At 71.1% G+C, this 46,147-nt stretch carries 36 protein-coding genes; 20 read left to right on the top strand and 16 right to left on the bottom strand.

Annotated features, from left to right (window positions below; genetic code table 11):
* Nucleotides 1–146: 146 nt before the first annotated feature.
* On the bottom strand, nucleotides 147–1,490 hold the full coding sequence (locus AB0E67_RS31315) for a UDP-glucose/GDP-mannose dehydrogenase family protein (RefSeq protein ID WP_362033071.1): 1,344 nt from the start codon (nucleotides 1,488–1,490) through the stop codon (nucleotides 147–149).
* Nucleotides 1,491–1,713: 223 nt separating this feature from the next.
* Here AB0E67_RS31315 and AB0E67_RS31320 point away from each other — a divergent pair, with 223 nt between their 5' ends.
* A complete protein-coding gene (locus AB0E67_RS31320) occupies nucleotides 1,714–2,871 on the top strand; it encodes an acyl-CoA dehydrogenase (protein ID WP_362033074.1) in 1,158 nt (385 codons plus the stop codon).
* A gap of 542 nt (nucleotides 2,872–3,413) precedes the next feature.
* On the opposite strand, the gene AB0E67_RS31325 is transcribed toward AB0E67_RS31320, so the two are convergent.
* From AB0E67_RS31325 to AB0E67_RS31340, 4 genes are all read right to left on the bottom strand, one after another.
* Nucleotides 3,414–3,623: a DUF397 domain-containing protein gene (locus tag AB0E67_RS31325; RefSeq protein ID WP_362033077.1), complete on the bottom strand. Its 210-nt coding sequence runs from the start codon at nucleotides 3,621–3,623 to the stop codon at nucleotides 3,414–3,416.
* Nucleotides 3,624–4,365: 742 nt separating this feature from the next.
* The gene (locus tag AB0E67_RS31330) at nucleotides 4,366–5,196 is read right to left on the bottom strand and encodes a helix-turn-helix transcriptional regulator (RefSeq protein WP_362033080.1); all 831 of its coding nucleotides are present in this window, start codon (nucleotides 5,194–5,196) and stop codon (nucleotides 4,366–4,368) included.
* Nucleotides 5,193–5,717 (bottom strand): DUF6879 family protein, encoded by a 525-nt coding sequence (locus tag AB0E67_RS31335; protein ID WP_362033083.1) that lies wholly within the window; start codon nucleotides 5,715–5,717, stop codon nucleotides 5,193–5,195. The genes AB0E67_RS31330 and AB0E67_RS31335 overlap by 4 nt, the downstream gene beginning before the upstream one ends.
* The gene (locus AB0E67_RS31340) at nucleotides 5,701–5,892 is read right to left on the bottom strand and encodes a hypothetical protein (RefSeq protein WP_030298065.1); all 192 of its coding nucleotides are present in this window, start codon (nucleotides 5,890–5,892) and stop codon (nucleotides 5,701–5,703) included. Before AB0E67_RS31340 ends, AB0E67_RS31335 begins: the two co-directional genes overlap by 17 nt.
* Nucleotides 5,893–6,447: 555 nt before the next feature.
* On the opposite strand from AB0E67_RS31340, the gene AB0E67_RS31345 reads away from it, so the two are divergent.
* Nucleotides 6,448–7,458: a DUF5954 family protein gene (locus AB0E67_RS31345; RefSeq protein ID WP_362033086.1), complete on the top strand. Its 1,011-nt coding sequence runs from the start codon at nucleotides 6,448–6,450 to the stop codon at nucleotides 7,456–7,458.
* Nucleotides 7,459–7,639: 181 nt separating this feature from the next.
* Here the strand turns inward: AB0E67_RS31345 and AB0E67_RS31350 are convergent, their stop codons facing one another.
* Nucleotides 7,640–8,932, bottom strand: a complete 1,293-nt coding sequence (locus AB0E67_RS31350; RefSeq protein ID WP_362033089.1) for an LCP family protein — start codon at nucleotides 8,930–8,932, stop codon at nucleotides 7,640–7,642.
* Between the two features lie 119 nt (nucleotides 8,933–9,051).
* Between AB0E67_RS31350 and AB0E67_RS31355 the strand changes: the two genes are divergently transcribed.
* Nucleotides 9,052–9,600, top strand: a complete 549-nt coding sequence (locus AB0E67_RS31355) for an acyl-CoA thioesterase (protein WP_073791342.1) — start codon at nucleotides 9,052–9,054, stop codon at nucleotides 9,598–9,600.
* Nucleotides 9,601–9,772: 172 nt separating this feature from the next.
* On the opposite strand, the gene AB0E67_RS31360 is transcribed toward AB0E67_RS31355, so the two are convergent.
* The gene (locus tag AB0E67_RS31360) at nucleotides 9,773–11,143 is read right to left on the bottom strand and encodes an LCP family protein (RefSeq protein WP_362033092.1); all 1,371 of its coding nucleotides are present in this window, start codon (nucleotides 11,141–11,143) and stop codon (nucleotides 9,773–9,775) included.
* Nucleotides 11,144–11,429: 286 nt separating this feature from the next.
* Here AB0E67_RS31360 and AB0E67_RS31365 point away from each other — a divergent pair, with 286 nt between their 5' ends.
* Nucleotides 11,430–12,443: a glycosyltransferase family 2 protein gene (locus AB0E67_RS31365; RefSeq protein WP_362033095.1), complete on the top strand. Its 1,014-nt coding sequence runs from the start codon at nucleotides 11,430–11,432 to the stop codon at nucleotides 12,441–12,443.
* A gap of 100 nt (nucleotides 12,444–12,543) precedes the next feature.
* On the opposite strand, the gene AB0E67_RS31370 is transcribed toward AB0E67_RS31365, so the two are convergent.
* The 4 genes from AB0E67_RS31370 to AB0E67_RS31385 form a co-directional block, all read right to left on the bottom strand.
* Nucleotides 12,544–14,226 (bottom strand): LCP family protein, encoded by a 1,683-nt coding sequence (locus AB0E67_RS31370; RefSeq protein WP_362033098.1) that lies wholly within the window; start codon nucleotides 14,224–14,226, stop codon nucleotides 12,544–12,546.
* Between the two features lie 49 nt (nucleotides 14,227–14,275).
* Complete coding sequence (locus AB0E67_RS31375) at nucleotides 14,276–16,090, bottom strand: LCP family protein (RefSeq protein ID WP_362033101.1); 1,815 nt, start codon at nucleotides 16,088–16,090, stop codon at nucleotides 14,276–14,278.
* 223 nt (nucleotides 16,091–16,313) lie between these two features.
* Entirely contained in the window at nucleotides 16,314–17,615 is a 1,302-nt protein-coding gene (locus AB0E67_RS31380) for an LCP family protein (protein ID WP_362033104.1), read from the bottom strand.
* Nucleotides 17,616–17,784: 169 nt separating this feature from the next.
* Nucleotides 17,785–18,537, bottom strand: a complete 753-nt coding sequence (locus AB0E67_RS31385) for a TIGR03089 family protein (protein WP_362033105.1) — start codon at nucleotides 18,535–18,537, stop codon at nucleotides 17,785–17,787.
* Between the two features lie 138 nt (nucleotides 18,538–18,675).
* Here AB0E67_RS31385 and AB0E67_RS31390 point away from each other — a divergent pair, with 138 nt between their 5' ends.
* From AB0E67_RS31390 to AB0E67_RS31400, 3 genes are all read left to right on the top strand, one after another.
* Nucleotides 18,676–20,322 carry a peptidoglycan recognition protein gene (locus tag AB0E67_RS31390; RefSeq protein ID WP_362033108.1) on the top strand — a complete coding sequence of 549 codons (1,647 nt, stop codon included), beginning with the start codon at nucleotides 18,676–18,678 and terminating at the stop codon, nucleotides 20,320–20,322.
* Between the two features lie 179 nt (nucleotides 20,323–20,501).
* A complete protein-coding gene (locus AB0E67_RS31395; protein WP_362033111.1) occupies nucleotides 20,502–21,593 on the top strand; it encodes an NDP-sugar synthase in 1,092 nt (363 codons plus the stop codon).
* 364 nt (nucleotides 21,594–21,957) lie between these two features.
* Entirely contained in the window at nucleotides 21,958–22,956 is a 999-nt protein-coding gene (locus tag AB0E67_RS31400; RefSeq protein WP_362033114.1) for a DNA-3-methyladenine glycosylase 2 family protein, read from the top strand.
* Nucleotides 22,957–23,210: 254 nt separating this feature from the next.
* Here the strand turns inward: AB0E67_RS31400 and AB0E67_RS31405 are convergent, their stop codons facing one another.
* The 3 genes from AB0E67_RS31405 to AB0E67_RS31415 form a co-directional block, all read right to left on the bottom strand.
* Complete coding sequence (locus tag AB0E67_RS31405) at nucleotides 23,211–24,632, bottom strand: coenzyme F420-0:L-glutamate ligase (protein ID WP_362033117.1); 1,422 nt, start codon at nucleotides 24,630–24,632, stop codon at nucleotides 23,211–23,213.
* Nucleotides 24,629–25,585 carry a 2-phospho-L-lactate transferase gene (cofD, locus tag AB0E67_RS31410; RefSeq protein ID WP_362033120.1) on the bottom strand — a complete coding sequence of 319 codons (957 nt, stop codon included), beginning with the start codon at nucleotides 25,583–25,585 and terminating at the stop codon, nucleotides 24,629–24,631. Before cofD ends, AB0E67_RS31405 begins: the two co-directional genes overlap by 4 nt.
* A gap of 95 nt (nucleotides 25,586–25,680) precedes the next feature.
* Nucleotides 25,681–26,283: a cysteine dioxygenase family protein gene (locus AB0E67_RS31415; RefSeq protein ID WP_362033123.1), complete on the bottom strand. Its 603-nt coding sequence runs from the start codon at nucleotides 26,281–26,283 to the stop codon at nucleotides 25,681–25,683.
* A 747-nt stretch (nucleotides 26,284–27,030) separates the two neighbouring features.
* On the opposite strand from AB0E67_RS31415, the gene AB0E67_RS31420 reads away from it, so the two are divergent.
* The 3 genes from AB0E67_RS31420 (at nucleotide 27,031) to AB0E67_RS31430 (ending at nucleotide 33,440) form a co-directional block, all read left to right on the top strand.
* Entirely contained in the window at nucleotides 27,031–27,294 is a 264-nt protein-coding gene (locus tag AB0E67_RS31420; protein WP_030927001.1) for a WhiB family transcriptional regulator, read from the top strand.
* A gap of 582 nt (nucleotides 27,295–27,876) precedes the next feature.
* Nucleotides 27,877–31,860 (top strand): glycosyltransferase, encoded by a 3,984-nt coding sequence (locus tag AB0E67_RS31425; protein WP_362033126.1) that lies wholly within the window; start codon nucleotides 27,877–27,879, stop codon nucleotides 31,858–31,860.
* Nucleotides 31,857–33,440 (top strand): DUF5719 family protein, encoded by a 1,584-nt coding sequence (locus tag AB0E67_RS31430; RefSeq protein WP_362033129.1) that lies wholly within the window; start codon nucleotides 31,857–31,859, stop codon nucleotides 33,438–33,440. The genes AB0E67_RS31425 and AB0E67_RS31430 overlap by 4 nt, the downstream gene beginning before the upstream one ends.
* Before the next feature lie 151 nt (nucleotides 33,441–33,591).
* Here the strand turns inward: AB0E67_RS31430 and AB0E67_RS31435 are convergent, their stop codons facing one another.
* On the bottom strand, nucleotides 33,592–34,035 hold the full coding sequence (locus tag AB0E67_RS31435; RefSeq protein ID WP_362033153.1) for a metallopeptidase family protein: 444 nt from the start codon (nucleotides 34,033–34,035) through the stop codon (nucleotides 33,592–33,594).
* Nucleotides 34,036–34,356: 321 nt separating this feature from the next.
* Between AB0E67_RS31435 and AB0E67_RS31440 the strand changes: the two genes are divergently transcribed.
* The 8 genes from AB0E67_RS31440 (at nucleotide 34,357) to AB0E67_RS31475 (ending at nucleotide 43,482) form a co-directional block, all read left to right on the top strand.
* Nucleotides 34,357–34,734 carry a DUF3499 domain-containing protein gene (locus tag AB0E67_RS31440; protein WP_351522831.1) on the top strand — a complete coding sequence of 126 codons (378 nt, stop codon included), beginning with the start codon at nucleotides 34,357–34,359 and terminating at the stop codon, nucleotides 34,732–34,734.
* Nucleotides 34,735–34,933: 199 nt separating this feature from the next.
* Nucleotides 34,934–36,319 (top strand): phosphomannomutase/phosphoglucomutase, encoded by a 1,386-nt coding sequence (locus AB0E67_RS31445; RefSeq protein ID WP_362033132.1) that lies wholly within the window; start codon nucleotides 34,934–34,936, stop codon nucleotides 36,317–36,319.
* 203 nt (nucleotides 36,320–36,522) lie between these two features.
* Nucleotides 36,523–36,705 carry a Trm112 family protein gene (locus AB0E67_RS31450; protein WP_073791360.1) on the top strand — a complete coding sequence of 61 codons (183 nt, stop codon included), beginning with the start codon at nucleotides 36,523–36,525 and terminating at the stop codon, nucleotides 36,703–36,705.
* A gap of 182 nt (nucleotides 36,706–36,887) precedes the next feature.
* On the top strand, nucleotides 36,888–38,024 hold the full coding sequence (locus tag AB0E67_RS31455; protein WP_362033134.1) for an SIS domain-containing protein: 1,137 nt from the start codon (nucleotides 36,888–36,890) through the stop codon (nucleotides 38,022–38,024).
* Nucleotides 38,025–38,310: 286 nt separating this feature from the next.
* Nucleotides 38,311–39,489, top strand: a complete 1,179-nt coding sequence (gene manA / locus AB0E67_RS31460; protein WP_362033137.1) for a mannose-6-phosphate isomerase, class I — start codon at nucleotides 38,311–38,313, stop codon at nucleotides 39,487–39,489.
* Between the two features lie 95 nt (nucleotides 39,490–39,584).
* Complete coding sequence (locus tag AB0E67_RS31465) at nucleotides 39,585–40,607, top strand: cation diffusion facilitator family transporter (protein WP_362033139.1); 1,023 nt, start codon at nucleotides 39,585–39,587, stop codon at nucleotides 40,605–40,607.
* A gap of 566 nt (nucleotides 40,608–41,173) precedes the next feature.
* On the top strand, nucleotides 41,174–42,631 hold the full coding sequence (ahcY, locus tag AB0E67_RS31470; protein ID WP_362033156.1) for an adenosylhomocysteinase: 1,458 nt from the start codon (nucleotides 41,174–41,176) through the stop codon (nucleotides 42,629–42,631).
* Nucleotides 42,632–42,870: 239 nt separating this feature from the next.
* Entirely contained in the window at nucleotides 42,871–43,482 is a 612-nt protein-coding gene (locus AB0E67_RS31475) for a hypothetical protein (protein WP_362033142.1), read from the top strand.
* A 60-nt stretch (nucleotides 43,483–43,542) separates the two neighbouring features.
* On the opposite strand, the gene AB0E67_RS31480 is transcribed toward AB0E67_RS31475, so the two are convergent.
* Nucleotides 43,543–44,574: an RDD family protein gene (locus AB0E67_RS31480; protein WP_362033145.1), complete on the bottom strand. Its 1,032-nt coding sequence runs from the start codon at nucleotides 44,572–44,574 to the stop codon at nucleotides 43,543–43,545.
* Nucleotides 44,575–44,694: 120 nt separating this feature from the next.
* Between AB0E67_RS31480 and AB0E67_RS31485 the strand changes: the two genes are divergently transcribed.
* The gene (locus tag AB0E67_RS31485) at nucleotides 44,695–45,702 is read left to right on the top strand and encodes a stage II sporulation protein M (RefSeq protein WP_362033148.1); all 1,008 of its coding nucleotides are present in this window, start codon (nucleotides 44,695–44,697) and stop codon (nucleotides 45,700–45,702) included.
* A 193-nt stretch (nucleotides 45,703–45,895) separates the two neighbouring features.
* Nucleotides 45,896–46,147, top strand: a 252-nt coding sequence (locus AB0E67_RS31490; RefSeq protein ID WP_362033150.1) for a hypothetical protein, incomplete at its 3' end; no start/stop codon positions are given.

Here is a 46,147-nt window from a genome sequence, read left to right on the forward strand (position 1 = left end):
CACCCCCCACGCCCACCCCCCACACCCCCCCCCCCCCCGCACGGCGCGCCCCGACCCGCCCACTGCCCCCCGCCCCACCCCCCCCGCCCGGGGGGGGGGGGCGGGAGGCCGTGGCCGTGAAGGGGAGAAGCCGTACGGCCCGGCGGTCAGGCCGTCGGGCGTCCCATCGCCCGGTAGGTCCAGCCCGCGCCGCGCCACAGCTCGCCGTCGAGCGCGTTGCGGCCGTCCAGGATGATCCGGCGCGACGCGACCTCGCCGAGCGCCGCCGGGTCCAGCTCGCGGAACTCCCGCCACTCCGTCAGGTGCAGCACCACGTCCGCGCCGCGCACCGCGTCCAGCGCCGAGTCCGCGTAACCGAGGGTGGGGAAGAGCCGCCGGGCGTTCTCCATGCCCTTCGGGTCGAAGACCGTGACCTGGCCGCCCTGGAGGTGGATCTGCCCGGCCACGTTCAGCGCCGGCGAGTCCCGTACGTCGTCCGAGTCCGGCTTGAACGTCGCGCCCAGCACCGCCACCCGCTTGCCGAGGAACGAGCCGCCGCCCACCGCCTCCCGGGCCAGCTCCACCATGTGACCGCGGCGGCGCATGTTGATCGAGTCGACCTCGCGCAGGAAGGTCAGCGCCTGGTCCGCGCCCAGCTCACCGGCGCGCGCCATGAACGCGCGGATGTCCTTGGGCAGACAGCCGCCGCCGAAGCCGATCCCGGCCCGCAGGAACTTGGACCCGATCCGCTCGTCGTGCCCGATCGCCTCGGCCAGCTTCTTCACGTCGCCGTCGGCGGCCTCGCAGACCTCCGCCATGGCATTGATGAACGAGATCTTCGTGGCCAGGAAGGAGTTGGCCGCGGTCTTCACCAGCTCCGCGGTCGGGAAGTCCGTCACCACGAACGGTGAGCCCTCGGCGAGCGGCACCGCGTACACCTCGCGCAGCAGCTTCTCGGACCGCTCGCTCGCCACGCCGACGACGATGCGGTCCGGGTGCAGGGTGTCCTGAACGGCGAAGCCCTCACGCAGGAACTCCGGGTTCCAGGCCAGTTCGGCGTCCGCGCCCGCCGGGGCCAGCTCCGCCAGCCGGGCCGCCAGCCGGGCGGCCGAGCCCACGGGCACGGTCGACTTGCCGACGACCAGGGCGGGCCGGGTCAGATGCGGGGCCAGCGACTCGAAGGCGCTGTCCACGTAGCTCATGTCGCAGGCGTACTCGCCGTGCTTCTGCGGAGTGTTCACACAGACGAAGTGCACATCGCCGAACTCCGCCACGTCCTGCCACGAGGTGGTGAACCGCAGCCGTCCCGTGGACCCCTCGATGCCCGCGACGTGCTTGCGGAGCAGTTCCTCCAGCCCCGGCTCGTACATCGGGACCCGGCCGGCGCCCAGCATCTCGATCTTCTCGGGCACGACGTCGAGGCCGAGGACCTCGAAGCCCAGTTCCGCCATGGCCGCGGCGTGGGTGGCGCCGAGATATCCGGTGCCGATCACAGTGATCCTGAGGGCCATGCGGTGCTCCTGGGAGGTGCGGGCAGACGTGCGGTCGGGACATGCGGTGGAACGTGCGGTGAACGAGCATAGTCGTGCCCCACAGGCCCTGATTCCGGCCATCCGCGCGGATTCCGGGACCCCTGTCACCAAGCTCACGCACGCATTGCATAGGCCAGGGCGGGCGGCTCGCTCTAAAATTGGGTTACTTAACGGTAGTTAGCTTCTTTGGGGAGTGAGCGCTTTGGCGGGTTCGACCGATTTCGACCTGTACCGTCCGGCCGAGGAGCACGAGATGCTCCGCGAGACGGTGCGTGCGCTCGCCGAGGCGAAGATCGCCCCGCACGCGGCGGCGGTCGACGAGGAGGCGCGGTTCCCGCAGGAGGCGCTGGACGCGCTGACCGGCGCGGACCTGCACGCCGTGCACGTACCGGAGGAGTACGGCGGCGCGGGCGCCGACGCCCTCGCCACGGTCATCGTGATCGAGGAGGTGGCCCGCGCCTGCGCCTCCTCCTCCCTCATCCCGGCCGTGAACAAACTGGGTTCGCTCCCGGTGATCCTCTCCGGCTCCGAGGACCTGAAGAAGAAGTACCTGGGCCCGCTCGCCAAGGGCGACGCGATGTTCTCGTACTGCCTCTCCGAGCCCGACGCGGGTTCCGACGCGGCCGGCATGAAGACCCGCGCCGTGCGCGACGGCGACTCCTGGGTGCTCGACGGGGTGAAGCGCTGGATCACCAACGCGGGCGTCTCCGAGTACTACACGGTCATGGCCGTCACCGACCCGACCAAGCGCTCCAAGGGCATCTCCGCCTTCGTCGTCGAGAAGTCGGACGAGGGCGTCTCCTTCGGCGCCCCGGAGAAGAAGCTCGGCATCAAGGGCTCCCCGACCCGCGAGGTCTACTTCGACAACGTCCGCATCCCCGCCGACCGCATGATCGGCGAGGAGGGCACGGGCTTCGCCACCGCGATGAAGACCCTGGACCACACCCGCATCACCATCGCGGCCCAGGCCCTCGGCATCGCCCAGGGCGCCCTCGACTACGCCAAGGGTTACGTCCAGGAGCGCAAGCAGTTCGGCAAGCCGATCGCCGACTTCCAGGGCGTCCAGTTCATGCTCGCCGACATGGCCATGAAGCTGGAGGCGGCCCGCCAGCTCACCTACTCGGCCGCCGCCAAGTCCGAGCGGGTCGACGGCGACCTCACCTTCTTCGGTGCCGCGGCCAAGTGCTTCGCCTCCGACGTCGCCATGGAGGTCACCACGGACGCGGTCCAGCTCCTCGGCGGCTACGGCTACACGCGGGACTACCCGGTGGAGCGGATGATGCGCGACGCGAAGATCACCCAGATTTATGAAGGCACGAACCAGGTCCAGCGGATCGTGATGGCGCGGAACCTGCCGTAGCAGGATTTTCGCAGGTCAGCGGCCGTTTTCGATGGCTCGCGGGCTGTGATCGGCTTCCGGTCCGTTCGGGTCCGTTTCGGGCTGATCATGGGCGTCACGCTGGGGAAGTCCTGGGCTGGCGCTGGGCGGGAATCCGCCGCTCACCTGCATAAACACGCGTGAGCAGAACCGCGCCCCTGTTGTCCGGCTGGACGCTTATCGCCCGATGTCCAAGCAGGCCCCGGGGTCCAAGCCGGTGAAGCGGCCAGAACCGGACACCGACTCCAACCCCTTCCGCGCACTGTTCTGAATCGCTCGAACAAAACAAAGAACGCCCCTGCCAAGAACGGCAGGGGCGTTCGTTTGTTGGTCAGCGTCGCAGTTCCTGGTATGAGTCCAGCACCCGCAGTGCAGACATGAACGTCGGCCGGAAACCGGGACACTGCCGCTCCGTTGGCAGCATCCATACTTCCCAGCAGGCCATACAGCGCATCACCCCGGAGTGCTCCGGGTCAGACTCCGCACTACCGCCGCACTGTGGACACTGCTGCATGGTGGCTCCCCTATGCGGCTACGTCGAACTCACCCAGCTTGGCACCGTTCAGGAAGTCGGTCCATTCCACGGCTGTGAACTCGACCGTCTGGCCGGACACGGTGCTACGGATCGCCACCTTGCCGGGGACGTTGGTGGCAACCTCGACACAGCGGGGGTCGTTGTTGTTGTACTGGCACGCACTGGACGTGCGGAACTCGAACGCGGGGACTGCGATCATGCGCGGTACCTCTCTCTGGGAGTAGTGCACTGCACTTGCGACCCGCCCCGGCCGCTCGACCTGTCCAGGGTTTTTACCACCGGGGCGAGGCTTGACCGCCCCTGCCGGGATTCTCGAATGGGTACGGGGGAGCCCATTTCGGCTACATCCGGCAGGGACGGAGAATGGGGGTCAGGTCACCACCTGATCGGCTCCAGCTCCCCGCCGGCGCAAGCCGGGCAAGGGACCTTGAACGTGTGATGGCAGGTGAGGCAGCCAGCGAATCCGCAGCAGTCAGGGCACCAGATCGAGCAGTGACCGATGCAGACTCCGCAGTAGGTCTGAGGGGGCGTCGGGGCCTCGACCGTGGGACTCGGTGGAGCCTTGCATTCACGCTTCCGGGGCGGACGCGTTGCTGCCTGGATGCTCACAGTCCGCCCCTGCGGCTCCGCTCGTTGGCCTCGGCAACCCTGGCGCTCAGTTCCTCTCGCGCCGCTTGCGGACGGGCCTGATAGTCCGGGCACTTCGGGCTACCGCATTCGCACTTCGGCCAGCGAAGGGGCGAACCGGGAGCTAGGTCCTCTCCCTCCGGCCCGGGGTCGGACTTACGGACCAGGAGCACACCACCGACACCGCGCGCCCCGGAGATGCGGGAGAGGAACTTTCGGGCCTCACTACTGCGCATGTGATCAGCCGCTTCGGTCCTGTGTGCCCTGCTGTCGCTCACCATGGCCCCCATCTTCGGCGGGCCACGGTCGCGCCTCTAGCCTGTTTCCTGTTCCCGCAAAAAGTCGTTGCGGATAACTTCGATCAGATCCCGCATTTCGTCGCCGACCAGCGCTGCTCGCTCGAATCCTTCAAACTTATTAACGTATAGGCTTACGTCTCGCGGGTCCGTAACGACGACTTCTGCATGGACAGTTTCAACGGTCACCATGTGGTCGTCACGGATAGCGAAGGCGTGATTTGCGATGTCGTTTTGCTGAACCCGAAGGGGGACTACCCGGATGTCCACGTGCGACAGTCGCGAAATAGAAACGATGCGATCAAGCTGAGCAGCCATCATCTGTGGTCGCACGATGCGCCAGCGCAGAACAGGTTCGGTGATGATGAACCGAAGCGACTTTGCGTTGTCGTAGAGAACCGCTTGCCGTTCGAGTCGCCCACTGATCGTTCGTGTGAGTGCGTCTTCACTCAGGTTATGGCGATGCAGAATGGCCCGGATGTACTCAGGAGTCTGGAGCAGGCCCGGAACGAGCGCGGGTTGAAACAGCCGCAGTACAGACATCTGGGCTTCCAGGGCCTTGGCGGCCTGCTGGCCCTTGTGGACCCCGATCCGCTTGAGCAGGCGCCATGCCGTCGCCTCTGTCGCTGACGCGCGCGCGGCTTCCGCGTACTCCGCCTTGACCTCATCCGAGACGCCGATGGCGGTCAGGATGCGCTCTACGTCCGTCGCGCTGGGTGCCAGCTTCGCGTTCTCGATCTTGGACAGCTTGGACGGAGACATGAGGGCGCTGCGGGCCACCGCCTTGGCCTCCTTGCCGGATGCCACTCGCAGCGCCCTCAGCGCGGCTCCAAGCTGTGCTTTGTTCACGCCCCGTACTTGGCCCACCATTCGGTGAACGGTTCCGCGTGCGCGAGAGCCGTGTCACGGTACCGTGTGAATTCTGCTGTTCGTTCCGGTGGCAGTACTTCCGAACCGAGGTGCTTTCCGCTTCCGTCGTAGTTCATTACAGCTACGGATCCGGAGTCGAAGAACCAGAAATCCGGAACGTTCTCCAAAGGGTTGGGTTTGTCGGTGATGTCGAGGATGAAGAACTCTTCGCCCCCGCTCACGTTCTTGTGGTAGCCCCAGCCGAGTTCGAACCTAAGATAGTCCGTGAGTGGGCGGGACAGGATATGGACCCGGTATACCCGCTTCCCCTTCTCGGTGTGCGAGCGTAGTTCTTCGACCCAGCCTGCGTTGTAGTCGTCTGGCTGTGGCTCCCCGGCCAGGAATGCCTGATAGGCGTCGACACTCCCGGATTTGCTGTAGTCGTCCAGAGTCTCCAGCCGGAATGCTTCGCGCTCGAACGCGTCGAAGAGGCCGCCAAGGGTTCTAGATGAGGTTGTCACGGATGGCCTTCTGGATCAGTTCCATCGGGATCTCGACCAAGGTTTCGTGCGCGGGAATCTGAAGCCCGTGGTCGGTCGGCGTCTCGCCCTGTACCAGCAAGGTGCCGCGATCCGTGGCATAGATCGTCGGGCAGTCCTTGATGTCGCACGTGCTGACCAGCTTGGTGACCTTCATGGCCTGGGTCCCCCTCTCTCATATCGCTGCCGGTACCCCGCATCTCGGTTGATGCTCCCGAGGGCTGGGCACACCGGTCAAGCGATCACGGTTGACGGAACGGGAAACCGCGTAACCTGCGCCGGGCTGCTCGTATCCCGCGTGATTGGTGGTGGTGCCTCCAACATGCCTACTGCCTGCGCAAACTGTTGATGATCATGGGGGAACGCTGGGGAAGCACCCTGTGAAGAGTGTGTTCGTGCAGGTCAGGGCCATACATGCTGTAAAGCACCCAGATTTATGAAGGCACGAACCAGGTCCAGCGGATCGTGATGGCGCGGAACCTGCCGTAGCAGGATTTTCGCAGGTCAAGACAGCCCCCGGCGTGATGCCGGGGGCTGTTGCCGTCTGTGGGTCACGCGCCCCCCCGACGCCTCCCGGGGTGTCGGCGTTGGGCGTCGGCCCCCGCCACCTCCGGCGGCGGCGCGACCGGGCCTCGGGTGCGGGCGGCGGATCCGGGTGGTCGGTTCTTCTGTTTCGCCCACCCTGCGGCGACGAACTCGGCACACTGAGTGCATGGTTGATCACTATCAGGAGCATCCGGAGCACCTCGTCATCAACGTGGAGCGCCGCGACGATCCGGTGTCCCTGGTCACCGAGGCGGATGCCTTCGCCGCGTCCCAGGAGTACGCGAAGATCGTGGTCCGCGGGCCGCTTTTCGGTATCGCCGAGCAGCGTCGTGGCGAGCGGCCGCGGTGGCGGCTGCTGACGGACATGGACACCGGCTACCCGCAGGACGCCCGTGACGAGCTGAACTCCCATCTCTGGTTCAAGGCCAAGGACGAGACGGACGATCCTCGTGAGCGGCGGCTGCTGCTGGACGCGGTGGCGCGGCTGGAGACCGAGCCGGTGAACGAACTGACCGCGGGCGACACGCGATACCGCGTCGTGCGTGCCGACGAGTTCGCCAGGATCGGCGGCGGTCGCCTGGAGCCGCCCAGGCCCACGGACGTGGACTGCGAGGGCTGGGACTTCCGGACGCGCACCCCCTCGACCACCAAGGGCTTCGTCGTCGACCACGCGGCGGCGGTGGGGCTGACGGAAGGGCTGGACCGGATGGGGCTGTTGCCGTACCAGTACACCTCGGACCGCTTCCCGCCCGATGTGCTGGCCGATTCGCGGCGGGCGCTGCGGACCCATCCGGGGCTGGTGCTGCTGCCGGTCGCCTTCCGGGTGATGGAGAAGAAGGATCATTCCTGGTCGATGGCGTCGGGCCAGCATCCGACCCCGCAGGACGCGCGGCGCTCCTTCGCCCACTACCTCAAAGAAGTCCGGCCGCTGATCGAGGAGTCGGACGAGCAGGAGACCGCCGCGTACGCGCGGGCCGCGGAGGCGTTCATGCGGCAGGTGCGGCCCAATGAGCTGAACGTGCGCGGGCGTTGCTTCCAGATTGTCCGGATCGAGCGGATGATGCGGATCGGTCCCGCGGGGCCGGAGGGGCCCCGGCGTTCGGACATCGACATCCAGGAGCCCACCCAGATCCATCCCTACATGGATGAGTCGGGCAACATCGACTACTCGAAGTAGGCCCCGGGCCGGGTGCGACGTGGCCCCCGGGCGGGAAGACGGCCGGGCGGGAAGACGGCCGGGCCTCGGCGGCGAACCGGTGAACCGGTGTGCCGTCGGGGCCCGTTCGCGTACCGCCCGATGGTCCCGGGGCGCCGCCCGGCCGTGACCGTTCGCCCGGTCCCGCCGGCTCCCCGCCCTCTCACTTCTCGGAGACGGTGACCTTCTCGTCGTTGTTGAGCTGGTCCACGAGCTGCTTGACCTTGGCCTTGTCCCAGACCAGATTGCCGCCGGTGGAGCCGGAGATCGGCATGTTCATCGACGTGCCGTCGCCGCCCGTGACGCCCTTCATGGCGAAGAACATCTGTCCCAGGGACCAGATCGACATGTCCTCGTCCACGATCAGGGTGTCCAGGCCGGCGCTCATCGTCGGGTACAGCTTGAACGGGTTGAGGATCGTGGAGGGCGTGGCCGTCTGGCTGGCGAGGGCCGCGAGGAACTTCTGCTGGTTCTTCGTACGGGCCAGGTCCGACTCGGCGAACGCGTACCGGGTGCGGACGAAGGCCAGCGACTGCTCGCCGTTCAGCGTCTGCTTGCCCGCCTTGAAGTCGGCGCCGGACTTCTTGTCCTTGAACGCCTTGGGGATGTCCAGTTCCACGCCGCCGATCGCGTCCACGATGTTGGCGAAGCCGCCGAAGCCGATCTCGACGTAGTGGTCGATGTGCAGGCCGGTGTTGAACTCGACGGTGCGGACGAGGAGTTCGGGGCCGTCCTCGGCGTACGCGGCGTTCAGCTTGGTGAAACGGCCGCGGGCCGGATAGAGCTTGCCGGAGTCGGAGCCCTTGTACGAGGGGATCTCGACGTTCGAGTCGCGCGGCAGCGAGATCAGCGTCGGCCCGTTGGACCCGTCGTGCAGGATCATCATCGAGTCGGTCCGCTTGCCCTCGGCGGAGCCGGTGTGGAGGCGCTTCTTGTCCTCGTCCGTCATGCCCGCGCGGCTGTCGGAGCCGACGATCAGGTAGTTGGTGCCGTCGCCCTCCTTCGGCCGCTCGATGACCTTGGAGAGGTCCACCTCGCGGTTGAGCTTGGAGTCGGCCCAGAAGTACGTGCCTATGGAGACCGCGAGCACCACGACGACCAGCGACAGCGCGCCCACCTTGATGCGGCGGCCCCAGTCGGGCGCCGGGCGTCCGTAGGGCTGTCCGCCGTCGCCCCGGCCGCCACCGGGGCCGTTGCCCCCGCCGCCGCCCCGGCCGCCGCCGTAGACCTGGCCCGTGTTGTAACCGCTGTCGTAGCCCGCGCCGTCGGCGTACTGCGGCGGTGCCTGGCGGGGCCGGGGCGGGGCCGGGCGCTGCTGCGGCGGGGCGGGCCGCCGCTGGACGTGGCGCATCACACGGGCGCCTTCGGGCTGGTCGCTTCCGCTTCCCTGCCCGTAGCGGTTGCCGCGGCCACCGCCGCGGTTGTCGTCGGTCCAGCCCTCGGGCCAATCACTCATGTGGTCCAGTGTGCAGGCCGGGTGTGCTCCTCTTACAGGGTGTACGGAAAATCGCATCGGTGCTGTTGCGAAGCTGATGCATTGCCGTCGGCCGGAAGGCCCCGCATAAGGTGGACGGTATGACAGATCAGTCCCCGCGTCCGGAGGGCGACATTCCCGGCAAGTCGACCGCCGCATCCCGGACCACCCTCAGCCACATCATGACCGGCAGCGACACCAACCTGCTGGGCACGGTGCACGGTGGCGTGATCATGAAGCTGGTCGACGACGCGGCGGGCGCCGTGGCCGGACGGCACTCCGGCGGACCCGCGGTGACGGCGTCGATGGACGAGATGGTCTTCCTGGAGCCGGTTCGCGTGGGTGACCTCGTTCACGTCCGTGCCCAGGTGAACTGGACGGGCCGTTCCTCGATGGAGGTCGGCGTCCGGGTCATGGCCGAGCGGTGGAACGAATCCACCCCCGCCCAGCAGGTCGGCAGCGCGTACCTGGTGTTCGCCGCGGTGGACGCGGACGGCAGGCCGCGCCCCGTGCCGCCGGTCATACCGGAGACCGAGCGGGACCGGAGGCGTTACCAGGAGGCGCAGATCCGGCGCACCCATCGTCTGGCACGGCGTCGCGCGATCAAGGAACTGCGCGAGAAGCGCGCCGCGGACGGCATCGACGACTGAGCCGTCGACGGCGGGCGTCCTGTCGGCCGGGTCATCGGCGGTGCGGCCTCCTGTCGGCCGGGTAGGGGCTCCGGGCGCCCTCGGTTCCCGGCGTACTCAACCCGCCCCGGGCGGCGTCGGCACCCCCGGGGGCGTTTCCGTAACCGCCCCTGGTGCCGACCGGTCACGGACGTCACGGGCAGGTCACCTGGTCGCCCGTGACCGTGCCGAACTCCCCCCGCTCCGTCTTTTCGGCCCGTACCGGTCGCACCGCGTCGAAGTCCGCGCCCGCCGTCACCTTCAGCGTGGGGCCCTGCCCGGTCACCTCCCGCAGTTCGGCCCCCGGCAGGGCCTCGGCCAGGGACTTCGCGGAGCGGTCCCAGCGCGGGTCGTAGGTGATCAGGGTGCGCCGCTGGTCGTGCGAGTCCGCGTTCAGCGGGGTGCGCGAGGTGTCGAAACCGGTGGCGTGCAGCGCGTCGTCGACCGTTCTGCCGAGCCCGTTCTTCGTCGTCCCGTTGTAGACCTGGACCCGGATCCGCTCCGGCTCGACGTCGACCGGCACGGCCTTCGGCCGGGGCGCGTCCGGGCGCTCGGGCGCGAGCGGCTCGTCGTCGCGCAGGGCCTGGAACAGCTTGTCCGCCTTCCGCTCGTCCCACTTCACCGTGGAGCCGATCCCCTTGACCGGATGGGCGACGTTCTCCAGCGGCACGGAGGCGAACTCGGACGAGGCGGGGGAGAAGCCGCGCATCGCCTGCCCGAGCTCCAGCATCTGCTCCGTACCGAACCCGTCGTCGGCCCGGACCGAGTTCAGCATCGTCGAGGCGGCGTCCCGGAACCTCACCGGGTTCAGCAGCACACCGCTGCTGGTCGCCCGCTCGATCAGCGAGGCGAGGAACTTCTGCTGGCGCTGCATCCGGCCCAGGTCGGAGGCTCCGTCGACATGCCGCGACCGTACGAACTGGAGCGCCTGGCCGCCGTTGAGGTCGTGGGTGCCCGCTGCGAGGTCGAGACCGGTGTACGAGTCCTTCAGCGGCCGGGGCGTGCAGATCCGTACCCCGCCCAGGGTGTCCACGGTCTTCATGAAGCTGGTGAAGTCGACCTCCAGATAGTGGTCGATCTTGACGCCCGTCATGTGCTCCACGGTCCGCACGGTCAGCCCGGGGCCGCCCTCGGCGTAGGCGGCGTTCAGTTTCACCGGATGCGGGGAGTGGGTCCGTCCCGTGGTGAGGTCCTTGTGCTCGGGGACCTCGGCGTAGCTGTCGCGGGGCAGCGAGACGACGCTCGCGCGCTTCTTGTCCGCCGAGAGGTGGACCAGCATCAGGGTGTCGGTGCAGTTGCACGGGGCGCCGCCCAGCCGGTACTTCTTCTTCTCCTCCGGGGTGATCCGGTCACGGCCGTCGGTGCCGACCAGCAGCAGGTTCGTGCCGTGCCCGGCCCGGGGCCGGTTCTTCATGTCCTTGAACGGGTCGATCCGGTCGATCCCGGTCTCCAGACCGGTCACCATCGCGTGGCCGATGCCTCCGGCGCCGAGGACGAGGACCGAGAGACCGGTCACCATCCGCATGCCCCAGCGCGGTCGTCCGGCCCGTCCTCTCGGCCTGCGTGGCGGCGGGACGGCGCGGGGGCGCGGGGAACGGCGGGGGGAGGGGTGCGGCGTGGGCACGGGGGACCTCCGCGGTGCGAGGGGGACCGTTCGCACAGTAGGCCCATATGATCGACTGCCCGCGAAGCGACCCGGTGGCGCGCGTCCGTGTCCCCCATTAGCGGTAACGTGGCGGCCGAATACCGTTGCCTGGTGGGGTGCGACCCCCTCGCGCCCCCGAGGACCACCCGCCCACCCGAGGACCACCATGTCTGCCGCGCAGCACCCCGCCGTCTCCGTGATCATGCCGGTGCTCAATGAGGAACGTCATCTCAGGAACTCCGTCCGGCACATCCTGGAGCAGGAGTACGCCGGTGAGATGGAGGTGGTGATCGCGCTGGGCCCCTCCACCGACCGGACGGACGAGATCGCCGCGGAGCTGGTGCGTGAGGACCCCCGGGTCCACACCGTCCCGAACCCGTCCGGCCGCACCCCGGCCGCCCTGAACGCCGCGATCGAGGCGTCCAGCCACCCCGTGGTCGTACGGGTCGACGGTCACGGAATGCTGTCGCCGAACTACATCGCGACGGCCGTCCGGCTGCTGGAGGAGACGGGCGCGCAGAACGTCGGCGGCATCATGCACGCCGAGGGCGAGAACGCCTGGGAGGACGCGGTCGCCGCGGCCATGACGTCGAGGATCGGCGTCGGCAACGCGGCCTTCCACACCGGGGGCCAGGCCGGCCCGGCCGAGACCGTGTACCTCGGGGTCTTCCGCCGCGAGGCGCTGGAGAAGGCGGGCGGCTACAACGTGGAGTTCATCCGCGCCCAGGACTGGGAGCTGAACTTCCGCATCCGCGAGTCGGGCGGCCTGATCTGGTTCTCGCCCGAGCTGAAGGTGCAGTACCGGCCCCGGCCCTCGGTCCGGGCGCTCGCCAAGCAGTACAAGGACTACGGCCGCTGGCGGCACGTCGTCGCCCGCTTCCACTCCGGCTCGATCAACCTGCGCTACCTGGCGCCGCCCACCGCCGTCTGCGCGATCGCCGCGGGCATCGTGGCCGGTGCGGCCGTCACCCCGTGGGCCTTCGTCGTTCCCGCCGGGTACGTCGCCGCGATCGTCGCCGGGTCCGTGCCGGCGGGCAAGGGCCTGCCGCTGAAGGCACGGGTCCGGATCCCGGTGGCGCTGGCGACCATGCACATGTCGTGGGGGTACGGCTTCCTGACCAGCCCGCGTTCGCTGGCGAAGAAGGTCATCGCCAGCCGCCGCCCGGCCATGACCGTCTGAGAGCCGGTCGGAGGTCACCCGACAGGCTCTGAGCACCCCGAACACCGCGGGGGCCCTCCGATGTGCCGGAAGGCCCCCGCGGTGCGTCGTGTCCCGGTACCTACCAGCCGAAGCCCGGCTGGATGTCCATGCAGGCCGTCTCGTCGTCGCCGTTGAGCGCCCGTGCGCTCTCCGGGGTCTTCTCCTCGGCGGAGGGCGCGTGGTAGTCGCCGTCCTCGCGCCAGTCGGCCCCCACGGTCAGCGTGATGCCCGAGACGTCGGTCGACTTCTTCACCGCCGACAGCGGGATGCCGAGCGCCTTGGCGACCGCCTGGGCGTTGCCCTCCATGTCCACGGTGGGGAAGAGGATCCCGGTCCGCTTCGCCGCCTCGGTGTTCTGCGCGTCGATGGCGGCCTGGGTGAAGCCCTTACCGGCCAGCAGCTCCTTGACCGTCGAGGCGCGGCCCTTGGCCGGGTACTCGGTGGCGGTGCGCGTTCCGTTGCGGACGGTCACCGGGATCTCGGCCGGGGACGCCGTGGGCTTCTTGGCGGCGGCCGGTGCCTTGCGCTTGGACGCCTTGCCGTCGAGCGGGATGTCGTCGCGGACCATCTGGAAGAGCTGGTCGGCTTCGCCGGGCTTGGGGAGCACCCGCTCCTTGAGCGTGCCCGTCCCGTAGACGTTCGGCATCGTCGTCATGGTGATGCGCTTGGTGGGGACCTTCTTGAGCTCCTCCGCGAGGTCGTAGAGCTTATCGATCGAGCCGAGGCCGTTGTCGCCCTTGTCGACCGTCAGCGCGTTCGTCGCCGCCTCGGCGAGGTCCATCAGCTTGCCCGGGTCGGTGAGCTTGGTGCCCTTGCGCAGCTCACGGACCATCGAGTTCATGTACATGTGCTGGGCGTGGGTGCGGCCGAGGTCGGTGCCGTCCTCGAAGCCGTAGCGGGTGCGCAGCCACTGGAGGGCCTGCTTGCCCTTGACCTTCGTGGTGCCCTTCTCCAGCTTCAGCCCGGAGCCCTTGCCCTCGCTGGTGTGCGAGTAGACGTTGCCCTTGACACAGACCGGGACGCCGCCGATCGCGTCGGCCATCGAGACCACACCGGCGAAGTCGATCATCATGAAGTGGTCGATGGTGATGCCGGTGAGCTCGTACCAGGTGGCCACGGAGCAGCCGGGACCGCCGCGGCCGAGCGTCTCGTTGGTCATTGCCAGGCCGTTGGACGCGGGGTAGACGCGCTTCGTCTCCGGGTCGGTGCACTTCGGGATCTTCAGCATCGTGTCGCGCGGCATGCTGATCACCGACATGTTGCTGCGGTCGGCGGAGAGGTGGAGCAGCATCTGTACGTCGGCCAGGGGAGGCGCCCCGAAGGTGTCCTTGGCCCCGCCGAGCTTCTGGTTCGCCTTGGAGTCCCGCGCGTCCGAGCCTATGAGCAGGATGTTCAGCGGGGTCTGACCGGCGGCGTTGGCCTTGTGGTCGGCCATCTTCCTGTCGCCGAGCGTCAGATCGGCCTTCTTGAGATTGCTGTTGAGGTGTTCGTAGTAGAGGTAACCGGCGCCTGCGCCGCCGATTATGAGCAGCGCGAGAACCGACGCACCCCAGCGCAGCACGCGGCGTTTGCCCTTCTTGCCGCGCCGCTTCGGGCCACCGCGCCGATGACCGCTTTCCTCGGAAGCGGCCCGCCGCTCCCCGGTGCCGGAGTCCGTGCTCTTCTCCGGCCCCTCCTCGTACAGCCCGTCGTCCCAGCCGAGTTGGCCGGCGTGCCGGACGCGTGGTCGCGTCCCCTCCCCGGGCGTGCTGCTCCGTGCCACCAGGACCCCCCTGCTGCTCAGACTCGTGGTTCCGCGCAGTGACCCGGTGTCACTTGGCGCACTCTGCCTTGTCGGCGTTTGCTTGCTGAATGTCGGTCGGCACCTTGGCCGGCCCGGTGATGGGAGTGCCCGCGCCCTTGAAGTCGTCGCCCAGCGTCAGCACCATCGCTTGGAGCCCTTCGGCGTCCGTGGTGCCCTGCTTCATGGCCGAGCCGGGCAGGCCCATCATGGCGGCCAGCGCGCGGGCCTGGTCCGCCTGGTTCGGCGCGTACTCCAGCGTCGTCTTCGCGGCCTTCGCCGGGGCGTTGGCCTTGTTGGTGGACTTGAGCACGCCCTGCTCGTTCTGAAGCCAGGTGACCGTCGTCTGCGCGGCGCCGGGGATCTTGCCGCCGTTGTACACATCGACGCGTACGTCGGCGGCGGCGGCCTGGGGGCCCTTGAGGAGCGCGTCCTGCTTGCTCTTCGCGGCCTTCTTCTTCGACTTCACCTCGGTCAGCGAGGTGTCGTCGCGCATCATGGCGAACAGCGGTTCGGCCTTGGCCTCGTTCAGTACGACGGTGGCCTTGACCTTCTCGGCCGGGTTGTCGAGCACCGGCACCGTGGTGAAGGTGATGTTCTTGGTGTTGACCTTGCTGAGTTCCTGGGCCAGCGAGGCCAGCTTCGTCCCCGTGCCGATGCCGGTGTCGACGGTGAGCGCCTTGGTCGCGGCGTCCGCGAGCTTGTACAGCTTGGTCGGGCTGGTCAGGGTGTCGTCCGACTGCATCTGCCGGATCATCGAGGCGATGAACTGCTGCTGGATCTTGATCCGGTCCAGGTCGCCATGGTTGCCGAAGCTGTGCCGGGTCCGTACGAAGGCCAGGGCGTCCTCGCCCTGGATGCGGTGCTCACCGGCCGGCAGGTCCAGGTGCGAGTCCGGGTCCTTGACCGGCTTGGCCAGGCAGATCTCGACCCCGCCGACCGCCGTGGACAGCTCCTTCACCGCGTTGAAGTCGACCATCATGAAGTGGTCGACCCTCAGGCCGGTGATCTCCTTGACCGTCTCCATGGTGCAGCCGGGGTTGCGGCCCTCCTGGCCGAGGCTCTGGTTGAAGCGGACGTTCGGCGTGCCCGGGATGACCTTCTCCGAGCCGTCCGGCTGCTTGGTCCGGCAGTCCGGGATGTCGGTGATCAGGTCGCGGGGGATGCTCAGCGCCGTCGCGTTGGTGCGGTCCTCGGAGACGTGGAAGAGGATGTTGGTGTCGGCGTGGCCCACGCTGCCCTTGTCGCCGTACCCCTCGTTGCCCTTACCGGTGCGCTTGTCGGTACCGATGATCAGGATGTTGATCGGGGCGTCGTTGTCGAAGACGTTCTTGTTGCCGGCCCCGCCCACGTCGACCGTGTTCAGGTTGCCGTTGAAGTGCTGGTACAGCGCGTACCCGCCCACCGACAGGCCGACCAGCACGAACGCCATCGTGCCGCCCGTCCACAGCAGGGCCTTCTTGCGGCGTGCCTTGGGCGCCTTGCGGCTGCGCCGACCCGCCGCCTCGGCTTGGCCGGAACCCCCCTTGCCACGCGCGCCGCCCGTCGAACGGCGACCACGCTGTTCGGGCACCTCGTGGCGCGTGGAGGAGCCGCGCCGCTGCCTGCCACGGACCGATTCCCCGGGCTCGCCACCGCGCGCCGATTCCTCGCGCCGGCCGCCGGTGTCACGAACGTCTTCCGCTTCTCTGCGACGGGGGACGCGCGGTCCAGGCGCCGGGGAAGCGGCGGCCGAATCCCCTCCGGAATTGTTCAGTCGCAGTTCGTAATCGCCGGTGTTCGGGTTGAGTACCCACTGGTCTGCGGGGTCGAATTCATCCGCCCGCCCACGGCTTTGCGCATCCACGGTTGTTTGAGTCCTCCGTCGGTGCCACGCGAGGCGCCTGCCCCGGTCAGGCGCCCGATCTTTCGCTCCAGAAGTGCGCGGCCTGACGGCCGGAAGCACCGGATCGCGTCACACTATCGGCCCAGTTCGGCGTCGAGCGACGTGCGTGACAAATTCCACGGTCCTTACAACTGGTCATTCTGGTCATTACACGCCGATCACCGGCTTCTGCTTGGGAATTGCTTTACCGCCGACACGGGTCCACCGCCGCGTTGTTGCCCGAATAGGTGGGGGTGGGGTTCGGGCTCGCGGCGCCCGGACTATCGGCAGAGGCATTGTTTTTCCCGCTGTTCTTCCCGTTGTCACCGTCGAGGTTCTTCCGGTCGTCACGCTCGATCCGGTCCGCGGGGACCACCGTGACCGGGGCGTCCGTGCGCAGCCGGCCGAAGAGCCGTTCCGCATCGGGCTGGACGAGTTCGTCCCGGTTCGGGTCGGGTCCGTACGGTCGCCGGGGCACGGTCAGGAACTGCACCCTGTCGGTCGGTACGTCGCGCAGTTCGCGCACCAGGTCGTACAGGTCCCTGAGGCTGTCCAGTCCCGGGTCCGTGGTCAGCGACTTCGTGGCCGCGTCCAGCACCGGGTACAGGCGGGTCGGATTGAGCAGGACGCCGTCGCTCTGCACCTTGTTCACCAGCGCGCCCAGGAACTGCTGCTGGCGGTCCATCCGCTCGGTGTCGCTGCCGTCGCCGATGGACTTGCGTGCCCGTACGTAACCCAGAGCCTGCTCGCCGTCGAGCTTCTGGCGTCCGGCGGGGAGTTTCAGCCGCGCGTCGGGGTCGTCGACCGGCTTCTTCAGGCACACCTCGACCCCGCCGACGGCGTCGACCATGTCCTTGAAGCCGTTGAAGTCGACGACCATCTGGTGGTCGATCCGGATGCCGGTCAGCTTCTCGACCGTGCGGATCGTGCAGGCGGTGCCGCCGAACTGGTAGGCCCAGTTGAACTGGGCGAACTGCTTCTTCGTGGCCGCGCCGCCCGGTCTGTGACAGACCGGGATCTCCACCATCAGGTCGCGCGGCAGGGAGATCGCGGTGACGCTCTTCCGGTCCGCGGCCAGATGGAGCAGGATCGTGGTGTCCGAGCGCTGGCTGCCGCCGTCGTCACGGCCGTACGCGCGGTTGTCGCCGGCCCGGGTGTCGGAGCCGATGAGCAGGATGTTCTCCGCGTCGCGCACCACGGTGGCGGGCCGCTCCCGCTCGTACACGCGCAGCTCGGCGGCGGCCGAGGTGTCCGTTTTGATGTTGGCGTCGAGCTTCCGGTACAGCCACGAGCCGACGCCCGCGGCGGCCAGGACGACGAGCGAGGCGCCGAGCGCGGCCCAGCGCGGCCAGTGACGTCCGCGCGGCGCGTCGGGGTCTGCCACCGGTCCGCCGTCGTCCGCGCCCGCCCCGCCGCCGTCCGCCCCGGGGCCGTCGGAGTCCCGGCCTGCCCCCGGGCCGTCGGAGTCGCCCGGCGGGTCGGCGCTTTCGCTCACGTCTGCGTCCATCCTTCACGGTCGGCGGCGCGCTGGGCCGCCGGTTGCAGGAGTAGACGGCTGAACCTCACGCTTGGTTGTGTCCCGGGTGGCCGGTATCGCCGATCATGTACCGGAGTTGACGAGCAGTCCTGAGGACTCGGCCCGGTATGGGCCGGATGAGTGACTATCAGGGCTCTTGTCATACCACGGTGTTGGTGACCCGTTCGCTCTCGACGCGCTTCGCCAGGCCGTCCTCGCCCACCTGCTCCAGGTGGCGGCACAGGACCACGGAGCCACCCGCGGCCAGCGGTGCGAACAACCCCGCGCTCAGTCCCTCCCAGCTGTCGTACGGGCGCCCGGTCAGCAGCCGCGACCCCGCGGTCAGGCCGAGCCCGGCGGCGTCCTCGCGGGCCCGCGCCACCAACTCCGACGCCGTCAGCTCGGTGCCGCCCACCGCCAGCGCGGGGGCGTCCGGGTCCACGGGTGCGAACGGGGCGAACCGGTCGCCCTGGCCCGGCACCTCGACCGCGTAGTCCGCGAACCCCTCGGGGGTCTGCGGGAACCTGCCGCCCAGCGGGCGCAGCGCCAGCGCGACCCGCTCGCCGGAGCAGGCGCGCGCGGCCTCCAGCGCGTCCGGGCCGCTGACGACGAGGTCGGCGTCGGCCGGGTCGCCCTGCACGTCGGCGATGACGCCGACCGAGGAGCAGGCGAGCAGCCACACCGCCGACTGCCAGTGCGCGGGCAGCAGCAGGGCGAGCCGGTCACCGGGCTCGGCGGCGAGGTCGCCCTGCAGCAGGTTGGCGGTCTTGGCCACCCAATTGGAGAAGGTGGCCACCGACAGTTCCACCCGTTCTCCGGTGGCGTCGTCGTAGAAGGTGACCAAGGGGCGGGCCGGGTCCGTGGCGAGCGCGGAACGCAGCAGGTCGGCGGGGGTGCGGTCGGTGGCGTTCATCCGTGCAAGGGTACGCGGCCGCGGAGCGCCGGGGGCGGGCGGACGGGAAGCGGGTACACCGGTTCGGCAGACGGGCCGTCAAGTGCGGGCGACTGCACCGGTGGACGGAGTTGTCAGATTATGCCCAGGATTGTTCGCATGCGTGGCTTTCTTGCATCCTCGATCGGCGTCACCTGTGCGGCGGTGCTCGTGCTGCCCTCGGCCGGGCCCGCGGGCGCCGCCCCGGACACCGACTCCGCACCCGTCGAGTCCGCCGGGCCCACCGGGGTGCCGGGGTCGACGCAGTCCCTGGCGATGGTGCCCCTGGCAGACCCCTCCGGCCCGGCCACCGACGACCCCACCCGGTCCGCCGGGGCCGCCGGACAGGGGCTCACCGAGCGCACGGTCCGCCCGTTCTCGCTGGTCGGCGTCGTATGGGACGACCCGGACACCGAACTGCACGGGACCGTTCAGGTCCGTACCCGCGCCCCCGGCACCGGCCGCTGGTCCGACTGGCAGGACCTGGAGACGCACAACGCCGAGCACGCCGCCGACCCCGGGAGCACCGAGCGCGGGTCCGGCGGTGTCCGCGGCTCCACCGCCCCGCTCTGGGTCGGCGACTCGGACGGTGTCGCGGTGCGCGTACGCCCGGGAGGCCCGGACTCCCATCGGCACGGCACTCATGACGCCCATGGCACTCATGAATTGCAGGGAGCTCATGACTCGCACGGCTCTCGCGACCCGCACGGTGCCCATGACCCCCAGGGCTCCCAGGACCGGGCCGGTTCAGCCGCGTCCCTGCCCACCGGCCTGCGCCTCGAACTCGTCGACCCCGGCCGGGAAACGCGGCGGGTCCCGGCCGAGACCGGCGGGAGCACCGAAGACACCGGGACCACCGGAAGCACCGGCACCACAGGGGCCGTCGGCACGACCGGGAGCGCCGAGGACGCGGACGACACGAACTTCGCGGGTCTCGCGGACCTCACGGAGTCCGTCACGGCGGCGGCCGGTGCCCAGGCCGCCGCGGGTGCCGAGGCAGTCGAGGCAGCCCGGGACGCATGGGGCACCCGGGGATCCGGAGACGGCCGTACCTCCCTCGACGCCGCTTCGTCGGGCGGGACCGTGCTTCCCGCCCTCGACAAGGCGGAGACCGAGGCACGGAGCGAGGCGGAGTCCGGCCGCGCGCCCGGCGCCCAGCCGTACATCGGCCCCCGTCCGCGCATCATCACCCGCAAGGGCTGGGGAGCCGACGAGAAGCTCAGGGAACGCGCCTTCGTGTACACCAAGACCGTCAAGGCCGCGTTCATCCACCACAGCGCCACGGGCAACGGCTACACGTGCTCCCAGGCGCCCGCGGTCCTGCGCGGCATCTACCGGTACCACGTCAAGAGCAGCGGCTGGCGGGACTTCGGCTACAACTTCGCCGTCGACAAGTGCGGCAACATCTACGAAGGGCGGGCGGGCGGCGTGACGAAGGCGGTTCTGGGAGCGCACACACTCGGTTTCAACAGCAACAGCATGGGCATCGCGGTGCTCGGCACCTTCAGCAACACGAATCCGTCCGCCGCCGCGGTGAACGCCGTGGCCAAGGTCACCGCGTGGAAACTCGGCCTGTTCGGCGCCGATCCGAGCGGCAGGACCACGCTCGTCTCGGGCGGCGGCAACAAGTTCAAGAAGGGCGCGAAGGTCAGACTCAACGTCATCTCGGGCCACCGGGACGGCTTCGCAACCGAATGCCCCGGAGCGCGTCTTTACAAGAAGCTCGGCTCGGCCCGCACCAGCTCCGCGCGTCTCCAGGGTCGCTGACCCCGGCGGCACCGGACGGTGTCCGGGGCTCGGACGGAACGCCGCCGAAAGGCCGCCGCGGACCTCGCGGGCCGGCCGGGCACGACCGGAGCGGACCGGAGCAGGATGCGTACGAACCGGTCTGCATACACTGGCCAGCCGAACGAGGCAGGGCCCCACCAGGAAGCAGAGTCAGCGCTGTGACACAGGCAAGAGAAGCGATCCTCCTGGTGGGCGGCAAGGGCACCCGGCTGCGCCCGCTCACGGTGCACACCCCCAAGCCCATGGTCCCGGCGGCGGGCGTCCCCTTCCTGACGCACCAGTTGGCGCGCGCCCGGGCCGCCGGGGTCGAGCACATCGTGCTCGCCACCTCGTATCTGGCGGAGGTCTTCGAGCCGTACTTCGGGGACGGTTCGAAGCTCGGTCTCCACATCGAGTACGTCACCGAACGCGAACCGCTGGGCACCGGCGGCGCGATACGCAACGTCGCGTCCCGGCTCACCTCGGGACCCGACGAACCGGTGCTCATCTTCAACGGCGACATCCTGACCGGCCTCGACATCCAGGCTCTGGTCGCCACGCACACCACCTCGGGGGCGGACGTCTCGCTCCACCTCACCCGCGTCGAGGACCCGCGCGCCTTCGGCCTCGTGCCGACGGACGGCAGCGGCAGGGTCACCGCGTTCCTGGAGAAACCCGAGACGCCCGAGCAGATCGTCACCGACCAGATCAACGCCGGGGCGTACATCTTCCGCCGCTCGGTCATCGACACCATCCCGGCCTGCCGCCCGGTCTCCGTCGAACGCGAGACCTTCCCCGGACTGCTGGCCTCCGGCGCCCATCTCCAGGGCATGGTCGACTCCACCTACTGGCTGGACCTCGGCACTCCGCGCGCCTTCGTGCGCGGCTCCGCCGACCTGGTGCTCGGCCGCGCCCCTTCCCCGGCCGTCCCCGGGCGCTGTGGCGAACGGCTCGTCCTGCCGACCGCCTCCGTGGCGGCCGACGCCAAGCTCACCGGCGGAACGGTCGTCGGCGAGGGCGCCCTGATCGGCGAGGGAGCCCGGATAACCGGGTCCGCGGTACTGGCCGGAGCGGTGATCGAACCCGGAGCGGTGATCACGGACTCGCTGGTCGGAGCCGGTGCCAGGATCGGCAGCCGGACGGTGGTCGACGACGTGGTGATCGGGGACGGGGCACGGGTCGGTGCCGACAACGAACTGCTGGGCGGCATGCGCGTCTGGTGCGGGGCGGTCCTGCCGGACGCGGCGGTGCGCTTCTCGTCCGACGAATAGCGCAAACAGAGGGAACGGAAGAAGAAGAGGAGGAACGGGCGGACGGGTACCCCGAGCCGGGCACCCGTCCCTGTGCCCACGGCCCAGGGAGGACGTGCCCACGGCCCGGGGACGACGTGCCCACGGCCCGGGGACGACGTGCCCATGGCCCGGGGACGACGTGCCCACGGCCCGGGGACCATAGGGAGTGGCTTCAGGGAACGTCGTCGTGCGACTTCGGTCGCGAGGCGAGGAGGAGTCGATGCGGCGCATCGGCGACCGACGACGACGCCGCAGGCGGAATCGCAGGGCGGCGCGAGCCCGCTCCCTGTCGCTCCCCAGGCCGTTACCCTCGACAGGCACCCCGACGACCGAGGACTCATCCGTGGCAGGACGATTCGCCCCCCGCACCGCCCCTCGCGCAGCCGTCGCGCGCCAGGCGGCGGCCCCGGCGAAGGACGCGCCGACCCGCGACTGGACCCCGCCCGGCCCGCTCGACCTGCGCCTCGTCCTCGGCCCGCTGCGCCGGGGCCCCGCCGACCCCACCTTCCGGATCACCCGGGACGGAACGGTCTGGCGGACCGGCCGCACGCCGACGGGCCCCGGCACCCTCCGCCTGTCCGACCGGGGCGGCCGGATCGAGGCGGCTGCCTGGGGGCCGGGCGCACCCTGGCTGCTGGACCGCCTCCCGACCCTGCTCGGCGCGGAGGACGACCCGGACGCCTTCCGTCCGTACCACCGGCTGCTCGCCGTGACCCGGCACAGGCGCCCCGGACTTCGTCTGCTGCGCACCGGCCTGGTCCTGGAGTCCCTGATCCCCTCGGTGCTGGAGCAGAAGGTCACCACGGACGAGGCGTACCGGGCCTGGCGCTACCTGGTCCGCGCCCACGGCACTCCGGCGCCCGGGCCGACGGACGACGCCGCGTTCGCCGCCCTCGGTCTGTACGTCATGCCGGACCCCCGCACCTGGTCGCTGGTCCCGTCCTGGGAGTGGCACCGCGCGGGCGTCGACGCGAAGCGCTCGGCCACGATCCTGCGCGCGGTGCGGGTGGCCCGCCGTCTGGAGGAGGCGGCCGGCATGGACCTCCCGGAGGCCACGGCCCGGCTGTGCCTCGTGCCCGGCATCGGACCCTGGACCGCGGCCGAGACCCTCCAGCGGTCGAACGGCGCGGCGGACGCGGTCACGGTCGGCGACCTCCACCTCCCGGGCATCGTCGGCCACGCCCTGGCGGACAACCGGCACGCGGACGACGAGGAGATGCTGGCCCTGCTCGCCCCCTACGAGGGCCAGCGGCACCGGGCCACCCGCCTCATCCTGCTCTCCGGCCGCGTCCCGCCCCGCCGGGCCCCGCGCATGACCCGGGGCGACATCGCCCGCCTGTGAAGCGGCGCGGGACCGGAGACGGCCAAGGGCCGTACGGGACAGTCCTCGGGGACACCCGACGCATCCGGATGCTCGGTACATCCCGGCGCTCGGACCGGAGACGGCGGGGGACCGCCCGCGCGAGCCCCGAGCCGTACGACAAGAACGCCGAGCCGGTGCGGCAGGGCTCCGGGCCGGGCCGAACACCGAGCCGCACGCAGCCCATGGCGCTCGCCCACCGCGGCTCGCCCATCGCGCTCGCCCGGCGCGCTCGCTCACCGCACCGTGATGAACGCCTCCGGATCCCGTGCGTCCCGTGCCGTGGACGCGACCGCCGCCCGCCCGATCGCGACCGCGCCCAGCGGATCCCACGAATCCGGCAGATCCAGCACCTCGCGCACCACGTCACGGCAGAACATCGTCGAGGACACCCACGCCGAGCCGAGCCGTTCGCCCGCCAGCGCCACCAGGAAGTTCTGGATCCCGGCCCCCGCGGCGACCACGAACATCTCGCGCTCCGCGGTGTCCCGCCGCTCGTCCCCGTAGGTGTGGGAGCCGTCCATCACCAGGCACGGCACCGCCAGATACGGCGCCCGGCGCAGCACATCGCCCCGCCGTACCCGCTTCGCGATCGACTCCTCGCTCTTCCCGTCCCCGCGCAGGTCCGCGATCCACGCCTCCCGCATCGCGTCGAGCAGTCGGGTCCGCGACTCCCCGGACTCCAGAAGCACGAACCGCCACGGCGTCGTGTGATGCGGAGCGGGCGCCGTCACCGCCGCGGCCACGGCCCGCCGCACCGCGCCCGGGTCCACCGGATCGTCGGTGAACTCGCGCACCGTGCGCCGCAGGGTCAACGCCTCCCGCACCGCCTCCGAGGTGCCGAGACGGAACATGTCGTCGGCGGCGTCGCGCACCAGCGCCCGCGCCCCGCCCGCCGAGTCCGGCGAGTCCGCGGGGGCCACGACATGGCCGAGCCCGCGCACCACCGCGACCGGCAGCCCCGACGCCTTGCCCTTGACCAGGTCACCGGCGGCGGCCAGTTCGTCGGCTGTGGCGACCACGGTCGCGCTGAGCGGATTGCCGTACGTGTCCGTCCCGCCGCGCAGATCGTCCAGCACCCGGACCCCGGCCGCCCCGATCGCGACGTCGGTGAGCCCGCTGCGCCAGGGGCGCCCGAAGGTGTCCGTGACGACGACCCCGACCTCGACGCCGAGGGTGTCCCGCAGCCCGTCCCGGATCGCGCGCGCCGAGCGGTCCGGGTCCTCGGGCAGCAACAGCACCGTCCCGGCGGGGGTGTTCGAGGCGTCGACCCCGGCCGCCGCCATGACGAGACCCTGCCGGTTCTCGACGATCCGCAGCGCGCCGCGCCGCGCCACCACCCGTACCGTCTCGGCGTCGATCGCCGCCTCCCGGTCGGCGGCCTCGACGATCCGGCCCTCCGCCTTGGAGACGATCTTCGACGTGACCAGCAGGACGTCCCCGTCGACCAGCCCCGGACCGGTGGCGGCGATCAGCTTCGCCAGGTCGTCACCGGCCCGCACCTCGGGAATCCCGGGCAGTGCCCGGACCCGGTACGAGGGCGCCTCGTCGAAGGCCGCACCGGCCGCCTCCGCGGGAAGCGCACCGGCCGCTGTTGCGGAGCCCGCGCCGGTCGCCTCGCCGGAAGCCGCGGCGCGGGCCGTCCCGGCGGCGCTCATGCCCGTACCTCCTCGGCAAGCGCCAGAGCCTGCCTGGCCATCTCCGCCGCCGCGTCCACGTCCGTCATCATCAGCGGCACGGAACGGCAGCGGATGCCCGCCGCCTCCACCGCGTCGACCGCCCCGGCGTCCACCGTGTCGACGAGCCAGCCGTCGAGCAGCCCGGAGCCGTAGTGCTCGGCCACGGCCGCCGCCGTCGACTCGACGCCCACCGCGGCGAGCACCTTGTCCGCCATCCCGCGCACGGGCGCGTCCCCGACGATGGGGGACAGGCCCACGACCGGCACCCCGGCCTCGGCGATCGCCTCCCGGATCCCGGGCACGGCCAGGATCGTCCCCACCGACACGACGGGGTTGGACGGCGGGAAGAGGATGACGTCGGCCTCCGCGAGGGCTTCCAGCACCCCCGGCGCCGGCTTGGCCTGCTCGGCGCCGACCGGCACGATCGCCTGCGCCTCGACCGAGGCGCGCAGCCTCACCCAGTACTCCTGGAAGTGGATCGCCTTGCGTTCGCCGTCCAGATCGACGGCCACATGCGTCTCCACCCGGTCGTCGGACATCGGCAGCAGCCGGACGCCCGGCTTCCACCGCGCGCAGAGGGCCTCGGTGACGGCGCTCAGCGGATAGCCCGCGGCGAGCATCTGCGTACGGACGATGTGGGTGGCGAAGTCGCGGTCGCCGAGGCCGAACCAGTCGGGCCCGACCCCGTACGCAGCCAGCTCCTCCTTGACGTGGAAGCTCTCGTCCGCACGTCCCCAGCCCTGCTCCTCGTTGATGCCGCCGCCGAGGGTGTACATCACGGTGTCGAGGTCGGGGCAGACCTTCAGCCCGAACAGATGGATGTCGTCGCCGGTGTTGCCGATCACCGTGATGTCCGCGTCGGGCACGGCCCGTTTGAGGCCGCGCAGGAAACGAGCACCACCGATACCGCCGGCCAGAACCACAATGCGCATGCCCGACAGTCTGTCAGGCGGAGCCTGATCCTTGTCAGGGCGACGGGACGACGGGCGACGGGCAGCGGGTGGCCGTCGGCGGGTGAGGGCGGACGTCAGCCGCGTACGGCGTCCACGGTCGCGCGTACGGCGTCCGCCACCGTGGGTACGGCGCTCGCGGCCACGGGCAAGGCCTTCGCGGTCACCGGGGTGCAGTGCGCCGTGTGCATCGGCATCTCGGTCAGGCCCGGGTAGTAGATGTGCAGGCTGACGGCCGGTTCGAGGGAGTCGTTGATCACCTCGTGCACGGAGCCGGGCGCGAAGACACGCTGTGCTCCGGGGGCCAGCGCGCGGGCGCCGCGCTCGGTGTGCTCGGTCAGCCGGCCGTCCAGGACCGTCAGCAGCCCGGAGGACGGGCCGTGGTCGTGGCGCCCGCTGCCCTGACCGGGCAGCCAGCTCAGCAGCCAGACCTCGTAACCGACCGAGGGCTTCCCGGGGCGGGAGGAGCCGGGGGCCGGGGCAACGGCGCGCAGCCGGTGGTACCAGCGGGTGGTGGCGTCGTACTGGACGAGCGGCGCCCACTGCGTGGGGTCGGAGGCGATGCGGCGGGCGAGCCCGGCGAACTCGGCCACGGTGGACGGGTGCTCGCGTGCGGGCTGGAGGAGGTGCTGGACCTCAAGGATGTCGCCGGCGATCTGGAGGTCGCTGTCGCTGTTCATGGAAGCGGTCGGTTTCCTCGGCGTGGGGTGCGTGTGCGGGTGTCGCGGAGAGGCGGGAGAGCCACCGGAGACCGTGCGAGCGCCGGAAGGGAGCCTCTGCGGACGGCTGAGGAGCCTTCTTGGTGGACACGCTCTGCGAAGGCGCTCTGCGGCGGGAACCTCGCGGGAGGAGCTGGATCAGAGCCGGAGCCCTATGGCATCAACAGCTGTGACAGCTGGAACAGCAACAGCGGGCCTGGACAGCCGTGCGGAACCCACGGACGTGGGTGGCATACGTCGCTGCGGTCGCTGGCATGGGACCAAGGAGACCGGTTTCCGCCCTCACCTGTCAACTTGATGTCCGTTTTGCGGGCAATGGTTCACCCCAACTGGTTGCTTTGGGGTGCAGAAAGGTTTATTCGGCCATGATGGCGGAGATGTGGCGCATCAACCGCGCCGGTAGACGTCGTTGGGGCCTCGTGATCTATCTGTGATCTTGATCGCTTCGGCGGCCGGCCCGAAACGTGGAGGCGGTCCCGTTCGTCATCTCTCGATGGGGGGTGTGATGCGGTCCACGTCGGATGTCAGCTTTTTGCTGATTTGCACACTTTCCGCATACGCTTGGTTCCGCAGAGTGAATACCGGAGCCAATAGCAGATCCTCGCTTGACTGGCCTGGAGATACACACTTGTAATTTCACTCGTGTCGTTCGGCCGTAATCAGCAACGGCTGCATCACGGGGACGCAAGAGACAGACGAGGGGCGCACATGACCGAGCTGTTCCAGCAACTGCTGGTCGAGGACGCGGACGAGGAACTCGGCTGGCAGGAGCGCGCACTGTGCGCCCAGACCGATCCCGAGTCCTTCTTCCCCGAGAAGGGCGGATCCACCCGCGAGGCCAAGAAGGTCTGTCTCGCCTGCGAAGTGCGGTCCGAATGCCTTGAGTACGCCCTCTCCAACGACGAACGCTTCGGTATCTGGGGCGGACTCTCCGAGCGTGAGCGGCGGCGCCTGAAGAAGGCCGCCGTCTGACGCCGTCGCGCCCACCGTCCGCCCGGTCCGTCGCCTACGCACCCGGCGGGCGGATCGGCGAGGGAGCGATGGCGTCGGAGCGCCGCGACCGCGCGTGGGGCGGAGCCCGCTCGGGAACCGCATGCCGTGAAGACCGAACGACGGACGACCGGCAACCGAGAACCGGTGGCCGACGACCGGCAACCAGGAACAAGCAACCGGCAACCGACGGCCGAACAGCCGGATGCGCCGTCACGACCATGGCCCGTCGCCCGCCACCCGCCCGCGGACGACGGGCCATCACCATGTGCGGCTGCCCGTTCTCGTGGCCCCCGCCCCCCGCCCGGCCGCCCGCTCACGCGTCGCCCGGGGCTCGACCCGCCGCCGCTCCCATGACACCCGGGACAGCCCGCCGCCCGCTCCCGCGTCCCCGGCACCGCCCGTCGCGGCCCCCGTCCGAGCGCTCGGCGCCACCGGGGTGAGCCGTACCGTTAGTGTGGGGGCCCGTCCGAGACGCGCCAACGCCCCGACGGAGCGCGCGCGTACACCGATGCAGCCCCCGGGGGAATCGCCCCCGGACCCGGCCGGAGGGCCCGTACCTCGATGTCCGTGCACAGCCAAACGACGGCGCCGTACGCGGCTGCCGTCGCCCCCGAGTTCCCCCGGCATGTCGTCACCGCCGTGCTCGTCACCCACGACGGCGCGCGCTGGCTGCCCGACGCGCTCGCCGGACTGCTCGGGCAGGAACGCCCCGTACAGAACGCCGTCGCCGCGGACACCGGCAGCGCCGACGACTCCGCCCGGCTGGTCACCGAGGCGCTCGGCGCCGACCGCGTCCTGCACCTCGCGCGGCGCACCGGTTTCGGCGCGGCCGTCGACGAGGCGGCCCGTACGGCCGGCGTCCTCACCCCCGAGGACCTGCCCTACCTGAAGCGGCCCGGCAACTGGGATCCCGTCACCAAGACCTGGCGCGACGACACTTACGACCTCCCCGAGCTCCCGCACGGCGAACCCGTGCAGTGGCTCTGGCTGCTCCACGACGACTGCGCGCCCGCGCCCGACGCGCTCGCCGAGCTGCTGCGGGTCGTCGACAACGACCCGCACGCCGCGATCGTCGGTCCCAAGCTCCGCGGCTGGTACGACAGCAAGCAGCTCCTCGAGGTCGGCGTCTCCATCGCCAACAGCGGCCGCCGCTGGACCGGCCTCGACCGGCGCGAACAGGACCAGGGACAGCACGACCAGGTCCGTACCGTGCTCTCCGTCTCCACCGCCGGGATGCTGATCCGCCGTGACGTCTGGGAGGAGCTCGGCGGTTTCGACCGCGCGCTCCCGCTGATGCGCGACGACGTCGACCTGTGCTGGCGCGCGCACGTCGCCGGACACCGGGTCCTGGTCGCCCCCGACGCCGTCCTCCGGCACGCCGAGGCATCCGCCCGTGAGCGCCGCCCCATCGACTGCGTGGGGCGCTCCGCCCACCCGTCGCCCGACCGCCACCCCTCATCGACGCGCTTCGCGCGGCGCGGTGCCTCCCCGCACCGCGTCGACAAGGCCGGTGCCGTCTACACGATGCTGGCCAACGCCCGCGGCAAGGCGCTGCCCTGGGTGCTGCTGCGGCTCGTCGTCGGCAGCCTCCTGCGCGCCCTCGCCCACCTCGTCGGCAAGGTGCCCGGCCAGGCGCTCGACGAGATCACCGGGCTGGTCGGCACCCTGCTGCGCCCCGGACGGATCCTCGCCGCCCGCCGCGCCCGCGCCGGTGGCGTCGTCGACCAGGCCGAACTGCGCGGTCTGTTCCCGCCGCCCGGCGCCACCGTCCGGGCCACCGTCGACCAGATCGCCGGGAACCTCGGCAACCGGTCCGACGCCGATTCGGGCGGCTCGCGGCACGGCGCCGTGGAGTCCGGCCCCGGCGGCGATGACGCCGACTTCCTGGAGATCGAACAGTTCGCGCGGCTGAAGCGGATCGGGCGCAAGCCCGGCCCGGTGCTCTTCGCCGTCCTCCTCCTCGTCTCGCTCGTCGCCTGCCGCGCCCTGCTCGGCGGCGGCGCGCTCGCGGGCGGTGCCCTGCTGCCCGCGCCCGCCGACGTCTCCGACCTGTGGGGCCGGTACGCGGACGGCTGGCACCCGGTCGGCACCGGCGGCACCCAGACCGCGCCGCCCTACCTCGCCGTGATCTCGGCCCTGTCCGCGCTGTTCCTCGGCTCGACCGGCTTCGCGCTCACGCTGCTGCTGGTCTGCTCGGTCCCGCTCGCCGGACTCACCGCGTACTTCGCCTCCCGCCCGCTGCTCCCGTCCCGACTGCTGCGTGCCTGGGCGAGCGTCGCGTACGCCTTCCTGCCCGCCGCGACCGGCGCCCTCGCGACCGGCCGCCTCGGCACCGCCGTACTCGCCGTCCTGCTCCCGCTGATCGCCCGCGCCGCCGTCTCCGCGCACGGCATGCGCGCCACCGGCGACGCACGCGGCAGCTGGCGCGCCACCTGGACGTACACCCTGCTCCTCACCGTCGCGATGGCGTTCACCCCCGTCGTGTGGCCGATGGCCGTGGTCCTCGGCATCGGTGTGCTCGTCCTGCGCCGTCGGGACATCGCCGCGTACGGCCTCCGCTTCCTCGCCGCGATCGGCACGCCGATGCTGGTCCTCGCGCCGTGGTCGCTCTCGCTCCTCGCCGACCCGTCCGGCTTCCTGAAGGAGGCGGGCCTCGACCTCGGTACGGGCACGGCCTCCGCGCTCGACCTGCTCGGCATCAGCCCCGGCGGCCCCAAGGCCGCGGGCGGCGTGCTGCTGCTCGGCGTCGTGCTGGCCGCGCTGGCCGCGCTGCTGCGCGCGGAGCGGCAGTTCGCGGTGCGCACCGCGTGGGCGGTGGCGCTGGTGGCGCTGTTCTTCGCAGCGCTCACCAACGGCTCCGCCTGGGCGGGCCCGGCCACCCTCGTCTACGGGATCGCGCTGATCGCCGCCGCGCTGGTCGGTGCGGACGGCGCCCGGGTACGCGTCGCCGAACTCAGCTTCGGCTGGCGCCAGCCCGTCGCCGCGCTGATCGCCCTCGCCGCGGGCCTCGCCCCGGTGCTGGCCGCCGTCGGCTGGATGATCGGCGGCGCCGCGGGCCCGCTGGAGCGCCGCGACCCGGTGCAGGTGCCCGCGTTCGTCGCGGAGGAGAGCACCACCCGCGACCAGCCGCGCACCCTCGTCCTCGGCGGTACCACGCCCGCCACCGTCTCGTACACCCTGGTACGCGGCTCCGGCGCGCGGCTCGGCGACGCCGAACTGATCGAGGCGGGCGGCAGCAACAGCCACCTCGACAAGGTCGTCGCCAACCTCGTCGCGGGCTCCGGCGCCGACCAGGGCAGCCAGCTCAGCGGGTTCGCGATTCGTTACGTCCTGGTCCGCGACGGGGCCCCGAAGGAGATGAGCCGGGTCCTCGACACGACCCCCGGTCTCAGCAGGCTCAGCCAGCTGGACGGCAGCGCACTGTGGCGGGTCGACCGGCAGGTCGCGCGCATCATGATCGTCCCGTCCGGTGCCGACGGCGAGCAGCTGCCGGTGGGCTCCCTCCCCGTCGAGGCGCACACGAAGATCCCGGCGGGCGGCCCCGGCCGCGTGCTGCGGATCGCCGACGCCGCCGACCCGAACTGGCGCGCCACGCTCGACGGCCGCGCCCTGACCCCGAAGACCGTCGACGGCTGGGCCCAGGGCTTCGAACTGCCCGCAGAGGGCGGCAGCCTGGACCTGACGTACGACGCGCCGTTCACCCACACCGCCTGGATCTGGGCCCAGTGCGCGCTGGCCGTGGTGCTGGTGGTCATGGCACTGCCGGGCCGTCGCCGGGAGATCGACGACGACCTGCCCGAGGAGGGCATGGCCGCGGCCACGGAGCCGGCCGAGGGCGGGGGGCGCCGGTCCCGCAGGCTCCGCGCCGCCGCCCGTGCGGAGGCCGAGGCCGCCTCGGCCGGAAGCGCCGAGGACGCCGCGGGCGAGTACATCCCGGCCCAGCAGAACGCCGAACCGGAAACGGGACCCGAGCCCGGCCGGACGGACGGTCAGGAGACCTACGCGCCCCGGGCGGACGGACAGGACGGCTTCGCCCCGGACGCCGACGGGGCCCGGGACGGCTTCGCCCCCGGCGCCGAAGGCGACCCGTACGCCGTTCCGCAGCAGCAGTACGGCGAGTGGGACGCGGGCCGGTACCAGGACGCGGCACACCAGCCGTACCCGAACGCTCCGTACCAGGACGCCGGATACGGCACGCCGCAGGAGCACCAGCACACCGCTGACCCGTACCCGCAGAACGGCGCCCACGACCCGAACGTCTACGACCCGAACGCCTACAACACGCACACCTACGACCCGAACGCCTACGACCCGTACGGCTACGCCCAGCAGCACCATCAGCAGCCGCAGTACCAGCAATACGACCCGCAGCACCAGCAGTACGACCCGCAGGTCCAGCAGCAAGACCCGCAGGCGGCCTCCTACGACACCCGCGCCGGCTACGGCGGGCAGGGCGGGTACGAACCGCAGAACCCCGACGAGAACACCGCCCCGGGCCAGAACCCGTGGCCGACCGGTAACGCATCGCGAGGCGAGTCCGAGTGAAGTCCAGCAGCCTGTCCCTCATCGCGGGCACCGTAGCCCTCGCCGCCGTCACCGGATTCGCCGCGCTGGCCTCGCCCGGTGACACGAGCGCGGCGGAATCGAAGGCGGCCACCCGGCTGCCGGTCGAACGGTCCAGCCTGCTCTGCCCGGCGCCCGGCCGCTCGGACCTCGCCGAGACGACGTACACGGCCTACACCCCGGCCGCGGACGGTGGAGGCGGCGGGGCCGGTACGGCCGAACTGACGCAGTCCACGGCGGCCACGGCCGACGGCACCGCGGGCGGCACCGGAAAGGGAGACGGCGGTAAGGAGGAGGACAAGAAGAAGGACGACAAGAAGAAGGACGACAAGGACGACGGCAAGGGCGACAGGAAGACGGACTCCACGAAGCCCGTCCTCTCCCTGAAGGAGCCCGGCAAGCCGGTCACCGCCGAGGTCTCCGGGGCCGACGCCCCCGCACTGGTCGGCACCGCCACCGGGCGCCTGGCCCCCGGCTGGGCCGCTCAGCAGACCACCGTGGTCGAGGCGGGCGCCCGCGGCCTGCTCGGCGTCAGCTGCACCTCGCCGGGCGCCGACTTCTGGTTCCCGGCCGTGAGCACCGCGAAGTCCCGCGAGGACTACGTCCACCTCACCAACCCGGACGACACCGCGGCCGTCGCCGACATCGAGCTGTACGGCCCGGATGGCAGCCTCAAGTCGGACGTCGGCGAGGGCATCACGGTGCCCGCCCGTTCCGGCGTCCGCGTCCTGATCTCGACGCTGACCAGTGAGGCGGTCGAGGACGTGACCGCCCACGTCACCACCCGCACCGGACGCGTCGGCGCCGCCGTGAGGACCGCGGACGATACGACCGGCAGCGACTGGCTGGCCGCCTCCGTCTCCCCGAACGGCACCCTGGTGCTCCCGGGCATCCCGGCGGACGCCACATCCGTCCGTCTGGTCGCCTTCGCGCCCGGCGACGACGACGCCGATCTGAAGGTCCAGCTGCTCGGCCCGGGCGGCCCGATCTCACCGGTCGGGAACGAGAGCCTGCACGTCAAGTCGCGGATGACGGCGGGCGTCGACCTGAAGGACGTCACCAGGAACGAACCCGGCTCACTGCTGCTGAGCCCGACGAAGGGCGGCGAGGGCACCCCGGTGGTGGCCGCGCTGCGCGTGGTCCGCGGCAAGGGCGACGGCCGGGAGGCCGGCTACATCCCGGCGGCCGGTCCGGTGGGTGCACAGGCGACGGCGGCGGACAACCGGGCCAAGGGGTCGACCCTCTCGCTCACCGCGCCCGGTGCCACCGGCACCGTGAAGGTGATCGCCTCGGCGGGCAGCAAGGGCGGCGAACAGGTCGTCAAGACGTACACCGTCAAGGGCGGTACGACCCTCGCGGTCACCCCGCCCGTGCCGTCGGGCCTCAAGGGCGGCTACGCGCTGACGGTCCGTACGGAGTCGGGCGGACCGGTCCACGCCGCCCGCACGCTCAGCCTCCCGCAGGACGGCGTCCAGATGTTCACCGTGCAGACCCTGTCGGACGACCGCGGAACGGTGGCGGTGCCCGAAGCGGTCCAGGACCTGTCGGTCCTGGACGACTGAACGCGACTGGACGACCGGACGCGGCGGCGCGGCGGTCGGGGTGTCCCGGTGGGGACGGCCCGGTCGCCGCGCCGTCCCGTTCCCGCCGCTCCTCCCGCCGACCCCTCTGTCCTCTCCGCCCTCTCCGGCCCCACTGTGCCCGTCGGCTCCGCTACTCCTGGCCGTACCGCGGATCCACCGACTCCGGCGAGAGCCCGAGCAGGTCCGCGACCTGCTCCACGACGACCTCGTGCACCAGCAGGGCGCGTTCGTCACGGCTCTTGGCGCGGATCTCGACGGGCCGGCGGTAGACGACGATCTGCGCGGGCCGGTTCTTCTCCGCGGACGTCGCGCGCCCCAGCGGTACGGTCCCCGCCCGCACCTCCGAGGCATCGGCCGAGGGCACGTCCAGCACCATGAAGTCGACATCGGCCAGTTGCGGCCAGCGCCGTTCCAGCCGCTCCACGGAATCCTGCACGAGATCGCGGAAGCTCTCCGCCCTGCTCACCGACAGCGGCACCTGAGGCGGAGCCAGGGGCCCGCGCATGCCGCGGCCGTGACGGTCACGACGGCGTGGGCGGGGGTCGGAGGGGTGGGGAGGCACGGGACTGTCCATCACCGACGCAGCGTAACCCCCGGCGGGGCGTACGGATCGGCGCTTGCTGACGGAGCGTCGGCCTGTCCAATCATGAACAATCCGGCCAAACAGCAGGCCGTTTCAAGCCCGGCTCGCGACCGGTGTTCTCCTGCTGAATGACAGCTTTTGTGTCGAGGGGCGACCGGAATCGTTGCCGCCGTGACCTGCGTTTCTCTGTTTCCTCGCAGGTCAGAAGGTTGTCCGAAAGGCAGTTGTGCCAGAGGTCACAGGGCGACACGGTGGGGTGACCTGGGGGAGAGTCGTCGCAGCCCGCTCAAGAGTGCGGTACCGTCCAACATCGTGAGCCCTGTACGTCGCTGTTCGCGCACCGCGTGCGGCCGCCCTGCCGTCGCGACACTGACGTACGTCTATGCCGACTCGACTGCGGTCCTCGGCCCGCTCGCCACCTACGCCGAGCCCCACTGCTACGACCTCTGTGCCGAGCACAGTGAGCGGCTGACCGCACCACGCGGCTGGGAAGTCGTCCGTCTCTCCGACCCCTCCGCCCCCACACGCCCCAGCGGTGACGACCTCGAAGCGCTCGCCAACGCCGTACGGGAAGCGGCGCGTCCGCACGACCGCGGCGGTGACGGAAGGAACGGCGGCCCGCAGACCGCCGACCCGATGGAGGTCGCGCGCCGCGGCCATCTGCGGGTGCTCCGCTCCCCGGACTCCTGACCGCTCCTCACCCCGGCCGGTTCTCCTGTCGGCCGGCTCCTTCCCGCCCGGCCGTCGGCCCCGGACCCCGTGGTCGTCGGGAAGGCCCTCGCGGAGTCGTGGCATCCGAGCCGTTCTGAGGCGCCGGATCCCCCGGGACCTGCTGGAACGGGCGCCGGGTAGTTTGGGCGGACCGCAGAGAACTCAGGAGGACCGGCCCGTGGCTGCTGACCTGTCGCAGATCGTGAAGGCGTACGACGTGCGCGGGGTGGTGCCCGACCAGTGGGACGAATCGCTGGCCGAATACTTCGGGGCGGCGTTCGTCGAGGTGACCGGCGCGGACGCGATCGTGATCGGTCACGACATGCGGCCCTCGTCGCCGGGCCTCTCGGCGGCCTTCGCCCGCGGCGCGGCGGCACGCGGCGCGGACGTCACTCTGATCGGTCTCTGCTCGACCGACCAGCTCTACTTCGCCTCCGGCAGCCTCGGCCTCCCCGGCGCGATGTTCACCGCCTCGCACAACCCGGCCCGGTACAACGGCATCAAGCTCTGCCGGGCGGGTGCCGCACCCGTGGGCCAGGACACCGGCCTCGCCGAGATCCGCACCCTGGTCGAGAAGTGGTCCGAGGCCGGGGCACCGGAACCGGTCGCCACCCCCGGTACCGTCACCGAACGCGAGACACTGACCGACTACGCCGCGTACCTGCTCTCTCTCGTCGACCTCTCGTCGATGCGCCCGTTGAAGGTCGTCGTCGACGCGGGCAACGGCATGGGCGGCCACACGGTGCCGACCGTCCTCGCCGGACTCCCGGTCGACCTCGTACCGATGTACTTCGAGCTCGACGGCACGTTCCCCAACCACGAGGCCAACCCCCTCGACCCGAAGAACCTCGTCGACCTCCAGGCCCGCGTCGTGGCCGAGGGCGCCGACCTGGGCCTCGCCTTCGACGGCGACGCGGACCGCTGCTTCGTCGTCGACGAACGCGGCAGGGGCGTCTCACCGTCCGCGATCACCGCCCTGGTCGCCGCCCGGGAACTCGACCGCAACGGCGGCCGGGGCACCGTCATCCACAACCTGATCACCTCGCTCTCGGTCCCCGAGGTGATCCGCGAACACGGCGGCACCCCGGTCCGCACCCGCGTGGGCCACTCCTTCATCAAGGCGGAGATGGCCGCGCACGGCGCGATCTTCGGCGGCGAGCACTCCGCGCACTACTACTTCCGCGACTTCTGGAACGCCGACACGGGCATGCTCGCCGCGCTGCACGTCCTGGCCGCGCTCGGGAGCCGCCCCGGGCCGCTGTCCGAACTGGTCGCCCAGTACGACCGCTACACCGGCTCCGGCGAGATCAACTCCACGGTCGCCGACCAGCCGGGCCGTACGGCGGCGGTACGCGCGTCCTTCGCGCCCCGCGACGGCGTCACGACCGACGAGCTGGACGGCCTCACGGTCACGGGCCCGGACTGGTGGTTCAACCTGCGGGCCTCCAACACGGAACCGCTGCTGCGCCTGAACGTCGAGGCCCGCGACGAGCGGACGATGACCGCCGTACGGGACGAGGTGCTGGCCGTCGTCCGGGCCGTTCCCGGCCCGTCCGGCGACTGACGACCGGGGCCGGGGCACCGACCACGCGCACTCGTGCGCGGCACCGACGGACGAGCCCCGGCGAGCGGGGCCGCCGGAACCGGGCGGGGCCGCTCCACCCGGGCCGCGCTCACCGCACCCCGGCGGTAGGCTGACGTCGCCCGGTCCGCGCGCGGGCGAACCGCTTGACCGAATGCCCGAAGACGCCTGAAGGGACCCCGCCCATGCCGCTCGAAGCCGGCCTTCTGGAGATCCTCGCCTGCCCGGCCTGTCACTCCCCGCTCGACGACCGGTCGGCGGCCGACAGCCCCGAGCTGGTGTGCACCGGCGAGAACTGCGGCCTGGCCTACCCGGTCCGGGACGGCATCCCCGTCCTCCTCGTCGACGAGGCCCGCCGCCCCCGATGACGGGGTCCGCCCCGGGCGGCGGCATCCGCCCGGTGGTGGTGCACGTGCCCGCGTGAGCGGCACGCGTGCCGTCGCGGCATCGGTGCCTTCACGGCATCCGTGCCCTCGTGGCATCCGTGCCCGAGGCCGCGCGGTGATCAGCAGGTGATCGTGATCAGCAGGTGATCGGAGGACCGTCCCCCATGCTCGACGAGTCGCTGCTCGACGCCCCGGACGCCCTGGCGCGGGCCGACCGCCGGGGCCTGCTCCGTGGCGCCGCCGAGGCCGGAGCCCGGGTCCGCACCGCCGCCCGGCACGCGGCCGAGGCCGGAATCGCCGGGCTGAACCCGGAGGGCCGCCCCCGTGCCGTGCTCCTCGCGGGCTCCGGCACCGCGGCGGCGGGCGTCGCCGACCTGATCACCGCCCTCGCGGGCGCCTCCGCGCCCGTCACCCGCATCCACCCCACCGGGGTCGCCCCCGCCGCGGGTGCCCTGCGCTGGGCGCTGCCCGGCTGGGCCGGCTCGGTGGACCTGCTGCTGATCGTCACGGCCGACGGTTCCGAGCCGGGCCTCTCCCTCCTCGCCGAACAGGCGTACCGGCGCGGCTGCGGCGTCGTCGCGGTCGCTCCGCGGCAGTCACCGCTGCGCGAGGCGATCGACGGCGCGCGCGGGCTCGTCGTACCGATGGCCACCGCCCCCTACGGCGAGTACGACGCGGAGACGTCGGCGGCCGGGCCGGGCACGCTCTGGGCCCTGTTCACCCCGCTGCTCGCACTGCTCGACCGGGTCGGCCTGGTCACCGCGTCCGCCCAGGAGCTCCAGGGCGTCGCCGACCGCCTCGACCGCACCGCGGAACGCTGCGGCCCGGCCATCGCCACGTACAGCAACCCGGCGAAGACCCTCGCCGCCGAACTCGCCGGCAGCCTTCCCCTCGTCTGGACCGAGGGGGACACGGCGGGCCCGGTGGGCCGCCGGTTCGCCGCGGTGCTCGCCGAGCTGTCCGGCCGTCCGGCCCTCGCCGCCGAACTCCCCGAGGCCCTTCCCGCCCACGGCGCGCTGCTGGCGGGTGCCTTCGCGGCCGGCGCCGACCCCGACGACTTCTTCCGCGACCGGGTCGAGGAGCCGGAACCCCTGCACACCCGCGTCGTCCTGCTCCGGGACCGCCCGGCGGGCGGTCTCAGCGCCGCCCCCGCCGCCCGCGAACTGGCCCTCGGCCATGACACCGCGATCAGCGAACTCGAACCGGACGACGGCACCGCACTCGAAGCCCTCGCCGAACTCCTCGCCGTCACCGACTTCGCCGCCGTCTACCTGGCGCTGGCGTCGTCGGCCCGCGCCTGACCCCTCCGCACCCCTCGCCCGGGGCACATCCCCGGACGACCTCCGCGTCCCGACCCGAAAAACGGTCCGCGCGCCCTGGCATCCTGGAAAGCGCTTCCCGGAGAGCGTTGGCCCCGGGCCCGGCCACCGCACCGCCCGATCATCGCACCCGCCCGTACAGCATCCGCACACCGCCCGGCCACCACCACGACACCATCCGAGCCGGCCCGCACACCACACTGCCCCAGACACCCCTGATCCGCGCACCCACGGGGATTCACACATCCCACGAGCACGAGGACGAACCATGGACCGGCTCTCCAACACCGTCCGCCCGTACGCCTGGGGCTCCACGACCGCCATCCCGGAGCTGCTCGGCGTCGCCCCCACCGGTGAGCCCCAGGCCGAGATGTGGATGGGTGCCCACCCCGGCGCCCCCTCCCGCCTCACCCGCACCACCGGCGCCGCGGCGGGCCGCGAACAGTCCCTCGCCGAGGTCATCGCCGCCGACCCGGAGGGCGAACTGGGCCGGGCCACCGTCGACAAGTTCGGCCCCCAGCTGCCCTTCCTCCTCAAGCTCCTCGCCGCGGGTGCTCCGCTCTCCCTCCAGGTCCACCCCGACGTCGACCAGGCCCGGCGCGGTTACGCGGACGAGGAGCGCCGTTCCGTCCCGGTCGACGCCCCTCACCGCACGTACAAGGACGCCAGCCACAAGCCCGAGCTGATCTGCGCGCTCACCCCCTTCGCCGGTCTGTGCGGCTTCCGCAGGCCCGACGAGGCCGCCGCGACGATGGCGGCCCTCGGTGTCGACTCGCTCAAGCCGTACGCCGACCTCCTCGGCGCCCACCCCGAGGAAGCGGCCCTGCGCGAGGTCCTCACCGCGATCCTCGGCGCCGACCCCGCGGAGACCGCCGAGACCGTGAACGAGGCGGCGGCCGCGGCGCAGCGCCTCGGCGGCGCCCTCGCCCCGTACGCCCGGATCGCCCACCACTTCCCCGGCGACCCCGGCGTCATCGCCGCGATGCTGCTGAACTACGTGGAGCTCCAGCCCGGCGAGGCCCTGTTCCTCGGTGCTGGCGTCCCGCACGCCTACCTCGACGGCCTCGGCGTCGAGATCATGGCGAACTCGGACAACGTGCTGCGCTGCGGACTCACGCCCAAGCACATCGACGTGCCCGAACTCCTGCGCGTCGTCCGCTTCGAGCCGACCGAGCCGGGCATCCTGCGCCCCGAGGCGTCCCCGTCCGGCGAGGAGCTGTACGAGACGCCCGTGGACGAGTTCCGGCTCTCGCGCTTCGACCTGTCGCCCGGGGCCGAACCCGTCGACCTGACCCGGAGCACCCCGCAGATCCTGCTGTGCACCGCGGGCGCCCCGAAGGCGGGCACGATCGGCCTCACCCCCGGTGCCTCGGTCTTCGTGCCCGCCTACGAGAAGACCGAAGTGTCTGGTATGGGAACTCTGTTCCGGGCCACAGTGGTGGCCTGACGAACCTTCCGCACCGGCGGCTGCAACAATGTCCGGCCGTACCGCGGCGCCAGGGCCGCAGCACCTAAGAACCGACGAAGGGACATCAGGCACCCATGAGTGCGTCAGGCGGAACCAAGGCGATCGTGGCGGCACTCGGCGCCAACCTCGCGATCGCCGCGGCCAAGTTCGTCGCGTTCCTGTTCAGCGGCTCGTCGTCGATGCTCGCGGAGAGCGTCCACTCGGTCGCCGACTCGGGGAACCAGGGACTGCTGCTGCTCGGGGGCAAGAAGGCCCGGCGCGAGGCGACCCCCCAGCACCCCTTCGGCTACGGTCGCGAGCGTTACATCTACGCCTTCCTCGTCTCCATCGTGCTGTTCTCGGTCGGTGGCATGTTCGCGCTGTACGAGGGCTACGAGAAGATCAAGCACCCGCACGCGGTCGAGTCCTGGTACTGGCCGGTGGGCGTTCTCGTCTTCGCGATCATCGCCGAGGGCTTCTCCTTCCGCACCGCCATAAAGGAGTCCAACGAGATCCGCGGCTCGCTGTCGTGGAGGGAGTTCATCCGCCGGGCGAAGGCCCCCGAACTCCCCGTCGTGCTCCTGGAGGACTTCGGCGCACTGATCGGTCTGGTGCTCGCCCTCGGTGGTGTCGGAATGGCGCTCGTGACCGGCGACGGCGTCTGGGACGGCATCGGCACCCTCTGCATCGGCGCCCTGCTGATCACCATCGCGATCGTGCTCGCCGCCGAGACCAAGTCCCTGCTGCTCGGCGAGGCCGCCGGCGCCGACCAGGTCGAGAAGATCAAGGCAGCGGCCGTCGACGGCGACACCGTCACCCGCGTCATCCACATGCGCACGCTCCACCTCGGCCCGGAGGAACTGCTGGTCGCCGCCAAGATCGCGGTGCGGCACGACGACACCGCCTCCGAGGTCGCCAACGCCATCAACGCCGCCGAGGCACGCATCCGCGAAGCCGTCCCGATCGCCCGCGTCATCTATCTGGAGCCGGACATCTACAGCGCGGCGGCCGCCGCGGCCGGAGCCAACCCTGGCAAGACCCCGGGCGGGGCACCGGAGACCACCCCGGGTACGCCCTCCGGGAAGACCCCGGACGCCCCGGCGAATTCCGGCCACTGACCCGTCCAGCGGCCCATCCGCCGTCCCCCCTCCGGCCCGTCCCACGGGCCTACGGGCCGCACCCATGGTCTTCGGACGCACGGCCTTCGGGCCGCCTGCCCCTGCCTCGGCTCCTGCCGCAGCCGCAGCCGCAGCCGCAGGCGGGCCCGGCCCGTACGTGTCCCAGCTCCGTCCCCAGTCCCTCTCTGTGCCGCTCCGTCCCCTCTCCGGCCTCTTCTCGCTCCCTCCCGGATCCCCATCCGGTCCTTCCCCGCCTTTCCCGGTCCCTTCCGGTCCGTTTCTTTCGGCCCTTCCCTGTCCGTTTCCGGCCTGGCCCGGCCGTGTCCACGGCCCGCTTCCGACCACTCGCGGTTTCGGGCGGGCTGGGAGCACCCGGGGCGATCGGTGTAGATTCGACGGCAGTGTCAGACGTCGCTGCTGATGGCGGTCGATCGGTCCGCGCGCGGACCGGCCGAGGGAGAGAGGGCCTCCGACGGACTGCGCTGCGAACATCCGGGCATCCGTGTGCCCGCGTGCCCGCAGAGCCAGCCGCCCACCTCGACACCCACCACGAGGAGCAGCCCGTTATGACAACGGTCGCCAACCAGCAGGACTTCAAGGTCGCCGACCTCTCCCTCGCGGCGTTCGGCCGCAAGGAGATCACCCTCGCCGAGCACGAGATGCCCGGCCTGATGTCGATCCGCAAGGAGTACGCCGCCGCCCAGCCGCTGGCCGGCGCCCGCATCACCGGTTCGCTGCACATGACCGTGCAGACGGCCGTGCTGATCGAGACCCTGGTCGCCCTCGGCGCCCAGGTCCGCTGGGCCTCCTGCAACATCTTCTCCACCCAGGACCACGCCGCCGCGGCCATCGCCGTCGGCCCGAACGGCACTCCGGACGCGCCCCAGGGCGTCCCGGTCTTCGCCTGGAAGGGCGAGACGCTCGAGGAGTACTGGTGGTGCACGGAGCAGGCTCTGACCTGGCCGAACACCCCCACCGGCGGCCCGAACATGATTCTCGACGACGGTGGTGACGCCACCCTCCTCGTCCACAAGGGCGTCGAGTTCGAGAAGGCCGGCGCGGTCCCGGACCCGTCGACGGCGGACAGCGAGGAGTACGGCCACATCCTCGCCCTGCTGACCCGCACCCTCGGTGAGTCCCCGCAGAAGTGGACCCAGCTGGCGTCCGAGATCCGCGGCGTCACCGAGGAGACCACGACCGGTGTGCACCGGCTCTACGAGATGCACCGCGACGGCACCCTCCTCTTCCCGGCGATCAACGTCAACGACGCCGTCACCAAGTCCAAGTTCGACAACAAGTACGGCTGCCGCCACTCCCTGATCGACGGCATCAACCGCGCCACGGACGTCCTCATCGGGGGCAAGACCGCGGTCGTCTGCGGCTACGGCGACGTCGGCAAGGGCTGCGCGGAGTCGCTGCGCGGCCAGGGCGCCCGCGTGATCATCACCGAGATCGACCCGATCTGCGCCCTCCAGGCGGCGATGGACGGCTACCAGGTGACCACCCTCGACGAGGTCGTCGACAAGGCCGACATCTTCGTCACCACCACGGGCAACAAGGACATCATCATGGCTACCGACATGGCCAGGATGAAGCACCAGGCCATCGTCGGGAACATCGGCCACTTCGACAACGAGATCGACATGGCCGGCCTCGCGAAGATCCCGGGCATCGTCAAGGACGAGGTCAAGCCGCAGGTCCACACCTGGACGTTCCCCGACGGCAAGGTCCTCATCGTGCTGTCCGAGGGCCGCCTGCTCAACCTGGGCAACGCCACCGGCCACCCCTCGTTCGTGATGTCCAACTCGTTCGCGGACCAGACCCTGGCCCAGATCGAGCTGTACACCAAGCCGGAGGAGTACCCGACCGACGTCTACGTGCTGCCCAAGCACCTGGACGAGAAGGTCGCCCGCCTCCACCTCGACGCGCTCGGCGTCAAGCTGACGACGCTCCGTCCCGAGCAGGCCGCCTACATCGGTGTCCAGGTCGAGGGCCCGTACAAGCCGGACCACTACCGCTACTGAGCCGCCTCGCTCCGGCCGGTCGGCGACCGCATACGCGCACACCGTCACCGGCCGGCCGCGGCACCACCGGCCGCCGATGGCCGGCCGAGGGGCCGCCGCTGCGCCCCGGCCGTCCACGACCCGGGCCGCGACAGACGGAACAGCCCCAGCAGCGGTTACGAGCGCAGGCCCCCGCACCCCCGTGTCGGGGGCCTGCCTCGTACTGCGGCGGCTCAGCCCGAGGAACCCCGAAGGACCCCATGCCCCGCGGTCGATATTCGCTTCACGATCTCCACGACGACACCCTCCTCGGCGAAGAACACTTCCAGTGCGCCCCCGGCCCCTCCGGCTGGCGCTATGTCTCCCGGACCACCGCCCCTTCCGGCGCCCACCTCGGCTCCGTCGACCTGACCCTCGACGACCTGGGCCGCCCCATCCGTCTCGAACTCCATGCCGCGAGCTGGCAGGTCCGCGGCGCCGCCCTGGACGGCGTCACCTGGGTCCGTACCGACCCGACCGGCGTTCATGCCACGGAAGGCAATGTGCGCGCCCACTCCTTCACCGGCACGTCCCCCGCTTTCTACGTCGCGACATCGCGGCTGCTGCGCCTCACCCCCGATTCCCCCGCGGCCCGTGTCCGCCTCGTCGCCTTCACGGATCCGGTCCTCGCCCCCCGCACCGTCGACCAGTCCTGGGCCCTGGTGAACAGTGAAGCGCACGCCACTGACAACGGCCCCCTGACCGTGGATGAATACCAGGTCAGCGCCCTGGACACGGGCGAGCGGCACACCGTTCACATCGCGGGTGACGTCGTGCTCTCGGCCCCCGGCGTCGAACTCGAAGCCCTCGATTCCCCACCCTCACCGCGTTAGACCGGAGCACATCGCGCCTCGCACGGGCTCACCGCACGTCGGGGCACACCCCCCACCACGTCAGGCGGGTGGGGCGAACCCTGTCGGGGCGGATCCCGGCCCGCCCTTCTCCACCACCGGGGCCGCGGGAGCACCCGCCTTCGCATCGCCCGCGGGCGACATCGGCCCGGTCGGCGCCTGCGGTACCGCCACGCCCATCGGCCCCGCGCTCTCCGTATGCCCCACCTGCCCCGTGTACCCGGCCGCTCGCCCCGCATGTCCGGCCGAACCAACCGCCGCGCTCGTCGCCCCCGATGCGCCCGGCCCACCCCGGGCCGTCCCGGGGACGGCCCGGCCCTGTGCGGTGGCGGTCATCACCCGCCGTGCGTCCCGCGCCTGCCGTTCGTTCACCACCGCCGCCAGATATGCCCCGGCGGGCACCCCCGCGGGCACGGGAACGCCGGTCCGCGTCGACAGCTCCCCGGCGAGCCGCTCCGCCATCGACCGGCCGATCTGCGCGTCGAGCTGGTGCATCCGCGTCAGGTACTGCCGTATCGCCAGCCACAGACCGTCCGGCACGGCCGACAGATCCAACGCGGAGAATCGGCCGACCAGCCACGGCGGCGGAGGCGGCACGGCGGTCCCACGCCCCGCCGGTATCCGCTCCCGCACGACGAGCGTGCCCGCGAACACGTCCCCCAGGCGTCGCCCCCGTTCCGACACCAACGAGGCGATGCAGGCGACGACCCCGAATGTCAGCAGGATCTCGACGAACCCCATGGCCCCACGCATCAGCGCGTGCCGGAAACGAATCGGCCCCCCGTCGTCGCGGACCACTCGCAGCCCGCACGCCAGCTTCCCCAGCGAGCGACCACGGCTGAGCGTCTCCACCGCGATCGGCCCACCGATCAGCACCAGCAGGAAGGCGGCGACGGATATCGCCGCGAACGCCGCCTCGTCCAGCGTCGCCGTCGCCACGGTCAGTCCGATCGACACCAAGAAGAACGCCGCGCCCACCACGACGAGATCGATGGCCAAAGCCAGTGCCCGACTCGGCAGTCTCGCCGGCTGCAGACCCAGTACGACCGCGTCGCCGGTCACCAGTTGACTCATCGCAGCCCCATCCCTCGCCGGTCTTCCCTGCCCCTCGGGCTCTCAGTCTGCCAAGCTGGCCCGCAACACGCCGCCGCGGTACGAACCCGTACGCACCCTTGCCTGGAGCAGCAGCCGACCATGGACCTCGATGTCTTTGTGAACGCCCATCGCGCGGAGTGGGACCGTCTGGACCACCTCCTGCGCCGCGGACGCCGGCTCACCGGCGAGGAGGCCGACGAACTCGTCGAGCTCTACCAGCGCACGGCCACCCACCTCTCCCTCGTCCAGTCCAGCGCTCCGGACGCCGCGCTCATCGCGCGCCTCACCCAGCTCGTGGCCCGCGCCCGGTCCACGGTGACGGGCACCCGCCGAGCCTCGTGGCGCGACGCCACCCGCTTCCTGACCGCCGGATTCCCGGCCGCGGTCCACCGCTCCCGGCACTGGTGGATACCGACGGCGGTGCTCTCCACGCTGCTGGCCGTGATCATCGGCTGGTGGATCGGCACGCACCCCGAGGTCCAGGCGGCCATCGCGGCCCCGGACGAGCTCCGCCGCCTGACCAGCCCCGGCGGGGAGTACGAGACCTACTACTCCAGTCACCCCGCCGCGTCGTTCGCGGCCCAGGTCTGGACGAACAACGCCAGAGCCGCCGCCATGTGCCTGGTCCTGGGCGCGTTCCTGGGCATCCCGGTGATCTGGATCCTCTTCGTCAACGTGCTCAACCTCGGAGTGGGCATCGGACTGATGTCGTCGGCCGGCCGGCTGGACGTCTTCCTGGGGCTGATCCTCCCGCACGGTCTCCTCGAACTCACCGCTGTCTTCGTCGCGGCGGGCACCGGTCTCCGCCTGGGCTGGACGGTCATAGACCCGGGCCCGTACAGCCGCCGCTCGGCCCTCGCCCAGCAGGGCCGAGCGGCGATCGGTATGGCCATCGGCCTCGCCCTGATCCTGTTCGTCTCGGGTGTCATCGAAGGCTTCGTCACCCCTTCCGGCCTGCCGACCTGGGCCCGTATCGCCATCGGCATCGCGGCCGAGGCGGCCTTCCTCGTGTACGTCTACGTCCTGGGTGGCCGAGCATCGCGAGCAGGGGACCGGGGCGACGTCGACGCCGCTGAACGCAGCGCCGAGCTGCCGGTCGCAGCCTGATGTGCATGCGCCCCCGCTGACCTGCTAGTCTGCTCGTCTCCCCAGAAGGCTGTTGACACGGTCGGCGTGGGGAGGTAGATTTTAACGGTTGCCACGGACTGGACAGGTCCGGGCCAGGCGGATAGCCTCTACAACCGCATCTCTGCGGGAATGCAATCTCCGCAGGATCTTTGATTCTCTCAATTCGGATCGTATGACCGTCCAGAACGGTCGAATGCTTCTGATAAAGTCGAATCAGCCGAAAGGCGAAGGCCCTCCAACGGCCACCGGAATTGAAATTCGGACCGGAAACGGAACGGAAAAAGAATCTGGTACGGTTGGAACCGCCGAAAGGGAAAAGCGCGAAAGCCTGGGACCTGGAAGGCGAACCCGCTTCGACCGGGAATCGGACACGAAAGAGTCTGATAGAGTCGGAAACGCAAGACCGAAGGGAAAAGCCCGGAGG

The sequence above is a fragment of the Streptomyces sp. NPDC032161 genome (assembly GCF_040636995.1).
In the GTDB taxonomy this organism is placed as follows: domain Bacteria; phylum Actinomycetota; class Actinomycetes; order Streptomycetales; family Streptomycetaceae; genus Streptomyces.

Coding starts and splice junctions, on each gene's coding strand:
- AB0E67_RS31315 (WP_362033071.1), bottom strand. CDS start 1,490: ATGGCCCTCAGGATCACTGTGATCGGCACCGGATATCTCGGCGCCACC.
- AB0E67_RS31325 (WP_362033077.1), bottom strand. CDS start 3,623: ATGATCGCAGTCCCCGCGTTCGAGTTCCGCACGTCCAGTGCGTGCCAG.
- AB0E67_RS31340 (WP_030298065.1), bottom strand. CDS start 5,892: ATGAAGGTCACCAAGCTGGTCAGCACGTGCGACATCAAGGACTGCCCG.
- AB0E67_RS31345 (WP_362033086.1), top strand. CDS start 6,448: ATGGTTGATCACTATCAGGAGCATCCGGAGCACCTCGTCATCAACGTG.
- AB0E67_RS31350 (WP_362033089.1), bottom strand. CDS start 8,932: ATGAGTGATTGGCCCGAGGGCTGGACCGACGACAACCGCGGCGGTGGC.
- AB0E67_RS31355 (WP_073791342.1), top strand. CDS start 9,052: ATGACAGATCAGTCCCCGCGTCCGGAGGGCGACATTCCCGGCAAGTCG.
- AB0E67_RS31360 (WP_362033092.1), bottom strand. CDS start 11,143: ATGCGGATGGTGACCGGTCTCTCGGTCCTCGTCCTCGGCGCCGGAGGC.
- AB0E67_RS31365 (WP_362033095.1), top strand. CDS start 11,430: ATGTCTGCCGCGCAGCACCCCGCCGTCTCCGTGATCATGCCGGTGCTC.
- AB0E67_RS31380 (WP_362033104.1), bottom strand. CDS start 17,615: ATGGACGCAGACGTGAGCGAAAGCGCCGACCCGCCGGGCGACTCCGAC.
- AB0E67_RS31385 (WP_362033105.1), bottom strand. CDS start 18,537: ATGAACGCCACCGACCGCACCCCCGCCGACCTGCTGCGTTCCGCGCTC.
- AB0E67_RS31390 (WP_362033108.1), top strand. CDS start 18,676: ATGCGTGGCTTTCTTGCATCCTCGATCGGCGTCACCTGTGCGGCGGTG.
- AB0E67_RS31405 (WP_362033117.1), bottom strand. CDS start 24,632: ATGAGCGCCGCCGGGACGGCCCGCGCCGCGGCTTCCGGCGAGGCGACC.
- cofD (WP_362033120.1), bottom strand. CDS start 25,585: ATGCGCATTGTGGTTCTGGCCGGCGGTATCGGTGGTGCTCGTTTCCTG.
- AB0E67_RS31415 (WP_362033123.1), bottom strand. CDS start 26,283: ATGAACAGCGACAGCGACCTCCAGATCGCCGGCGACATCCTTGAGGTC.
- AB0E67_RS31420 (WP_030927001.1), top strand. CDS start 27,031: ATGACCGAGCTGTTCCAGCAACTGCTGGTCGAGGACGCGGACGAGGAA.
- AB0E67_RS31425 (WP_362033126.1), top strand. CDS start 27,877: ATGTCCGTGCACAGCCAAACGACGGCGCCGTACGCGGCTGCCGTCGCC.
- AB0E67_RS31435 (WP_362033153.1), bottom strand. CDS start 34,035: ATGGACAGTCCCGTGCCTCCCCACCCCTCCGACCCCCGCCCACGCCGT.
- AB0E67_RS31450 (WP_073791360.1), top strand. CDS start 36,523: ATGCCGCTCGAAGCCGGCCTTCTGGAGATCCTCGCCTGCCCGGCCTGT.
- AB0E67_RS31455 (WP_362033134.1), top strand. CDS start 36,888: ATGCTCGACGAGTCGCTGCTCGACGCCCCGGACGCCCTGGCGCGGGCC.
- manA (WP_362033137.1), top strand. CDS start 38,311: ATGGACCGGCTCTCCAACACCGTCCGCCCGTACGCCTGGGGCTCCACG.
- AB0E67_RS31465 (WP_362033139.1), top strand. CDS start 39,585: ATGAGTGCGTCAGGCGGAACCAAGGCGATCGTGGCGGCACTCGGCGCC.
- ahcY (WP_362033156.1), top strand. CDS start 41,174: ATGACAACGGTCGCCAACCAGCAGGACTTCAAGGTCGCCGACCTCTCC.
- AB0E67_RS31475 (WP_362033142.1), top strand. CDS start 42,871: ATGCCCCGCGGTCGATATTCGCTTCACGATCTCCACGACGACACCCTC.
- AB0E67_RS31480 (WP_362033145.1), bottom strand. CDS start 44,574: ATGAGTCAACTGGTGACCGGCGACGCGGTCGTACTGGGTCTGCAGCCG.
- AB0E67_RS31485 (WP_362033148.1), top strand. CDS start 44,695: ATGGACCTCGATGTCTTTGTGAACGCCCATCGCGCGGAGTGGGACCGT.